The following is a 56,927-nucleotide window of genomic DNA, read 5'->3' as shown; positions in this document are numbered from 1 at the left end:
TGGCCGTTCGGGCCGGGTGCGTCGGCGTACGTGACGTACAGCTCGTGGGTGTGGCGGTCGTGGGCGGCGCGGATCGGGACCTTCGCGGCGGTGCCGGTGGGCTGTCCGGGGACGGGTTCCCAGGTGGTGCCGTCGGTGGTGCGGTACAGGTTCGGCCGCGCGGTGGTGCCGTCGGCGTCGCCCCAGCCGGCGTAGACGGTACGGCCGGCGGCGAGGAGCAGGGTGACCCCTTGACCGCCGCTGGTGGGCGCGGCCGGGAAGCCGCTCTGCGGCGCCCAGCTGTCGCCCCGGTCGGTGGACTTGAGGAGTCCGTCGTGGCGGGTGCCGAGCCAGAGGGTGTCGCTGTCGCGGGGGTCCACGAGGAGCCGTTCGCCGGTGCCCCGGCCGTCCTCGTTGGCGCCGAGCCGGACGGGCAGGCCGGTGCGGTGCCAGGTGCGGCCGCGGTCCTCGGAGCGCAGGAACGCGCCGTTGCCGGCCCACGGCTGGGCGTACGTGCCGAGGGCGAGGTACAGCCGGTCGGGGTGGGCCGGGTCGACGGCCAGGGCCGCCACGCCGAGGAGGTTCCAGTCGTCCCAGCCGAGGTGGTCGGTGAGGGGGGTCCAGCGGGCGGTGGCCTGGTCCCAGCGGTAGGCGCCGCCGATGTCGGTGCGGGCGTAGGCGAGGGTGGGGGTGGTGGGGTGGAAGAGGATGCCGGTGACGAAGCCGGTGCCGCCGATCACTGCCGTGCGCCAGCGGTACGCGCCCCGCTCGGCCGGGGCCGCGGTGTCGGGGCCGGCCGCGTGGCCTTGGCTGGGGAGGGTGGCGAGCGCGGCTGCGGCGGCCGTTCCGGCGAGGACGGTTCTGCGGGTGGGGGTGGGCATGGGGTACCTCGGCTGGGTGTCTTGGTCGGGTGGTCCGGTACGGGTGCGGGGCGGGGGTGGGGTCGCTTGCCGGCGCCGGCGGGTGCCTCGCCCTCCCCAAGCTCTCGGCTTCGCTCGAGGGCGCTGGGCGCCCTGAAGGAGCGCGGGGAACTGCGCGACCAGCCCCCACCCACCCGCAGTCGCCGACGAGACCGCACCGCCCCTTCGAACAGGCGCCGTCGGCTACCCCTTCACCGCTCCTGTCAGCATCCCCTTCCGGAAATGCTTCTGGACGAACGGCGACAGCACGGCCACCGGCAGCAGGGCCAGTACCATCACCGCCATCTGGATGGCCAGCGGCGACAGCTGACCGGTGTTGATCTGGGCCGACAGCCCGACCGGCCGTTCCTGCTTCTGGACCAGCTGGATCATGACGTTCTGCAGCGGCATCTTCTTCTGGTCGGTCAGATAGATCGACGCGTTGAACCAGGCGCTCCAGTACCCGACCGCGTAGAACAGGGTGATCACCGCCAGCACGGCCCGGGACAGCGGCAGCACGATCTGCCACAGGATCCGCCAGTCCCCCGCCCCGTCGATCCGCGCGCTGTCGATGAGTTCGGGCGAGATGCCCATGAAGAACCCCCGGAGCACGAGGATGTTGAAGACGCTGACCGCGCTCGGCAGGATCAGCGCGAGGTAGGTGTCGGTGAGGCCGAGCGCCTGGACCAGCAGGTACGTCGGGATCAGGCCCGCGCCGAAGAACATCGTCGCGAGCAGGGTCAGCAGGATCCAGCGATGGCCCAGTGAGCCCCGGCGCGAGAGACCGTACGCGCACAGGACCGACACCGTCATGCTGAACAGCGTGCCGACGAGCGTCACCCCGATGCTGACCAGCGCGGCCCGCTGCACCTGGCCGCCGCTCAGCAGCTCCTGGTAGGCGACGAAGGTGATGCCCTTGGGGATCACCACCAGTCCGCCCGTCTCGTCGATGACCTTCTTCGGGGACAGGCTGGTGACGACCACGATCCACAGCGGGAAGAGCACGGCGAAGCAGGCGATGGCGAGGACCAGCCCCTTCGCGGCGAGCCCGGCCCGCGCCGGTTCCTCCTCCCAGACGGGCCGGGGCGGCGCCGCCCACCGGCTGTGCCGGTCCGCGTCCCGTACCCCCGGCGGCCGTTCGACCACGGCGCTCATTTCTCGTACACCCCCTGCTCGCCCATGAGGTGGGCCACCTTGTTCGCCACGAGGACGAGGGTCAGTCCGACGACCCCCTTGATCAGGCCCGCCGCCGCCGCATAGCTGAAGTCCTGGTTGCGGATGCCGTTCCACCACACGTAGGTGTCCAGCACCTCGGACGCGTCCGGGCCGACCGCCTGCCGCTGGAGCAGGAACTGCTCGAAGCCGACGGTGAGGGCGTCACCGACGCGCAGCACGAGCAGGAGCGCGATCACCGGCCGCAGCGCGGGCAGCGTGACGTGCCACATGCGGCGCCGGCGTCCGGCGCCGTCCATGGCGGCGGCCTCGTACAGGTCCGTGGAGACGGCGGCGAGCGCGGCGAGGAAGACGATGATGCCCCAGCCCGCGTCCTTCCAGACCATCTGCGCGGTGACCAGGTACTTGAACACGGACGGGTCGGTCATGACGTCGAAGCCGGAGTGCCCGTGTTCGCGCAGGGTCTGCGCGAGGACGCCGGCACCGCCGAAGATCTGCTGGAAGACGGTGACGACCAGCACCCAGGAGAAGAAGTGCGGCAGGTACATGATCGCCTGGGCGACCGCGCGCACCCGGGGCCGGATCACGCTGTTGATGAGCAGCGCGAGCGCGATCGGGATCGGGAAGAACAGCACCAGCTGGAGGAAGAAGAGGACGAACGTGTTCTGCACGGCGTGCCAGAACTCCGAGTCCGCGAAGACCCGTTGGAACTGCTCGAAGCCGACCCAGGGGCTCTGGAAGACGGCGACGAAGCCGTTGTCGCTGAGATAGGGGTCGTAGTCCTGGAAGGCGACGACGTTGCCGAGGATCGGGACGTAGTTGAAGACCAGGAGCAGCAGGACCACGGGCAGCGTCATCAGGATCAGGGTGCGGTCGCGCCGGAACCTGGTCCTCAGGCTCAGCTTGCGTTCGGGCTTGCGGCGGCCGGCGGAGCCGCCGGCCGCCGCCGGGCCCCCCTCCCCCGTCTTCGTCCCGGCCCGGCTGCGGGCAACGGTGCTGGTCACGTCGCCGAGCCGGTGGAGTCGAGCAGCTTGCGGTACCAGTCGCGCAGGTCGTCGCCGCCCTGCTTCTTCCACTCGGCGACCGCCTGCTGCACATCGCCGATCTTCTTCCGGCCGCGTACGACGTCGTCCTCGAGCTGCTCGAAGTCGTCGGCGAGGTTGGACCAGCGGCCGGGTTCGGTGATCGTGAGGCCGTAGAAGGAGGACTTCTTGGTGAAGGCGCCCATGCGCTGCTGCCACTCGACCATGCCCCGGGTGACCTCGGGGAAGTCGGGGTGGGCGACGTACGCGGCGGGCTTGCCGGTGTAGTCGAAGGCGCCGAGGACCTCGTTGACGCCCTTGGTGGTCTTGGTGGGCACGCCCTTGTTCAGGGTGAAGTCGGTGCCCTCGACGCCATACTCGGCGAGCAGGCGTTCCTTCGTGCCGAACGGCGCGGCGCAGAAGTTGGCGATCGCGAGGAAGTCCTTGATCTGCTGCTCGGACGCCTTCTTGCTGATGAAGGTGAAGATGTTCGCGGGCTGGACGGCCCACAGCAGGGGGTCGCCGCCGTCGTGGGTGAAGATGTCCATCGCGGCCATCTCGAAGTCCGGGTTCTGGGTGCGCTGTTCGGAGGTCTTGCCGAACCAGTCGGACAGGTCCTGGTTGTAGACGAGGAGCTTGCCGGCGGTGAACCTGGTGCCGGGCGGGTTGGCGGTCTTGCCGGCCTTGTCGTCGGGGTGGACCACACCCGCGGCGAACAGCTTGCGGGCCCATTCGAGGGCCTCCAGGTACTCCTCGGTCTCGACCCGGTTGATCAGCTTGCCGTCCCGGAGGTGCCACCACAGCGCCTTGTCGCTGCCGTTGAGGACGCCGAAGGCGTTGAAGGCGGTCCACTTCATGTCGGCGCAGGCCCACACCCCGCCCTTGGCGTCGGTGGCCTCCTTCGCCCAGGCGAGGAACTCGTCGGTGGACTTGGGCGGTTGCCAGCCCTTCTGATCGAAGACGTCCTTGCGGTAGAAGGGCGCGATGTTGGTGACGTAGGAGCCGGGCAACGGGATCGCGCGCAGCTGTCCGCCGAAGATGGAGCGCTGCCAGGCGTCGGTGGGGACGGCGGCGAGGTTGGGGTAGTCCTTGACCTTGTCGCCGGACAGGTAGGGGCCGAGGTCGGCGAACTTGGCGTTGATGGCGCTGGGGATCTTGCCCATCAGGTTCCAGCCGGGGACGACCACGACGTCCGGGATGTCGCTGGAGGCGAGGACCGCGCCGAGCTTCTCGTCGTAGGTGTTGCCGTCCTGGTTCTGCCAGCCGGTCTCGACGCCGATGGCCGCGTTCATGGCCTTGTAGTAGGCGTTGGAGTTGTCCGGCGGGGTGCCCCACAGGGGGGCCATGACGGAGAGCTTGCCGCCGCTGCCGAGCTTCTTCGGCACGGAGGTCTTCAGCCGGTCCAGGGCGACGGCCTTGGTGAAGCCGGCGGCGGAGCCGTTCTTCGCGGGGATGTCGGGGGCGACGACGCTCGATGCCACATACGCGGGGAGGATCTTCTGTGCCGCCTTGCCGGAGGTGGTGCCTTCCTTGCGGCCCTCCTGCCCGCCGCCGCAGGCGGTGAGCAGCGGCAGCCCGCCGGCCACCGCCGCGGCGGCGACCGCGGTGGAGGCGAGGAAGCTTCTCCGGCTGGGGGAGCTTCTCCGGCTGGTGGCGGAGGAGGCGGCGTTCGGCGTCATTGCGTCAACCCTTCATGGCGCACCAGGACACCCGGCGGTGGCCGTCGGCTGCGGTGTCTTCAGTGGATCCGGCTGAGCGGAGGCGTTCTGCATCGCGGGCGGTAGAAGCAGTCGAAGCGCTTCGATGTTGCTGCGAGATTAAGTGAACGCCTGAGGGCGCACAAGGGTCGTTTGCAAGATTCCTCGGACCTCCGGCGTGTCCGGACGGGACCAGAAGCCCCTTGCGGCGCCGCGGAGATTTCGGTCCTGTTCGAGCCCGGCGCCTTGACACCCCGGCCTCTGTCCGATGAGCATCGAAGCGCTTCGAAAGCGCCGCGCCGCTCCATTCGCAAGGGGAACCGCTCGTGACCGATGACTCGCCGTCCACGCCACCGTTCCGCGATCCGCACCTGCCGTTCGCGAAGCGCATCGACGACCTGCTGGCACGGCTCACCCTGGACGAGAAGATCGCCTTCCTGCACCAGTTCACGCCCGCCGTGGAGCGCCTGGGCATCGCCGCCTGGCGGACCGGCCAGGAGGCGCTGCACGGCGTGGCCTGGATGGGCCCGGCGACGGTGTTCCCGCAGGCGGTCGGCCTCGGCGCGACCTGGAACCCGGACCTGGTGCGGCGGATCGGCGAGGCGGTGTCCAAGGAGGCCCGGGCGATGCGCGCCCGCGACGACCGGGTCGGCCTCAACGTCTGGTCCCCGACGGTCAACCTGCTGCGCCACCCGCTGTGGGGCCGCAACGAGGAGGGCTACTCGGAGGACCCGAAGCTGACGTCGGCCATCGCCACGGCGTACACCCACGGACTGCGCGGCACCCATCCCCGGTACTGGCGTACCGCGCCTGTGCTGAAGCACTGGCTCGCGCACAACAACGAGACGGACCGCGCCACTTCCTCGGCCTCCGTACGCCCGCGCGTGCTGCACGAGTACGACCTGCGCGCCTTCCGGGAGACGGTGGAGGCGGGCGCGGTGGCCGGGGTGATGCCCGCCTACAACCTGGTCAACGGCCGCCCCAACCATCTCTCCCCGCAGCTGCGCGAACACCTGCGCACCTGGACCGACGAGGAGCTGCTGGTCTGCTCGGACGCCGGCGCGCCCTCCAACCTGGTCGACGCCGAGCACTACTTCGACACCCACGAGGAGGCCACCGCGGCGGCCCTGCTGGCCGGCGTGGACAGCTTCACCGACCACGGCACGGACTCCTCGCCGATCACCGCCCGGGTCACGGGGGCGCTGGAGCAGGGCCTGCTGACCGAGGCGGACGTGGACACCGCCGTCCGCCGCCAGCTCTCGGTCCGCTTCCGGCTCGGCGAGTTCGACCCGCACTACGACCCGCACGCGGGCACCGGCGAGTTCGACACCCCGGCGCACCGGGCGCTCGCGCGGGAGGCCGCCGAGCAGGCCGTGGTGCTGCTGAAGAACGACGACGACCTGCTGCCGCTCGCCCCGGACACCCGGATCGCGGTCGTCGGTCTGCTCGCCGACGAGTGCAAACTCGACTGGTACAGCGGCAGCCTCCTGCGCCGCTCCACTGCGCTGGAGGGCCTGTACGAGCGGTTCGGCGCGGAGCGCGTGGAGTTCGCGGAAGGTGTGGACCGGGTCCGGCTGCGCACGGCGGCGGGCGCGTACCTGTCCGTGCCGCCGGCGGACGCCCCCGACCAGGCGCGCGGCGCCGCGGGCGCGCTGGACCCGGCGCTGCTGTCCGGCCGCACCGATCTGCCCCCGCTGACCACCGACACGACCGGCACCGAGTTCGCGCTGGCCGACTGGGGCGAGGGCGTGTTGACCCTGCGCGCCCCCGACGGCCGGTATCTCTCGGTCGCCGAGGACGGCTTTCTGCGCGCCTCCGCCGACCAGCCCGGCGGCTGGGTCGTCCAGGAGACGTTCCGCCTCGAACCGCACCGCGGCGGTCACCTCCTCCAGCATCTGGGCACGGGTCGCCATGTCCGGGTCGCCGCCGACGGCGTGAAGGTTGCCGACACCGGCGACGTCTTCGAGGTGATCACGGTCGAGCGGGGCGAGCGGGCCGTGGCCCGGGCGGCCGCCGAGGCGGACGTCGTCGTGGTGGTCGCGGGCAACGACCCGCACATCAACGGCCGGGAGACGGAGGACCGTACGACCCTGCTGCTGCCGGAGCACCAGCGGCGGCTGCTGCACGCGGCCCGCGCCGCCAACCCGCGCACCGTGCTGGTGCTGGTGTCGGCGTACCCGTACGCGGTGGACGTGACGCGGCTGCCGGCCGCGCTGTGGACGGCGCACGGCGGCCAGGCTGCGGGCACGGCGCTGGCCCGGGTGCTGGCCGGCGACGTCTGCCCGGCGGGCCGCCTCCCGCAGACCTGGTACGCCGCCGACGCGGACCTGCCCGACCTCCTCGACTACGACGTGATCGGCAGCCGGCAGACCTATCTCTACTTCGAGGGCACCCCGCTCTTCCCCTTCGGCCACGGCCTGTCGTACGCGTCCTTCGCGTACGCCGGGGCGGCGGCCCGGGTGGAGGCCGGCTCGGTGCACGTGAGCTGCACGGTCACCCACACCGGGGACCGGCCGGCGGACGAGGTGGTCCAGCTGTACGGCCGGGCCGTGGACCCGTCGGTGACCCGCCCGCGCCGCGAGCTGCTGGCGCACCGCCGGCTCACGCTCAGCCCCGGCGAGACGGCCGCCGTCTCCTTCGAAGTCCCGCTGTCGGCGCTGGAGTTCTGGGACGTGCGGCAGGGCGGATGGCGCCTGGAGCAGGGCCCGTACGAACTGCTGCTCGGCGCGTCCAGCGAGGACGTACGCCTGCGCACGACCGTGCACCTGGACGGGACACCCCCGGCACCCCGCCCGGTGCTGTGGCGCGGCCTTGCCGCGGCCGACTTCGACGAGCAGTCGGGCAGCGTGATCGTGGACCGCACGAGGACGGCGGGCGACGCGGTGACGCCGGCCCACGCCGGCACGGCCGAACTCGTCTACCGTGCCTGCGACTTCGACGCGGGCGTGCGCGAGGTGACCGCGCTGGTGGCGGGCGAGGGCACCCTGGAGGTGTCGCTGGACGGCGGCCCGGTGCTGGCGTCGCTCACCCTGGACACCCCCACGGGCGGCCCCTACGCGTACACCACGCTCACCGCCGCGTGCGCCGCCGCGGGCGTCCGCGACATCCGCCTCGGACTGCGCGGCCCGCTGCGGCTCGCGCACGTCGGCTTCTCCGGTTGAGGGTCCGGAGGAGACCGGCACCAGGAAGGGGCCCGGCACCGGAAGGCAGCGGTGCCGGGCTCCTCCGGTTCGGCGGCCCGCCGTCAGACTACCTGAAAACGGTTCCCATTAGCCATAGGAGTGTCCGGACACGCGAACGGCCGCAGCCCCCGCACAGTGGGCTGCGGCCGTTCCGTTTCCGACCTGTCCGTGGCAGGTCAGAGCGCGAGACCGGTGAGAACCAGCACGCGCTCGTAGGTGTAGTCCTCCATCGCGAACCGCACGCCTTCGCGGCCCACACCGGACTGCTTGGCGCCGCCGTACGGCATCTGGTCGGCGCGGTAGGACGGGACGTCGCCGATCACCACGCCACCGACCTCCAGGGCACGGTGGGCGCGGAAGGCGACCTGGAGGTCGTGGGTGAACACGCCCGCCTGGAGGCCGTACTTGGAGTCGTTGACCGCGGCGAACGCCTCGGCCTCGCCGTCCACCTTCTGCACGGTGAGAACGGGACCGAAGACCTCCTCGCAGGCGATCGTCACGTGCGCCGGTACGTCGGTGAGGACCGTCGGCGCGTACGAGGCGCCGTCGCGGTCGCCGCCGGTGCGGAGCGTGGCACCCGCCTCTACGGCCTCCTTCACCCAGGTCTCCACGCGCTTGGCCGCGTCCTCGCTGACCAGCGGGCCGACGTCCGTCTTGTCGTCGGAGGGGTCACCGGTGACCTGGGCCTCGACGGCGGCGACGATGCGCGGCAGCAGCCGGTCGTACACCGACGCGTCGGCGATCACGCGCTGCACCGAGATGCAGGACTGGCCGCCCTGGTAGTTGGAGAAGGTCGCGATGCGGGTCGCGGCCCAGTCCAGGTCGGCGTCGGAGGCGAAGTCGCCCAGGACGACCGCGGCTCCGTTGCCGCCCAACTCCAGCGTGCAGTGCTTGCGCGGCACCGAGTCCATGATCGCGTAGCCGACCTTCTCGGAACCGGTGAAGGAGATGACCGGCAGGCGCTCGTCCTGGACCAGGGCGGGCATGCGGTCGTTGGAGACCGGGAGGATCGACCAGGAGCCGGCCGGCAGGTCGGTCTCGGCGAGCAGGTCGCCGAGGATCAGACCGGACAGCGGGGTGGCCGGGGCCGGCTTCAGGATGATCGGGGCGCCGGCCGCGATCGCCGGGGCGACCTTGTGCGCGCACAGGTTCAGCGGGAAGTTGAACGGCGCGATGCCGAGCACGACACCCTTCGGGAAACGCCGGGTGAGGGCCAGCCGGCCCTGGCCCCCGAGGTCGGTGTCGAGCCGCTGGGCCTCGCCGCCGTTGAACCGGCGGGCCTCCTCGGCGGCGAACCGGAACACGGAGACCGCGCGGCCGACCTCGCCCCGGGCCCACTTGATCGGCTTGCCGTTCTCGGCGGAGATCAGCTGGGCGATCTCCTCGGTGCGCTCGGCCAGCCGCTTGCTGACGTGGTCGAGGGCGGCGGCGCGCACATGCGCCGGGGTGGCGGCGAACTCGTCCCGCACGGCGTACGCGGCGGCCACGGCCTCCTCGACCTGGGCGTCGGTCGGCATGCTCACCTTGCCGACGAGCCGGTCGTCCCACGGGGAGGTGACGTCGAAGGTGTCCTCGCCGGTGACCTGGCGGCCGGCGAGCCAGAAGGCATGGGTGGAAGTCATGTACGAGTCCCGGCCCTTCCGCGTTGGGGGTGTGCTTGGTTTGCCTGGTCCACGGTAGGGCGGGGCCGGCCGAGGGTCGTTTGTCCGACTCGTAGCAGTGAACGGACCGGGCACTACTGTTTGGACTACTCGGCGCTGCGCACTACTCCGTGGAGGTCGCCTTCAGCGCGAGCCACAGCTCCATGCGCACGTCGGGATCGTCCAGGCTCCGCCCCAGAATCTCCTCCACCCTCCGCATCCGGTACCGCAGCGTGTGCCGATGCACCCCCAGGTCCGCCGCGGCCGCGTCCCACTGCCCGTGCCGTGACAGCCAGGCCCGCAGCGAGGCGACCAGATCCCCGCGCCCGGTCGCGTCATGCTCGTGCAAGGCCCGCAGCAGCCCGTCCGCGAACGCCTTCACCGCGTCGTCGGCCAGCAACGGCAGTACCGATCCGGCGGCCAGCTGCTCGTGCTCGACGAACACCCGCCCCCGCCGCCGTGCCACCGACAGCGCCTGCTCGGCCTGCTTGTACGCCGCTGCCGCCGCGATCGGCCCGGCGGGCGCCGACAGACCGACGACCAGGTCGCCCTCGTCCGCACGCCCCTGCTCGGGCACGGCCCGATCGGCCTCTCGGGCCGCCGCGTACGCGGCGCAGGCGGCCACCGCCGCGCCCTCGTCGGCGGCCAGGACCACCAGCCGCTCCCCCTCGGGCACGACCAGCACCGCCTCGCCGGACCGCGCCGCGGCGGCCTCCACGGCCTCCGCCAGCTCGCCCAGCGGTTCGCCCGACGTACCGGACCCGGACTCGGCGACGATCATCCGGAACGGCGCGTCCAGCAGCCCGCCGTACAGGTCCCCGGCGACGGCCCGGGCATGGTCCGGTTCCCCGGCGAGGAGCATGCGCAGCACCGCCGTACCGATCCGCTGCTCGGCCGCGTGCAGGGAGCGGGAGCGTTCGGTGGTGAGGGTGAGCAGGGCGATGGCGGAGTGGACGGCGTACCGCTCGGCCGTGCCGAGCGCGGCGGCCGTGCCCACGGCGAGCGCCGCCCGCGGGCGCCGGCCGGTGCCGAGGGAGTGCAGCTCCACCCGGTCCTCGTGGTCCGGGCCGCCGACCACGGAGGACGCGGGGGCGGGCCGCTCCCGCAGCCGTTCCACGTCGGCGGTGAGCCGGGCGGCCCGGCGGCCGGCCCACTCCGGGGCGGCGGCGACGACGGCGCCCGAGGCGTCGTACAGCGCGGCCCAGCCGTCGACCTGCGCGGCGAGCGCGCCGAGCACACCCTCGGGGCCGGAGTTCAGAGCCTGTCTGGTCAGCTCGCGCTGGGCCGCGAAGCCTGCTGTCACGGCCCGGTACTGGTCGGCGGCGATGGCGGCGGAGACGGCCTTGCTGATGGCGAGGAAAGGGGTGCGGCGGGGCACCTCCAGCAGGGGCAGCCCCTCCTCGGCACAGGCGTCGACCAGCGCCTTGGGGATCTCCTCGTAGTTGACCCCGACGGCGAACCCGAGCCCGACCACGCCCGCGCCGGCCAGCCGCCGCACATACCGCCGCATGGCCTCCGGATCCTCCGCGTCCAGCTTCAGCGCGGTGATCAGCAGCAGCTCGCCGCCCTCCATGTAGGGCACGGGGTCGGCCAGCTCGCTGACGTGCGCCCAGCGGACGGGCACGTCCAGGCGGTCCTCGCCCGCACGCACGGTCAGCTTCAGCGCGGAGTGGTGGACGAGCGAGGCGAGAGTCGGGGGCATGGGGCCTTCACCGTGAGGGAGGAGTGGTCTTTTGGCCGCCGTGTATGAACGGCCTACGCCGATTCTGCCTCACCGTACGATCCCCCGCTGGCCCTGCTCACCCCCGCAGATCCACGAGCAACGGCGGCGCGTGCTCCCCCTGCACACTGGTCAACGACAACACCGCATGCCCCGCCGGCACCCCATGAGCCAACTCGGACGCGGACCAGCGCTCTCGCTCCACTTGCCGGACGGTGACGGCACGGGCAGTGGGTGCCTGGCCGGTGATCACCCGGCGCAGCATGTGCACCGCCTTGCCGGCCGGGGTCTCGGCGATGATCTGCCGGTCGGTGACGTCCCGGGTCTCCGTCCACTCCTTGCCCCACACCTCGGCGAAGTCCTGCCCGTCCCAGGGGGTGAGCCCGGACAGCGCCATCCGGCAGCCCGTGGCACCGAGCAGCGGACCGCGCAGCGGCCGGGGTACGTCGTCCAGGGTGCGCAGCGTGAGCACCGTGCCGGCGTTGGCGCTCCGCAGCCGCTGGATGCCGCGGACGGCCTCCGGGGTGACGACTCCGGTGGCGTCGTCGAGCAGCAGGCAGGCGAAGAGCGACCGGTCCTCCCGCACCGTCACCGAGGCCGTGAACTGGGCGAGCACCAGCCGCGCCAGGATCCGGGAGGCGTCGGCGTGGCCGCGCTGGGGCAGGTCGATGCGGACCCGGACCGGGTGGTCGAGGGCCTTGAGCGAGAACGGCCGGCTCTGTCCGGAGGTGTCGAAGAAGGCGGCGAAGGCCGGCCGGTCGAGCAGGGCGATCCGGTCGGCGAGAACCGTGCCGACGTCCCCCGGATGGGCCATCTGCCGCTCCCGGGCGTCGAGTTCCCGGATCAGGGAGGCGTGCCCGGTGTCGGTCAGCCCCTTGCGCAGCGCGGCCAGCGGGCCGGGGGCGCCGTCGAGCAGCTGCCGCAGTTCCGGTACCGAGGGGAAGCGGTCGTGGACGGCGCGGAAGGGGCCGAGCAACTGGGCCAGGACGGTGGTGGAGCGGCGGCTGTCGCTGCCCGGGTGCGGGTCGGCGAGGTCGCCGACGAGGGCCTCGGCGAGTATGGCGGCGGCCTCGTCGGGGTCGCTGGTGCCGCCGTAGAGGTCGAGGTCGTACACGGATCCGGGGTGACCGACGCGGACGACGACGTCGTACGCCTCGGCCGGGCCGAGGCCGGCGCCCGCCGCGCCGACCACCACGACCGACGCCCGGCCGGCCAGGGCGTGCAGGCAGAGCGACTCGGCGAGCGGGCGCACCACGGCCCCGGTCTTCCCGGAGCCGGCCGGGCCGACGGCGAGCAGAGAGGTGCCGAGCAGGTCGGGGCCGAGGGCGAGGCCCGCGCCGCGGTAGTGGTAGGGGTTGCGGGGGTCGTCGGCGGTGGTGCCGAGGCGGACCTGCCCGGTGAGCAGGTCGTGCCGGGCGTGCCGGGCGGGCAGGTCGCGTTCGCCGGAGGGGTGCAGGCAGGCCGCGGCGCCGTCCTTCAGCACGGCGCCGGTGAAGGCGCCGAGACTGTGCCGGCCGCTCCGCACGCCCTGCCAGGCGCGGCTGATCCGCGCATGATCCACATCCCGCATGAGCCCGGCCCTGGCCTCGGCGGCAAGCCGCTCGGCAGCCTCATGGACCCCGGCCTGCCGCAGCTGGGGCCATTCGGCGGGGTCGTGGTCGGGGGTGGGTGGGGGCTCGGTCACCGGCGCGGCCGGACCCCAGGCGGACGGCCCGTACCGGCGCCAGACCTCGCCCCAGCGGCCGAGGCGTCCGACGACGAGCAGGATGGCGAGGGCGATGACGGTGTAGTACGAGTACCAGAGGATCGCGTTGCCGACGCGGTCGTTGCCCTGGCGCCAGGAGTCGGGGGTGAACAGCTCCAATGGCAGCACCCACCAGGCGCCGAGATAGCCGTTCCACAAAAGGGACCACACCAGCCAGCCCACGAGGAAGGCGATCAATGCGCCGCTGAGCAGCTGCCGGGCGGGGATCTGCTCGGGCTCCCGCTCGGGCCGGGGCCGGTGCCCGAAGCGCCACACGCCGGGCGGGGCCTCCGGGCGGGGAGCCCGCAGCCAGGTGAGGAAGGGTGAGCCGTCTGGTTTGGGGGGCGCGCCGGGCGGGAGCGAGGGTGCCGGCGGCGCACCTGCCGGCATGGGCGGCACCCCCGCCCCGTCAAGCGGCGCCGTCGGGCGCGGTACCGGGTTCGCATGCGTGCCGCGTGCGTCCCGTGTGCCGTCGGTGTCCATCGACCCTGCCCCCTGACCAGCCGTTCCGTCCGCCATTCCGTCCACCATCAGCGAGCCAATCTAACGCCCCCGGAACGGGAGTTCACCGCTTACGCGGCCGAGAGGTGGCCGTACCCGCCCGGGCGGGCTATGTCCACGGCGGACAACCGGACTCGCCGACAACGCCCACATGGAGCATGCCCGCCCCCCGGAACCGGTCTTAGCCTGCGAGAAAAGAAGGTATGCGTCCGAAAACGCACCGCCCGGAACCGCCCGGGACCGCCGGTACGCAAGATCATCAGGGAGCCCCCCATGACCGCACTTCCGCAGGAGCGCCGCGTCGTCACCGCCATCCCCGGCCCGAAGTCGCAGGAGCTTCAGGCCCGCCGTACCGCCGCGGTCGCACAGGGCGTGGGCTCCGTGCTGCCCGTCTTCACCACGCGCGCGGGCGGCGGCATCATCGAGGACGTCGACGGCAACCGGCTGATCGACTTCGGTTCCGGTATCGCCGTGACCTCCGTCGGCGCGTCCGCCGAGGCCGTCGTCCGGCGCGCCAGCGCCCAGCTCGCCGACTTCACGCACACCTGTTTCATGGTCACCCCCTACGAGGGCTACGTGGAGGTCGCGGAGGCGCTGGCCGAGCTGACCCCGGGTGACCACGCCAAGAAGTCCGCGCTGTTCAACTCCGGCGCCGAGGCCGTCGAGAACGCCGTCAAGATCGCGCGTGCGTACACCAAGCGGCAGGCCGTGGTGGTCTTCGACCACGGCTACCACGGGCGGACCAACCTGACCATGGCGCTGACCGCCAAGAACATGCCGTACAAGCACGGCTTCGGGCCGTTCGCGCCCGAGGTGTACCGGGTGCCGGTGGCGTACGGCTACCGCTGGCCGACCGGCCCGGAGAACGCCGGCCCCGAGGCCGCCAAGCAGGCCATCGACCAGATCACCAAGCAGGTCGGCCCGGACAACGTCGCCGCGATCATCATCGAGCCGGTGCTCGGCGAGGGCGGCTTCATCGAGCCGGCCAAGGGCTTCCTGCCGGAGATCGTGAAGTTCGCCAACGACAACGGCATCGTCTTCGTCGCCGACGAGATCCAGTCCGGGTTCTGCCGGACCGGGCAGTGGTTCGCCTGTGAGGACGAGGACATCGTTCCCGACCTGATCACGACCGCCAAGGGCATCGCCGGCGGTCTGCCGCTGGCCGCCGTCACCGGGCGCGCGGAGATCATGGACGCCGCGCACGCCGGTGGGCTGGGTGGCACCTACGGCGGTAACCCGGTCGCCTGCGCCGGTGCGCTCGGCGCCATCGAGACGATGAAGGAGCTGGACCTCAACGGCAAGGCCAAGCGCATCGAGGAGATCATGAAGGGTCGCCTCACCGCCATGGCCGAGAAGTTCGACATCGTCGGTGACATCCGCGGCCGCGGCGCCATGATCGCCATCGAGCTCGTGAAGGACCGCGCCACCAAGGAGCCGAACCCCGAGGCCACCGCCGCGCTGGCCAAGGCCTGCCACGCCGAGGGCCTGCTGGTCCTGACCTGTGGCACCTACGGCAACGTGCTCCGCTTCCTGCCGCCGCTGGTCATCGGCGAGGACCTGCTGAACGAGGGCCTCGACATCATCGAGCAGGCTTTCGCGCGCATCTGAGCGATGGGTCTGCACCTCTGAAGGGTGCCTGCGGCAGGCCGTGTGAAGAACGTGTGCGGGGTGGATGACGGGAGCGGATTCCATCTGCCCAAGCGCCCGCGCCTGCCGTAGGTTCTACCCAGATGAGAGATACACCCCGCCCACAGGGGACTGTGGGCGACTCCAGGCCGGGGCCTCCCCAGCTTCGACCTGGTCGTGCCCTCGCGCACACAACCGGCGCCTGACGGCTCCGGGATCTCCTCACCGATCGGACGGTCGCCGCCCCAAACCCCCCGGGGCGAGCGACGTTCCGATCCGGACGGCCGCCTCGGAACCATCCCCCCTGTTCCGGGGCGGCCGACCTCCTTCTCCCCCGCCTCATGGGTAATGCGCCCACGTGCCTCATGGGCAACGCGCCCCCGTCGGGCCCGCGCCCATGTGAGAAACGCGCCCACGTCACAAAACGCGCCACGCGAGCATCGCGGCACGCGAGAAGCGCGCCCATGCGAGAAACGCGCCCGCCCCACACCGGGGCCCTGAGCACCCGCAGCGCCCTGCCGCCTGACAGGCTGGGGCCATGCTGCTCCTGGTCCTTCCGGCGCTCGCCTTCGCCCTCATCACCTGGCAGGTCGTCGCCGACGGACCGCTGCTCCGGCTGGACGCGGCCGCCAGCCGGGCCCTCGTCCGCCCGGACCGGTTCTCGGAACTGCTCGCCGACCTCGGCGACATCGGGGTGGCGGTACCGGTGCTGGCCGTCGCCATCGGATACGTCCTGTGGCGGGGCCGGGCCGCCGGTGCCGAGCGGTGGTGGCTGCCGCCGCTCGCCGCGGCCGTGCTGATGGCGCTGGTCCCGGCGATCGTCGTACCGCTGAAGGAGTGGACGGCCCGGCCCGGCACGCCCGTGGTGCCCCCCGCGGTCGGCTACTTCCCCTCCGGCCACACCGCGACGGCGGCGGCCGCGTACGGCTCCGCGACCCTGCTCCTCCTGCCCTGGCTCCGCTCGTCCGCCGCCCGCCGCCGGCTGGTGGGCTGCTGCGCGGCCGTGGTCCTCGGAGTGTCGTACGGCCTGGTCCGCCGGGGCTGGCACTGGCCGCTGGACGTGGTGGCCAGCTGGTGTCTGTGCACCGTGCTGCTGGCCACCCTGTCGCTGGTGCCGGGCCTCAGCCGCGGCCGAAGTAGGCGTCGAAGTTCTTCTGGAACTCCCAGTTCGCGTAGCGGTCCCAGTTCACCGACCAGGTCATCAGGCCGCGCAGGGCGGGCCAGGTCCCGTGGGGCGCGTACGAGCCGCAGTTCGTCTTCTTCGTGAGGCAGTCCAGGGCCTTGGTGACCTCGGACGGGGCGACGTGGCCGTTGCCCGCGTTCGTCGACGCCGGCATGCCGATGGCGACCTGGTCGGGGCGCAGCGGCGGGAAGACGTCGTCCGGGTTGCCGGCCACCGGGAAGCCGGTGAGCAGCATGTCGGTCATGGCGATGTGGAAGTCGGCGCCGCCCATGGAGTGGTACTGGTCGTCCAGTCCCATGATCGGGCCCGAGTTGTAGTCCTGGACGTGCAGGAGGGTCAGGTCGTCGCGGAGGGCGTGGATCACCGGGAGGTACGCCCCGCAGCGCGGGTCCTGACCGCCCCACTTGCCGGTGCCGTAGTACTGGTAGCCGTTCTGCACGAAGAAGGTCTCCGGCGCCATGGTCAGCACGAACGACGAGCCGTACGTGGCCTTCAGGGTCTTCAGCGCCGAGATCAGGTTCACGATCACCGGGGTCTTCGGGTTCTTGAAGTCGGTGTCGTCGGCGTTCAGGGACAGCGAGTGGCCCTCGAAGTCGATGTCGAGGCCGTCGAGGCCGTAGCTGTCGATGATCTTCGAGACCGAGGAGACGAAGGCGTCGCGCGCGGCCGTCGTCGTCAGCTGGACCTGGCCGTTCTGGCCGCCGATGGAAATGAGCACCTTCTTGCCGGCCGCCTGCTTGGCCTTGACGGCCGCCTTGAAGTCGGCGTCGCTCTCCACGTTCGGGCATTCCGTGACCGGGCAGCGGTTGAAGCGTATGTCTCCGGAGGTGGCCGAGGTCGGCTCGCCGAAGGCCAGGTCGATGACGTCCCAGCTGTCGGGGACGTCGGCGAGGCGGGTGTAGCCGGCGCCGTTGGCGAAGCTCGCGTGGAGGTAGCCGACGAGGGCGTGGGCGGGCAGGCCGGTGGAGCCGCCGCTGCCGGCGCTGGTCGTCGCGGTGACGGCCGCGGACTTCGCGGACTCGCCGGCGTCGTTCACCGCGGTCACCTGGAAGCTGTACGCCGTCGAGGCCGCGAGGCCGGACACGGTCGCCGACGTGCCGGTCACCGTCTGGGCCTTGGCGCCGTCGCGGTAGATCGCGTAACCCGTCGCTCCGGTCACCGCCGACCAGGACAGGCCGACGGAGGAAGAGGTCGCGGAGGTGGCCTTCAGACCGGTCGGCGCGGCGGGCGGCTGCCCGGTGCCGCTGCCGCCGGGACCGACCAGGGTGATGTCGTCGGCGTGGTAGGCGCCGGTGCCGTACCAGCCGTGGGTGTAGATCGTGACCTTGGTGGTGGCAGCCCCGGTGCGGAAGGTGGTGCTCAGTTTCTGCCAGTCGGGGGCGGACTGGGTCCAGGTGGAGACGTCGGTGGTGCCGGTGCCGCTCGCGCCGAGGTAGACGTAGGAGCCGCGGACGTATCCGGACAGGGTGTACTGCGCGTCGGGCCGGACGGTCACCGTCTGGCGGCACTGGGCGTTGTCGCTGCCCGCCGGGGTGGCCCGGAGCGCGGAACCGCCGCTGTGCACGGGCGAGTCGACCGTCGTACCGGCCGTGCAGGTCCAGCCGGTCAGGCCGGACTCGAAGCCGCCGTTGGTGGCGACGTCCGCGTCGGCCGCGCGGGCGGCCGACGAGAGCGCGGTGACACCGGGCATGGCCAGAGTTACGGCCGTGAGCACGGCGAGGACGGATCCGGGACGTCTGGCGCGATCCACAAGGACCTCCGTGGTCGGGGGAGTTGGAGGGGCGGAGCGCACACAACTTGGTCCAGACCAATCCTGTTGTCAAGGTGTCCGGGCGTTACCCGTCCGCCTCCCGCCGCCTGGCCAGGTCCGCCGCCGCCTCGTGCAGCGCCAGTTCCAGCAGCGCCGGGTCGGTCAGCGTGCCGGAGCCGTCCGGCGGCACCAGCCAGCGCACGCCACGGCTCGCCCGCCCGGGGTACGGCACGACGATCCAGGTGCCGGCTCCGGCGGTACGGATGCCGGTGCCGAGCCAGCGGGCCGCGGTGCCCGGAGGCACGAAGAACCCGACCCGGTCGTCGCCGAAGTCGACGAGCACCGGGCCGGGTTGGCCGAGGATCCGGGTCAGTACGTCCAGGGTCGGATAGCCGAGGTCACCCGGCAGGATCAGGACGTCCCACGCCTTGCCGGCGGGCAGCAGGGCGACCCCGAGGGGGTTGCGTTCCCACTCCCAGCGGCAGGCGTCGGGGTCCGGTGCGACGGATGCCAGCCATTCGACCGCCGTCTTCTCCCCACTCATCGACAAGCCTCCCTCTTTCCCGTTCGACGCGGTCGCGTCGGAAGGAGAGAGGGAGCCTTCCGGAGAGCATTACGCGGGTCACCACAACCCGTTGGAGTGAACCGACTCACACCCACTGGTCGGTGTGCGGCCCGTCGACCGCCTTGATCCGCGTGGTCAGTTCGGTCATCTGGTTGTAGATGGACCGCCGTTCGGCCATCAGCGCGCGCAGTTTGCGGTCCGCGTGGTCCACGGTCACATGGTCACGGCCACCGAAGAGCTGGCCGATCCGCGACGGTGACAGGTCGGTGAGTTCGCGGCACAGGTACATGGCCATCTGGCGGGCGGTCACCAGGGCACGGCCCCGCTCCTTCCCACACAGCGCCTCGGCCGTCACACCGAAGTAGGCGGCGGTCATCTCGATGATCCGCCGGGCCGCGTCCTCCTCGCGGGAGGGTCCGCGGTCCGGGACGAGGTCACGCAGCACGACGGCGGCCAGGCCGACGTCCATCGGCTGCCGGTTCAGCGAGGCGAAGGCACGGACCCGGACGAGCGCACCCTCCAGCTCCCTGACGTTGCGCTGGACGTGCGAGGCGATGTGGTCGAGCGTCTCGGGCGGAACGTCGATGCCCTCCCGCTCCGCCGTGCGACGCAGCAGGGTGACCCGCACCGCCTGCTCGGGCGGCTGGATGTGGGTGATCAGTCCGGACTCCAGGCGGCCGCGCAGCCGGTCACCGAGGTGGGTGAGCTGTTTGGGAGGGCGGTCGGAGGAGACCACGATCTGCCTCTTCGCGACGTGCAGTTCGTCGAAGAGATGCCGGAACTCCTCGTGCAACCCGCCCTGAGCGGGGAGGAACTGGATGTCGTCCACCAGGAGCAGGTCCAGGTCCAGATAACGCCGGCGGAACGCGTCGAGGCCGCGCCCGCGGCCCGCCCAGAGATACTCGTGGGCGAGCGTCTCGGCCGTCAGGTAGCGCACCCGCGTGCCCGGCCGCGTCCGGCGGGCGTGGTGGCCGATCGCGCAGAGCAGATGGGTCTTGCCGATGGCCGACGTGCCGTAGACGTAGAGCGGGTTGTACAGGGTGGCCGGTGCCTCGGCGACGGCCCTGGCCGCGCCGTGGGCGAACCGGTTGGAGTCGCCGACGACGAAGGTGTCGAAGAGGAACCGGGGGTCGAGGCCGTGGTGGGCCGGGCGGTCCGCCGCCGGTGACTGCGCGACGGGCGGCCGCGGGCCGGCGCCCTCGTCCGGGTCGGCGTCCTGCGGTCCGTCCGTGACCGGGGTGTTCTCCCGGGACTCCTGCTCCTCGGCCGCGACCAGCTGGCGTTCCAGTTCCTCGCACCGCCGCTCCGCCCGCACCCGCCGGGCGTGGGCGTCCTTCAGTTCCTCGCCGAGCGCCTCCACCTGCTCCATGAGGTCCTGGCGCTCCCTGAGCAGGGCGGTCACCTGGTCCTCGTACAGCCGCAGGGCCTTGTCCTTCTCAGCGGCCGTGCGGTCCTGGTGGCCGTGCAGCCGGCGGATCTGGAGCTCCAGGTCGGCGGCTCGCTGCTGCGCGTCCGCCAGCGCCCCCTCCAGGGCCCGCACGAGAGCGGCGGACCGCAGCGACTGGCGGTCGGCGTCGGCGAGTTCGTCCTCCAGCGCCTGGACCCGGTTCAGCGCGGAACCGCTGCACGCCAGCGCCGTGCGATGCAGCCGGCGCATCAGCTCGATGGCCTCCGGAGTGGGGGCGCGGCCCTGCTCCTCGGCGACGTCCCGGATCAGGTCCTGGACGAACTCCCAGGGCGGAATGCGGGTGCCGTTGAGGAACCGGGACAGGGAACCGGGGTCCCGGTGCCGGCGGGCGGCGTACCGGCGCACGCTGACGCCCAACCCGTCGAACAGGCGCCGTAACGCCTCCGCCAACGCCCGCGACTCCCTGGGAAGATCGCCGTCCAACGGCACCAGAACGCTCATCCCGCCCCCTCGCGCTTCGACGTCCCGGTGTTGCGGCAGGTGGCAACTGTGCCGGCTGGCGCAACACCGGACGACCGCACCAGTCTGTTCTCCCGCCCCCCACAGGAGACCAGAAAGGCATATCAATGCACGGCCCCCGAGGGCGAACCGATCTTGTGGCTTTTCTCGCGGTCCTGCTGACCGGAGTCATCCTCGTCCTGTCCGGCATCCCGCCCGAGGCGGTGTCCACCGTGGCGATCGGTCTGTCCACGCTGTACGCCGCCTGGCGGGGCGGACGGTCCTCCGGGGGCCGGGACGGATGACGGGGTTCAGCTGTCGAAGCCCAGGCCCAGCCGGTCCATCGCGCGCAGCCACAGATTGCGGCGGCCGCCGTGCGCGTCCGCGCGGGCCAGGGACCACTTGGTCAGGGCGATGCCGGTCCAGGCGAAGGGCTCCGGCGGGAAGGGCAGCGGCTTCTTGCGGACCATCTCCAGCTCGGTCCGCTCGGTCCGCTCCCCGTCCAGCAGGTCCAGCATCACGTCCGCGCCGAACCGGGTCGCGCCCACGCCGAGCCCCGTGTAGCCCGCCGCGTACGCCACGCGGCCCTGGTGCGCGGTGCCGAAGAACGCCGAGAACCGGGAGCAGGTGTCGATGGCACCGCCCCAGGCGTGCGTGAAGCGGACGCCCTCCAGCTGCGGGAAACAGGTGAAGAAGTGGCCGGCGAGCTTGGCGTACGTCTCGGGCCGGTCGTCGTACTCGGCGCGCACCCGGCCGCCGTAGTGGTGGATCGCGTCGTAGCCGCCCCACAGGATGCGGTTGTCGGCGGACAGCCGGAAGTAGTGGAACTGGTTGGCCGAGTCGCCGAGCCCCTGTCGGTTCTTCCAGCCGATCGACGCCAACCGGTCGGCGCTCAACGGCTCGGTCATCAGCGCGTAGTCGTAGACCGGGACGGTGTACGACCGCACGCGCCGCAGCAGGCTCGGGAAGATATTCGTGCCCAGCGCCACCCGGCGGGCGCGGACCGAGCCGTACGGGGTGCGTACGGCCATGCCGGCGCCGTACTGCTTCAGGGTCAGGGCCGGTGTGTGCTCGTAGATCCGCACCCCGAGCTCGATGCAGGCCCGCTTCAGGCCCCACGCCAGCTTGGCCGGGTGCAGCATGGCCACGCCGCGGCGGTCCCACAGGCCCGCTTCGAAGGTGGGCGAGTTCACCTGCTCGCGGACGGCGTCGGCGTCCAGGAACTCGATGCCGTCGGCGAGACCCTTCTCCTCCAGCTCCCGGTGCCAGTCCCGCAGTTCCCAGGCCTGGTAGGTCTCGGTGGCGACGTCGATCTCCCCGGTGCGTTCGAAGTCGCAGTCGATGCCGTGCCGGGCCACGGCGGCCTCGATCTCGTCGAGGTTGCGCCGGCCCAGCTCCTCCAGCCGGTGGATCTCACCGGGCCAGCGGGCCAGGCCGTTGGGCAGGCCGTGGGTGAGGGAGGCGGCGCAGAAGCCGCCGTTGCGGCCGGAGGCGGCCCAGCCCACCTCGCGGCCTTCCAGCAGGACCACATCCCGCCCGGGGTCGCGCTCCTTGGCGCCCAGGGCGGTCCACAGTCCGCTGTAGCCGCCGCCGACGACCAGCAGGTCGCAGGTCTCGGCGGTGGTGAGGGCGGGCTCGGGGTGGGGCTTGCCGGGGTCTTCCAGCCAGTACGGGACCGGCTGGGCTTCGGAAAGAGAGGCGATCCAGTTGTCTTTGCCACGACTCATGGCGCTTGGGGCCATGATTTCAACTCCCTACAGAGGACTTTCCGGAAAAGGGCTATGCCTTTTGCTTGTTCCGGCGATTGCTGATGACCATCGAGGTCAGTACGAGGAGCACGGCGACGAGGAACATCGCCGTACCGATCACGTTGATCTGGACGGGCGTTCCGCGCTGGGCCGATCCCCACACGAACATCGGGAAGGTGACGGTCGAACCGGCGTTGAAGTTGGTGATGATGAAATCGTCGAAGGAGAGCGCGAACGAGAGCAACGCGCCGGCGGCGATTCCGGGTGCCGCGATGGGCAGGGTGACCCGCAGGAAGGTCTGCACGGGACCGGCGTACAGGTCCCGGGCGGCCTCCTCCAGGCGCGGGTCCATCGACATCACGCGCGCCTTGACCGCGACGACGACGAAGCTGAGGCAGAACATGATGTGCGCGATCAGGATCGTCCAGAATCCCAACTGAGCACCCATGTTGAGGAACAGGGTGAGCAGCGAGGCCGCCATGACGACCTCGGGCATCGCCATCGGCAGGAAGATGAGCGAGTTCACGGTGCCGCGCGCGCGGAAGCGGTAGCGGACCAGCGCGAAGGAGATCATCGTGCCGAGGATGGTGGCGCCGACCGTCGCCCAGACGGCGATCTGGAGGCTGAGGGAGAGCGAGCCGCACATGTCGGCGACCCCGCACGGGTCCTTCCAGGCGTCCGTGGAGAACCGCTGCCACTCGTAGTTGAAGCGCCCCTTCGGCTTGTTGAAGGAGAACACCGTCACGACGACGTTCGGCAGCAGGAGATAGGCGAGCGTCAGCAGTCCCGCGATGACGACGAGATTGCGCTTGAGCCAGGTGACGACGGGCATTTAGACCAGATCCTCCGTCCCGGACCGGCGGATGTAGATCGTGACCATGGCCAGGATGGCGGCCATGAGGATGAAGGAGAGGGCCGCCGCCGTCGGATAGTCCAGGATGCGCAGGAACTGCGTCTGGATGACGTTTCCGATCATGCGGGTGTCGGTGGAGCCGAGGAGTTCGGCGTTCACGTAGTCACCGGCCGCCGGGATGAACGTCAGCAGCGTGCCGGAGACCACGCCCGGCATGGACAGCGGGAAGGTCACCTTGCGGAAGGTGGTCCACGGCTTGGCGTACAGGTCGCCGGCCGCCTCGTGCAGCCGCCCGTCGATCCGCTCCAGCGAGGTGTACAGCGGCAGGATCATGAACGGCAGGAAGTTGTACGTCAGTCCGCACACCACCGCGAGCGGGGTGGCGAGGACGCGGTCGCCGGCCGTCCAGCCGATCCAGCTGGTGAGATCCAGGATGTGCAGCGAGCTCAGGGTGTGCACGATCGGACCGTTGTCGGCGAGGATCGTCTTCCAGGCCAGGGTGCGGATCAGGAAGCTGGTGAAGAACGGCGCGATCACCAGGACCATGATCAGGTTGCGCCAGCGGCCCGCGCGGAAGGCGATGAGATACGCCAGCGGGTAGCCGAGCAGCAGGCACAGCACGGTCGCGGCGGCCGCGTAGAAGACGGACCGCAGGAACTGCGGCCAGTACGCGGACAGCGCGTCCCAGTAGGTCGCGAAGTGCCAGGTGACCTTGTAGCCCGCCTCCAGGGAGCCCTGCTGGACGGAGGTCGAGGCCTGGTAGATCATCGGCAGCGCGAAGAAGACGGTCAGCCAGAGGATGCCGGGCAGCAGCAGCCAGTACGGGGTGAACCGGCCACGCCTGCGCGGGGGCTTCTTCGCTGGTTCGGCGGCGGCGAGCGGCGGTGGCGCCTCGGAGAGCGTGGACATCAGGCGGCGACCTCTTCCTCGGTGCCCGCATCGATGTCCTGGCCGGCGTCCAGGCCGAACGTGTGCGCCGGGCTCCAGTGCAGGACGACGTCGGCGCCGGGGACGAGCCTGCCGTCGCGCTCGACGTTCTGGACGTACACCGACAGCTCGTCGCAGACGGGACTGTCGATGACGTACTGCGTGGAGACGCCGATGAAGCTGGCGTCGGCGATCTTGCCGGTGATGCGGTTGCGGCCCTCGGGGATCTGGCCGGCGTCGTCGGCGTGCGTGAGCGAGATCTTCTCGGGGCGGATGCCGACCAGCACCTTGCCGCCGGCCGCCGTCGGGGCGGAACATCGCGCCTCGGGCAGCACCAGCTTGCCGCCGCCCGCCTTGAGCACGATGTCGTCGCCGCTCTTGGTGTCGACCTCGGCCTCGATGAGGTTGGAGGTACCGAGGAAGTTCGCGACGAAGGTGGTGTCCGGGTTCTCGTACAGGTCGGTGGGCGAGCCGAGCTGCTCGACGCGGCCGCCGTTCATCACGGCGACCGTGTCGGCCATGGTCATGGCCTCCTCCTGGTCGTGCGTGACGTGGATGAAGGTGATGCCGACCTCGGTCTGGATGCGCTTGAGCTCCAGCTGCATCTGACGGCGCAGCTTGAGGTCGAGGGCGCCGAGCGGCTCGTCCAGCAGGAGCACCTTCGGGTGGTTGATCAGGGCGCGGGCCACGGCCACCCGCTGCTGCTGGCCGCCGGAGAGCTGGTGCGGCTTCTTGCGCGCCTGCTCGCCCAGCTGGACCAGCTCCAGCATCTCCTCGACCTGCTTCTTCACGCTCTTCATGCCGCGCCGGCGCAGGCCGAAGGCGACGTTCTCGAAGATGTCGAGGTGCGGGAAGAGGGCGTAGGACTGGAAGACCGTGTTCACCGGGCGCTTGTACGGCGGCAGGTGCGTGACGTCCTGGTCGCCGAGGTGCACGGTTCCGGAGGAAGGTTCCTCCAGGCCGGCGATCATGCGCAGGGTGGTGGTCTTGCCGCAGCCGGAAGCGCCGAGCAGGGCGAAGAAGGAGCCCTCGGGCACGGTGAGGTCCAGCGGATGTACGGCGGTGAAGGAGCCGTAGGTCTTGGAGATACCGGAGAGGCGGACGTCGCCGCTGTTGTCTGGTGTCGTCTTCATCGTCGTCACGCCCCTGTGAGCTTCGCGAACTTTCCTTCGTAGGCCGTCTCTTCCTTCTGGCTCAGGGAGCGGAAGGCATGGGACTTCGCCTGCATGGCCTTGTCGGGGACGATCAGCGGATTATCCGCCGCGTCTTTGTCGATCTTCGCAAGGTACGGCTTCACTCCGTCGACCGGCGTCACGTAGTTGATGTACGCGGCGAGCGCGGCGGCCTGGGCGGGCTCGTAGTAGAAGTCCATGAGCCGCTCGGCGTTCGTCTTGTGACGCGCCTTGTTCGGGACGCACAGGTTGTCGGTCGACGTCATGTAGCCGCTGTCGGGGATGACGAAGTCGACGTCCGGGCTGTCCGCCTTGAGCTGGACGACGTCACCCGCCCAGGCGATGCAGGCGGCGAAGTCGCCCTTGGTGAGGTCGGAGGTGTAGTCGTTGCCGGTGAAGCGGCGGATCTGGCCCTTGTCGACGGCCTTCTGGAGGCGGGCGATCGCCGCGTCGTAGTCGTCGTCGGTGAACTTCGCCGGGTCCTTGCCCATGTCGAGCAGGGTCATGCCGATGGAGTCCCGCATCTCCGACAGGAAGCCGACGCGCCCCTTGAGCCTGGGGTTGTCGAGCAGGTCGGAGACCGACTTCACCTCGATGCCGTCGAGCGCCTTCTTGTTGTAGGCGATGACGGTGGAGATGCCCTGCCAGGGATAGGAGTAGGCCCGCCCGGGGTCCCAGTCCGGGTCACGGAACTGGGGCGACAGGTTGGTGTAGGCGTGCGGCAGGTTGGACGGGTCCAGTTTCTGGACCCACCCGAGGCGGATCAGCCGGGCGGCCAGCCAGTCGGTGAGGACGATGAGGTCCCGGCCGGTGTCCTGGCCCGCGGCGAGCTGCGGCTTGATCTTGCCGAAGAACTCGTTGTTGTCGTTGATGTCCTCGGTGTAGTCGACCGTGATCCCGGTGCGCCTGCGGAAGGTCTCCAGCGTCGGGTGGTGCTTGCCGCTGTCGTCGACGTCGATGTACTCGGTCCAGTTGGAGAAGTTCACCACCTTCTCCTTCGCCGAGTGGTCCTGGGCGGAGGTGCCGCCCTGGCTCTTGCCCGCGGCGGGGATCCCGCAGCCGCTCAGCGCCCCGAGGCCGCCGGCCGCGAGCGCGCCGCCCGCGGAGGCCCGCAACAGCGACCGGCGAGTGAGCGCCGCACGGCCGCTGCGCAGGCTGCGCCGGATGGCGGCCGCTTGGGGCGGGGTCAGGCGGTCGGGCTCGTACTGCTCCATGCGCGTGGTGCCCTTTCGGGAGGGATCGGCCTGGTCAATGGCCTGGTCGGTCTCTATCGGTCCCCGAAGATCGTGCGGTGCCAGTCCTTCCTCGCCACCGCCGTGTTGTCGAACATAACGTGCTTGACCTGCGTGTATTCCTCAAAGGAGTACGACGACATGTCCTTGCCGAAGCCGGAGGCCCGGTAGCCGCCGTGCGGCATCTCGCTGATGATCGGAATGTGGTCGTTGACCCAGACGCATCCCGCCTTGATCTCGCGGGTGGCGCGGTTGGCGCGGTAGACGTTGCCGGTCCACGCGGAGGCGGCGAGGCCGTAGGGGGAGTCGTTGGCCAGCCGAATGCCCTCATCATCACCGTCGAACGGAAGAACGACCAGTACGGGACCGAAAATCTCCGACTGGACGATCTCGCTGTCCTGGGCCGCGTCCGCGATCAGGGTGGGCCGGTAGTAGGCGCCCTGCGCGAGATCCCCCTGGGGAGCCTCGCCGCCGGTCACCACGCGCGCGTAGGCACGCGCCCGGTTCACGAAGGCGGCGACCCGGTCGCGCTGGACGTGTGAGATCAGCGGCCCGAGGTCGGTGCCGGGCGCGAACGGGTCCCCGAGCCGGACGGTCTCCATCAGCGCGGCCGTCCGCTCCACGAACGCCTCGTACAACGGACGCTGCACGTACGCGCGCGTGGCGGCCGTGCAGTCCTGCCCGGTGTTGATGAGCGCACCGGCGACCGCGCCGTGCACGGCGGCCTCCAGGTCGGCATCGTCGAAGACGACGAAGGGCGCTTTGCCGCCCAGCTCCAGATGCAGCCGCTTGACGGTGGCGGTGGCGATCTCGGCCACACGCCTGCCGACGGCGGTGGACCCGGTGAAGGAGGTCATGGCGACGTCGGGGTGTCCGACGAGGTGCTCACCGGCCTCCCGCCCGGTCCCGGTGACGATGTTGATCACCCCGTCCGGGATGCCTGCGTCCGTCGCGGCCTGCGCGAACAGCAGCGAGGTCAGCGGGGTCAGCTCGGCGGGCTTCAGGACGATCGTGTTGCCGGCGGCGATCGCCGGAAGGATCTTCCAGGCGGCCATCTGGAGCGGATAGTTCCAGGGCGCGATGGACCCGACGACACCGATGGGCTCGCGCCGGATGTAGGAGGTGTGGTCGCCGGAGTACTCACCCGCGGACTGGCCTTGCAGATGCCGGGCGGCCCCCGCGAAGAAGGCGGTGTTGTCGACGGTCCCCGGGACGTCGAACTCGCGGGTGAGCTTGAGCGGCTTGCCGCACTGGAGGGACTCCGCGCGGGCGAACTCCTCGGCCCGGTCGGCGAGCACGGCGGCGAACCGGTGCAGGGCGTCCGAGCGCTCGCCCGGAGTGGCGGCGGCCCAGCCCGGGAACGCCTCGCGCGCGGCGGCGACGGCCGCGTCGACGTCGTCGGTGCCGGCCAGCTCGTAGGTGTACACCTCCTCGCCGGTGGCGGGGTCGACCACGGCGTGGTGACGGCCCGAGGTGCCCTTGGCCGGCCGGCCGGCGATGAACTGCGCACCGTCGGCGAAGCGGTCCTGTGCGGGGAATCGTTCCGGGGTGGCGGTGCCCGGTTTGTGCATGTCGCTCTCCTCCGCCGTGCGCCCGTCCCGGGGGCGGGTGGCGTAGCTCCAGCTCGATTTGAGTGCCGATCCTGACAGAGCAATAGGACTCCAACAAGTGATTCCGTTGTTGCCTTTTGGTTACGCGACGGAATCTGTCGACCAGGTGTCGAGTCGGGGCAGAAAAGGGCGGACGGAGTGTCAGTGGTGCGTGCCAGACTCGCGTGCATGGGGAAGATCGACGGGGTGGAAGCCCTGATCAGTGAGGTCCGGGCAGGGGCCCGGGTGAAATACCTGCACTTCTGGGGGCACCGCCCGCGGCCCGACGGGCGAATCGGCCAGAGCTGTCTGAGCCAGTGGTGGCCGGCGCCGTTCGTGGTCGACGGGGTGGAGTACGCGACGGCCGAGCACTGGATGATGGCCGGCAAGGCCCGGCTGTTCGGGGACGCGGAGGCGGAGCGCCGGGTGCTGGCCGCGGCGCATCCCGCCGAGGCCAAGAAGGCGGGGCGGCTGGTCCGGGACTTCGACGAGGGGATATGGGAGCGCGAGCGCTTCCGGATCGTGGTCGAGGGCAGCGTGCACAAGTTCGCCGCCCACGACGACCTGGGAACGTTCCTGCTGAGCACCGGGGACCGGGTGCTGGTGGAGGCGAGCCCGGTGGACCGGGTGTGGGGCATCGGCCTGGCGGCGGACGACGAGGCGGCCTCGGACCCGGAGCGGTGGCGGGGGCCGAACCTGCTGGGCTTCGCGCTGATGGAGGCGCGGGAGCGGCTGGCGGGGGCGGGGGCCTGAGCGGTACGCCGCTCCGGCCTGGATCGCTCAGCCGTACATCGCGATGGCGAAGGCGAACAGCCCTGCCACCAGGACGATCCCGACGGCCCCGCAGATGATGCCGGCCAGGGCCACGCCCGGGTTGGTCGCTTCGCCCCGGCGGGCCTTCGCCTTGCCCACGGCGCCGAAGATCACCGCCAGCACGCCCAGCACCAGGGCGACCGGCCACATCAGGAAGCCGACCGCGGAGATGATGCCCAGCACCAGCGAGGCCGTACCCATGCCGTTGCTCGGGAGCGGCTGCATGCCGGGCCAGCCGTAGCCGCCGCCGGCGGGGTAGGGGGCGACGCCGTACGGAGCGTGCGGCGGGCCCGGGTAGCCGTAGGCCGGGACCGTACCCGGGTAGCCGTACGGCACCTGGCCGGGACCGTCGGGGGCGATGGGCGGCGGGGGCACGGCCTCCGTCACCCCATGCGGTCCGGCGGGAGACGCCGGCGGGGCGTAGGAGGTCCCGGAGGCGGCGGGCGGGGCGAAGGGGTTCGCCGGGGGTGCGAAGGGGTTCGGCTGGGGAGTGGAGGACACCGGGGGCGCGAAGGGGTTCGGCTGCGGGGTGGACGCGGCCGGGGGCGCGAACGGGGCCGTCCGGGGTGCGGGGGCCGGGGGCGGGAAGCCGGCGGCCGGGCCCGGGCTGGCCCAGGGGGCGGGTACGGCGTCGGTGGGCTCGGCCGGGGACGCCGGCAGCGAGGTCAGCGTCTGCTGGTCGTGGACCGAGGCCGGGGCGAGGGCCGCAGCCTGCGCCGGGGCCGGAATCGCAGCCTGCGCCTGCGCGGGGGCCGCATCCTGGGCCTGGGCCTGCACCGCATCCTGGGCCTGGGCCGGAACCGCAGCCAGGGTCGGGTCCTGGCGGGGCGCCGCCTCGGGTGCCCGCTCGTCCGCGCCCGCGCCCGCGCCCGCGCCTGCGTCCACCGGGCCCACCGCGTCCCCTGTGTCGGCCGTGCGTCCCTTGTCCAGGGAGACCCGGGATATCCCGGACCGGTGCCCGGCGGCCTGCTCCCCCGGCGTGGACTGCGGCGCCTCGTCGGACATGGTGAAACCCCTCTGCTGGACGTCCCGTCATGCTACGGGCCGGGTGGGACACCATGGCCCGGGGCCTACGATGATCCCGCGCCACCGATCAGCCGATCACGCGCCCGGACCCCGACCCGGAACCCGGGCGCCCTTCCCGGGGAGGACCCCTTGACCGACAGCTCCGTACCCGCCGCCGGCACCGCCGACCGCGATCTGCGTGCCTTCATCGCCGGGCTCCCCAAGGCCGAACTGCACGTCCACCACGTCGGCTCCGCCTCCCCCCGCATCGTCTCGGAACTGGCCGGCCGTCACCCCGACTCCAAGGTCCCGACCGACCCCGAAGCCCTGGTCGACTACTTCACCTTCACCGACTTCGCGCACTTCATCGAGGTGTATCTGTCGGTCGTGGACCTCATCCGCACCCCGGACGACGTCCGGCTGCTCACTTACGAGGTGGCCCGCGACCTGGCCCGGCAGCAGGTGCGGTACGCCGAGCTGACCATCACCCCCTTCTCCTCCACCCGGCGCGGGATCGAGGAGAAGTCCTTCATGGACGCGATCGAGGACGCCCGGAAGGCCGCCGAGGCGGAGTTCGGGACCGTACTGCGCTGGTGCTTCGACATCCCCGGCGAGGCGGGCCGGGAGGCCGCCGAGGAGACGGCCCGGCTGGCCACCGACGACCGCGTCCGTCCGGAGGGCCTGGTCTCGTTCGGGCTCGGCGGGCCGGAGATCGGCGTGCCCCGGCCCCAGTTCAAGCCGTACTTCGACCGGGCCATCGCCGCCGGTCTGCACTCCGTCCCGCACGCCGGCGAGACCACGGGCCCCGAGACGGTGTGGGACGCGCTGAACGAACTGCGCGCCGAACGCATCGGCCACGGCACCAGCTCCGCGCAGGACCCCGAACTGCTCGCCCACCTCGCCGAGCACCGCATCCCGCTGGAGGTGTGCCCGACCTCCAACATCGCCACCCGCGCGGTCCGCACCCTGGAGGAGCACCCGATCAAGGAGTTCGCGCGGGCCGGGGTGCTGGTGACGATCAACTCCGACGACCCGCCGATGTTCGGCACCGACCTGAACAACGAGTACGCGGTGGCCGCCCGGCTGCTGGACCTGGACGAGCGGGGCCTGGCCGGACTCGCGAAGAACGCCGTGGCGGCGTCCTTCCTGGACGCCGCGGGCAAGACGCGGATCGCGGAGGAGATCGACGCGTACACCGCCACCTGGCTCGCTACCTGACACAGACCACAATGGGGGCCATGCAGACCCTGACCGCCGTGGCCCACCGCGGCGACCCCTACCGTTTCCGCGAGAACACCCTCGACTCGCTGCGTTCCGCGCTCGACCAGGGCGCGGACGCCGTCGAGATCGACGTACGGCTCACCCGTGACGGCGTTCCCGTACTGCTGCACGACGACACGCTGCGGCGGCTGTGGGACGTCGACCGGCCGCTGCGCGCGCTGTCCGCCGAGGAGTTGCGCGGGCTGACGGCGGGCGGTGTGCCGACGCTGGCGGAGGCGCTGGCCGCGACCGGCGACAGCCGGGTGATGGTGGACCTGTGCGGGCGGGTCGACCGCCGGGCGGTCGAGCGGACCATGGACGTGGTCCGGCAGAGCGGGGCCGGGGAGCGCGTGTACTACTGCGCGCACGCCGAGGCGATGCTCGCCGTGCGCGCTGCCGATCCGGCCGCCGAGATCGCCCTGACCTGGACCTCCCTGGCCCCGCCCCGGCCCGCGCTGCTGGCCGCCATCCGCCCGCGCTGGCTCAACTACCGCTTCTCGCTGGTCGACCGGGAGCTGGCCGCGCGGGTCCACCGCGACGGCTGTCTGCTGTCCGTGTGGACCCCGGACACCCGCCGTTCCATGCGCAGCCTGCTGGACGTGGGCGTCGACTCGATCACGACGAACCGGATCGACGTCCTGCACGCTCTGCGCTCCCGGCAGGCCCTGCGCCCGTAGGGGTCCCCCCGGACAACTCCCTTAGGTGACACGGCACATGGTCAGGGGCGGGCAAGGGTCGCAGGCCCTCCTCGGTGAGGATCCGGTGGGGTCTGCGGCACCGGAGGATGATCACGCAACGTCACAGATCTCCTCCAGGAGCCTCTCATGCGCCGTACCACCCGTTCCGCTCTCCTGGCCGCCGGTCTCGTCGCCGCGCTGGCCGCCGGCCCGCTGACCGCACCCGCGTTCGCCGCTCCCGGCCCGCCGGCGGCGAGCGCACCGGCCGGCACGACGGCCGGCCCGGACGCGGAGGCCCTCGCCGCCGCGATCGCCGGACTCCCCGACCACGACGCCACCGCCGCCCTGCTCCGCGTCGGCGGCGACGGGACCTGGCGCGGGACGGCCGGGGTGCACAACGTCCGCACCGGGGCACCGGCCCTGGAGAACGGCCGCTTCCGGGTGGGGTCGGTGACGAAGGTGGTCACCGCTGCGATGGTGCTCCAACTGGCCGCGGAGGGCCGGATCGACCTCGAGGGCACCGTGCAGGAGTATCTGCCGGGTCTGCTCACCGAGGACTTCGACCCGATCACCGTACGGGAGTTGCTGAACTACACCAGCGGCCTCGGCCCGGGGACGTCCCTCGGTGACACGGTCGAGGAGGGCTACGCGCACCGCTTCGAGACGGTGACGCCCCGCCAGGTCGTGGCGTCCTCCGTCGCGCAGGGCCCGAAGTACACACCGGGCACGCACCAGGAGTACGGCAACATCCACTACACCGTGCTCGGCATGCTCATCGAGAAGGTGACCGGTGACTCGTACGCGCATCAGGCGGCGGTGCGGGTCTTCCGGCCCCTCGGCATGCGGAACAGCTCCTTCCCGGTCGGCTCGGACCCCCGGATCCACGGGGCGCACAACCGTGGCTACGACTGGATCGACGGCAGGCTGGTCGACGTCACCGACTGGAACATGACCGACCGTTTCGCGGCCGGTGACATGATCTCGACGACCGCCGACCTGGAGCGGCTGCTGGTGGGGCTGTTCCGCGGCCGGGTGGTGCCCGAGCCGCAACTGCGGGAGATGTTCACCCTGCCCGACGTGCCCGACGCGCGGTACGGCGCGGCGCTGCAGCGGTTCGAGGTGAACGGCAAGGTGATCTGGGGCAAGACCGGCTCGCGGCCGGGGTACGCCACGGTGATCGCGGCGACCCCGGACCTGTCCCGCACCCTGGTCTACTCGGTCAACTCCACGGACGCGAAGGGCGACGGCCTGGCCGTCGCCCAGCGGTTCGCGTTCCCCGCGTTCAACCGCTGAGGTACGCGGGTCAGCCCGCCGCGGCGGCGGCCGGGGGCGCGGTCGGTCCGCCGAGCGCCTCCAGCCGCTTGATCTTCTTCCGTACGACGTACAGCGGCACGACCCCGAAGGCCCCGAAGGACATGTCGATCAGGCTCCACCAGAAGGGGATGCCGCGGACGGGTCCGCAGGCGAGGGCGAGCGGGATGATCCCGGCGCAGGCGATCATCCCGAACTCGACGACCCAGATGTTGCGGACGGGGTCACGGTAGGGGCCGTAGAAGGCGACCGCGATGACGAGGTGGGCGAAGGCCAGCCAGTCGGTGCCGTAGAGAACGAAGGGGTACTCGGCGTCGACGGTGTCCAGCCCGTCCCGCACCCGGGAGATCCACTCCATCAGTCCGGGCAGGTGCTCCGGGACGGACAGCGCGCGCAAGGCACTCTCGGTCCAGCGCAGTTCGTGCACCAGCGGGAACGCCGTGGCCCCGCTGAGGACGAGGCCCACGACGAAGACGGCCAGCCAGACACGGATGCCCTTGAGCAGGGCGGCTCTGTCGCTCATGGCAGGAGCGTACGCCTGGAGTTGAACATGTTCAAAACAGTTCCGGAGCCAGGAGCGTTGCCGTCCCGGGGAAGCGTTCGTGGCCCGGGCGGCGGTCGCGTCAGAGTCCGACGATCCCGTTCCACCGCCGGGCGAACTCGGGCCGTTCCGTGGAGGTGATGTCCCGGGCGACGGCCAGCCGGCCCCGCATGCCGGAGTCCGGGAAGATCAGGGGGTTGTCGGCGAGGGCCGCGGTGTCCTTGTCCTTCGAGGACGCCAGGATCTCCTTGGCCGCGGGGACCGGGCAGACGTAGTTGACCCAGGCGGCGAGCTTCGCGGCGACCTCGGGGGCGTAGTAGTAGTCGATCAGGCGCTCGGCGTTGGCCTTGTGGCGGGCCCGATCAGGGATCATGAGGGAGTCCGACCACAGCTCGGCGCCCTCCTCGGGGACGACGAAGCGGATGTCGGGGTTGTCCGCCTGGAGCTGGATGACGTCGCCGGAGTACGCCTGGCAGGCGAGGACGTCGCCGCTGACCAGATCCTTGGTGTAGTCGTTGCCGGTGAAGCGGCGGATCTGGCCCCGCTGGACCTCCCGCTCCACCCGGTCGCAGACCTGGTGGAAGTCGTCGGCGGTCCATCGCGTGATGTCCACGCCGTTGCCCTGCATGAGCAGGGCGAACGCCTCGTCCAGGCCGGACAGCAGCGTCACGCGCCCCTTGAGGTCCTTCGCCCAGAGATCGGAGACACGCCGTATCTCGCGGCCCAGCTTGCGGCGGTTGTAGGCGATGCCGGTGATGCCCGACTGCCAGGGGACCGTGCAGCGGCGGCCCTTGTCGAAGGCGGGCGAGCGCAGCAGCGGGTCGAGGTACCTCGCCACGTTCGGCTGGTGGGCGCGGTCCATCTCCTGGACCCAGCCCAGCCGGACGTACCGGGCGCACATCCAGTCGCTGATGACGATCAGGTCGCGGCCGGTGGACCGATGGTTCATCAGCGCGGGGCTGATCTTGCCGAAGAACTCGTCGTTGTCGTTGATCTCCTCGACGTAGTCCACGGAGATCCCGGTGCGCTTCCCGAACTCCTCCAGGGTGGGCCGCCGGTTGGGGTTGTCGTCGTCGGTGTCGATGTAGAGCGGCCAGTTCGCCCAGGTCAGCTTCTTGTCGGCCGCGGACATGTCGGTCGCGGCCCGGTCGTCGGACGTGACGTAGGCCGCGGGCACCCCGCAGCCGGCCAGGGTACCGAGCGCGGCGGTGCCGCCGAGGGCGGCGAGGAGGGTACGGCGGGACAGCGGGGGCGTGCGAGAGGAAGTCTGGGCCACCACGGAAGCATGCCGCCCCGCCGGCTGCGGGGACAATCGACGCTGCGTCGAGGGGACACCCACCGGCCGGACAGCTTGTCGACCGAGAGCGTCGCGCGCCGGACGACGCATCGCTCAGGCGGGAATGGCGAGAGGCAAGTCGGCGATGACGGTGGCTCCTTGAGGCGTGGCACGGATCGTGAGGGTTCCGCCGATCTGCTCGACGCGTTCGTGCATGGACTGGATACCGACGCCGGGTGTCCAGGGCTCGGTGCAGCTGCCGGTGTCCGTGACGGTCACTCTCAGGGACCCGGAGTCGCACAGTGCCAGGGTGAGCCTGGCCGTGGCGCCGTCGGAGTGCCGGGCGACGTTGGTCACCGCCTCCACCGCGACCCGGTAGGCGGCGACCTCGACGGCCGCGGGGAGAGGGGGCAGCCGGTCAGGGGCGTCGACGGTGACGTCCAGGAGCCGGCCGTCGGCGGCGCGCAGCTGGGTGACGCGCTGGCGGACGGCGTCGACGAGGCCGAACTCGTCGAGCGCGCGGGGCCTGAGGCCGTAGACGATGCGGCGGATCTCGTTGATCGCGTCGCCGACGTCGGCGCGCAGCCCGCGCAGTGTCTCCACCGCACGGTCCGGGTCGGTGGCGATGAGATTGACGGCCGCGTCCGCGTTGTAGGCGATGCCGGTCAGGGTCGGGCCGAGCCCGTCGTGCAGGTCCCGGCGCATCCGGCGGCGCTCCTCCTCCAGCGCGGTCACCACCCGGCCACGCGAGACGCGCAACTGCTCGCTCAGCCTGGCCGCGTGCAGTGCCTGGGCGAGCGGCGCCGCCACCAGCTCGACCACCGCCGCCGCGGCCCGGGGCAGCCGCAGGTGCCCGGCCGGGAGACACACCACGAGGTCGCCCACGTGCTCTCCGCCCGCGCGCAGGGCGGTGACCGTGGTGTGGCCGTCCACGGTGCCCGCCGTGGCGATGGTGACGCCGTCCTGGCGCAGGGCGATCCCGGGGACACCCAGGGTGGAGCGCAGGGTGTGCGGCCACAGCGGCGGCGGGGCGCCGGCGGTCAGGTCCGTGCCGAGCCGGGTCAGCGTCTCGACCGGGTCGGCCGACGTGCCGAACAGCATCTCGTCCATGCTCGCCTCGACCCGCTGCCGTACGGGCTGGTATCCGGAGGCGATCACGGCCGCCAGTAACGCCGGCACCCCCTTGCCCGGCCGTACGCCCACCACCAGTTGCCACACCGCCGCGATGCCCTCGTACACCGCGGCGCTGAGCGCGAGCATGACGATAAGCACGGTCGCGCCGCGCATCACCGCCCGCACATCGGCCCACCGCGGCGCGACGAGCGCGACGGTGATCGCCAGGGGGAGGGGCAGTGACAGCACTCCCGTGGCGACGACGGTGTCGACCGGCCGCATGGGCAGGGAGTTCTCCGCCGCGAAGAGCAGCATTCCGGCCAGGGTCGTCGCGGCCGCCCCGAGCACCAGCCACAGGACCCGACGCCGGTCGTCCCCGGAGGTGACCTCGAAGAGCACCCAGATGGCCGCGCACACGGAGGTCCCCGAAGCGATCTCCGTGGTCACCAGCGCGGCCGGGGCACCCCACACCGAAGCCGCGGCGCATCCGGCCCCGGACACGACGACGCAGCCGTCCGCCCAGCGCAGCAGCCGGGCGGCCGGGCGCGCCACGACCACCCGGAGGGCGGCCAGGGGCACGGCGACCGTCGAGGCGAGCACGGCCGGCACCACGGCGAGGGTGCGGGCGCCGGTGGCGAGCACCAGCGGAGTGCTCAGCAGCATGACCGCGGACCCGGCCAGCAGCCTGGGCGCCGCCGCGGCCGGGTGACGGGCGATGACGACAGCGCAGGACACCGCCAGGCAGCTGCCGACCATCACCGCCCAGATCACCCACTGGTCCGACGAGGGCGGCGGCGCGAGCCACAGGGAGGCGACGGCCGTACCGGTCAGCAGCGCGAGCCCGGCCCGCACCGGAGCAGGGCGGCGGCGCGCGGTGTCGTACCAGGGCCGCGCCCCGGCGATCCGGCGCGGCGCCGTCACGGGCACGGGCCCGGGGTGCCGCCGCCCAGCCCGTGCTCCCGGGCCACGATCACGGCCTGGGTCCTGCCGCTCACGCCCAGCTTGGTGAAAATGGCGGAGAGATGGTTCTGGACCGTCTTGGCGGCCAGTGCCAGGTCGGCCGCGACCTTGGCGTTTCCGTGCCCTTGGGCGATCAGGTCGAGCACCTCCCGCTCACGGGCGGTCAGTTGGGGGAAGGGCGAAGCCCGCACGGGCGCCGGATCGAGGTGCCCCATCAGGCGGGCCGCGACCGCGGGCCCCATCACGAACTGCCCTGCCGCGACCGAGTGGATGGTGGTGAGGATCTCCTCCTGCTGGGCCCCCTTGAGGAGGTAGCCGCGGGCGCCGGCCCGCATGGCGGACACCACCGTCTCGTCGTCCTCGAACATGGTGACCACCATGACCGCCACGTCGGGCAGGAGGGCGGTCAGCCGCCGTGTGGCCTCGACTCCGTCCATGCCGGGCATCTGGATGTCCATCACCACGACGTCCGGCCGGCTCAACTGGGCCTCCCGGACCGCCTCTTCGCCGGTGGCGGCCTCTGCCACCACCTCCACGCCGTCCAGCGAGGCCAGCAGGGCTGTCATCCCGCGCCGTACGACGGGATGGTCGTCGGCCACAAGTACCCGGATCGGGCGGGCGGTTGAGCGCATGTCCCGATGATGGCCGACGCCGGCTCCCGACGGGGAGCACTCTCTCCCGGGACGTACGGGAAATCCTCCCGGGTGTCCGGGACGCGGCACCGATGCGTCCCGGACGCCACGTGCCCGATGCTCGCTGCAACCGGGCCGCCGCGTCGGCGTCCCCGACTTCCGGACAGGCGAACCGACATGAGCAAGCTGACAGCGTCATCCGCCCTCACCGTCAAGAACAAGGCGGGCCTCGGCCTCGCCGCCCTCGTCGGCCTGGTCGACCTGGGCAACGTCTTCACCATTCCGGTGGACGACACCGCGGCCGAGGGACCCCCGACCGGCGTCCTCGTCGCCGACGCCGTCCTCGGAGTGATCACTCTGGCCGCCGTCTTCCACACCTGGCGCACGGGCAACCGGACGGGGTGCCGGGTGGTGGCGGGCGCGCGGATCCTCGACGTGGTCACCGCCCTGCCCGCGCTGTTCGTCAGCGGCATCCCGGCCTGGGTCGTGCTCGTGGTCGCCGTCTTCGTGATCGTCAGCGTGATCACCATCGCCCTGGTCCTGTCCCGTCCGGCTCCGGACCCCGCGACGCCCTGAACGTCGATCAGAGAGACGAAGGAGTAGGACATGGGCGGAAACCGCTACTTCACCCCGGACGGTTACTACCGCGGGCCCGGCGCGGGCATCGGATTCGTCCTGCTGCTCATCGCGGTCGGCTACGCGGTGACCCACCCCGGCACGGTCGACCACTTCCTGGAGTCGGTCCGGCCGCAGCTCCCCGACCTGCCCACGCCCACCGTCACGCCACCGGCCCCGCCGCCCAGCGACGTGCCCGTGCCGTGAACCGCAGCGACACCCACTCCACACGGAGGAAATCCATGCGTACACACCGGGGGTACCTCGCCGCCGCAGTACTGGCCGCGCTCGCGGCCACGGCTGCCAAGTGCGACGACGGCCTGGACTCCGCGCCGGGCGGCGGACCGGCGGCTTCGGCGCACGCCACCGCCGGCACGTCCGCGGGCCGCGGCCCGGGGACGTCGTCCGCCCCGCCCTCTGCGCGGCCGGGCAGGACGACCCCGCCGCCCGGCCGGTACACGGGCATCACCGACGTCGTGTCCATGCGTCCGCCCACGGAAGCCGACGGCAGCCACCGCGTCGACTGTTCGGCGCTCGACGCGGAGTTCACGCTGGTTTCCCGGCACGCCAGGACGCGGTGGCGTGCGGTGGCCCTGGACTACGAGCCTCCCAGCCGTGAGCGCACGTACCGTCCGGGCCACATCGCGCGGGACGTGAGCATCCGGCCGTCCTCGGGCACGCTGGAGCCGGGGCAGTCGGTGACGGTACGGGTCGGCGGCCGGTACGACGGCGCGAGCGAACCGGCCGATTTCTGGATCAGCGTCCAGTCACCCGATCCGGACTGGATGGCACGGGACACCATGCACCTGCACTGCTTCGGGCGCTGAGGCGGCACCGACAGCACCTGACCATCATCAGGGGGACAGCGCGGCCCCGGACGGGGAGGTGAACCCGTCCGGGGCCGCGCGAGTGCCGCGTCAGCCGTCCAGCGACGTCATCACGTGCTTGATCCGCGTGTAGTCCTCGAAGCCGTACGCCGACAGGTCCTTGCCGTAGCCGGACTTCTTGAAGCCGCCGTGCGGCATCTCGGCGACCAGCGGGATGTGGGTGTTGATCCACACGCAGCCGAAGTCGAGCTTCTTGGACATGCGCATGGCGCGCCCGTGGTCCTTGGTCCACACGGAGGACGCGAGGGCGAACTCGACGCCGTTGGCCCACTCGACGGCCTGGTCCTCGTCCGTGAAGGACTGGACGGTGATGACCGGGCCGAAGACCTCGTTCTGGATGATCTCGTCGTCCTGCTTCAGGCCGGAGACGACGGTCGGGGCGTAGAAGTAGCCCTTGTCGCCGACCTGCTGGCCGCCCGCCTCGACCTTGGCGTGGGCGGGGAGGCGGTCGATGAAGCCGGCGACCTGCTTGAGCTGGTTGGGGTTGTTCAGCGGGCCGAAGAGGACGTCCTCGTCGTCCGGCCGGCCGGTCTTGGTCTCGGACGCGGCCTTGGCGAGCGCGGCCACGAACTCGTCGTGGATGGACTCCTGGACGAGGACGCGGGTCGCGGCCGTACAGTCCTGGCCGGCGTTGAAGAAGCCCGCCACGGAGATGTCCTCGACGGCCTTGGCGATGTCGGTGTCCTCGAAGACCACCACCGGGGCCTTGCCGCCCAGCTCCAGGTGGACCCGCTTGAGGTCCTTGGAGGCGGACTCGGCGACGGACATGCCGGCGCGTACGGAGCCGGTGATGGAGGCCATCGCCGGCGTCTCGTGCTCGACCATCAGACGGCCGGTCTCGCGGTCGCCGCAGATGACGTTGAAGACGCCCTTGGGGAGGATCGCGCCGATGATGTCGGCGATCAGGACGGTGGAGGCCGGGGTGGTGTCCGAGGGCTTCAGGACCACCGTGTTGCCGGCCGCGATCGCCGGGGCGAACTTCCACACGGCCATCATCATCGGATAGTTCCACGGGGCGACCTGGGCGCAGACGCCGACCGGCTCGCGGCGGATGATCGACGTCATCCCGTCCATGTACTCGCCGGCCGAGCGGCCCTCGAGCATGCGCGCCGCGCCCGCGAAGAAGCGGATCTGGTCGACCATCGGCGGGATCTCCTCGGACCGGGTCAGCCCGACCGGCTTGCCGGTGTTCTCGACCTCGGCCGCGATCAGCTCCTCGGCACGCTCCTCGAAGGCGTCCGCGATCTTCAGGAGGGCCTTCTGCCGCTCGGCCGGCGTGGTGTCGCGCCAGGCCGGGAAGGCGCGGGCGGCGGCCTCCATGGCGGCGTCCACGTCCGCCTGCCCGGACAGCGGCGCGGTCGCGTACGCCTCACCCGTCGCGGGGTTGACCACCTCGGTGGTCCGTCCGTCGGCGGCGTCCCGGAACTCACCGTCGATGTAGTTGCGCAGACGACGCAGCTCGGTGCTCACTGCCGGCCTCCTGATCTGGTTCTTGCTGTCCAATCACTGAGACACCCACCCTAGTCGCCCGACCCACGTTTTCAACACCCCCAGCGCCACCACTTCTGCGAAATCCGCAAGGTCTGACCTCAGAAACAACGAATTTCATCGATCGGGCCTTGCGAAACTGTCGAGACGTCGTGCACAGTGGGGTCGTGGCCAGTCGAAGCGCAGACCAGAGGGACTCGTCCCGCGAGTCCAGGAACGGCAACAGTCCCCAGCTGGACGCCGTCTCCCTCGCCATCATTCAGCAGCTCCAGGAGGACGGCCGCAGGCCGTACGCCGCGATCGGCAAGGCCGTCGGCCTCTCCGAGGCGGCCGTGCGCCAGCGCGTGCAGAAGCTGCTGGACCAGGGCGTGATGCAGATCGTCGCCGTGACGGACCCGCTCACCGTGGGCTTCCGCCGGCAGGCGATGGTCGGGATCAACGTCGAAGGCGATGTCGAGTCGATCGCGGACGCGCTGACCGGCATGTCGGAAGTCGAGTACGTGGTGATGACCGCGGGCTCGTTCGACATCCTCGCCGAGATCGTCTGCGAGGACGACGACCACCTGCTGGACGTCATCAACAAACGCATCCGGGCGCTGCCCGGGGTGCGCTCCACCGAAAGCTTCGTCTACCTGAAGCTGAAGAAGCAGACCTACATGTGGGGAACCCGATAACCGTGAGGACCCGATAACCGTGAGCACCAAGGACCTCAGCCGCACCGCGTACGACCACCTGTGGATGCACTTCACCCGCATGTCCTCGTACGAGAACTCCCCCGTGCCGACCATCGTCCGGGGTGAGGGCACCTACATCTACGACGACAAGGGCAAGCGGTACCTCGACGGTCTCGCGGGTCTGTTCGTGGTCCAGGCCGGTCACGGCCGCACGGAACTCGCCGAGGCCGCCTTCAAGCAGGCCCAGGAGCTGGCCTTCTTCCCGGTGTGGTCCTACGCCCACCCGAAGGCCGTCGAGCTGGCCGAGCGCCTCGCCGACCACGCCCCGGGCGACCTGAACAAGGTCTTCTTCACCACGGGCGGCGGCGAGGCCGTCGAGACCGCCTGGAAGCTCGCCAAGCAGTACTTCAAGCTCCAGGGCAAGCCGACCAAGTACAAGGTCATCTCCCGCGCGGTCGCCTACCACGGCACCCCGCAGGGCGCCCTGTCGATCACCGGTCTGCCGGCTCTGAAGGCCCCCTTCGAGCCGCTGGTGCCGGGCGCGCACAAGGTCCCGAACACCAACATCTACCGCGCGCCGATCCACGGCGACGACCCGGAGGCCTTCGGCCGCTGGGCCGCCGACCAGATCGAGCAGCAGATCCTCTTCGAGGGCCCCGACACCGTCGCCGCGGTGTTCCTGGAGCCGGTGCAGAACGCCGGCGGCTGCTTCCCGCCGCCGCCCGGGTACTTCCAGCGGGTCCGCGAGATCTGCGACAAGTACGACGTCCTGCTCGTGTCGGATGAGGTCATCTGCGCTTTCGGCCGCCTCGGCACGATGTTCGCCTGCGACAAGTTCGGCTACGTCCCGGACATGATCACCTGCGCCAAGGGCATGACCTCGGGCTACTCCCCGATCGGCGCGTGCATCGTCTCCGACCGGGTCGCCGAGCCGTTCTACAAGGGCGACAACACGTTCCTGCACGGCTACACCTTCGGCGGTCACCCGGTGTCGGCCGCGGTGGGCCTCGCCAACCTCGACCTGTTCGAGCGCGAGGGCCTGAACCAGCACGTGCTCGACAACGAGGGCGCGTTCCTGTCCACCCTCCAGAAGCTGCACGACCTGCCGATCGTCGGCGACGTCCGCGGCAACGGCTTCTTCTACGGCATCGAGCTGGTGAAGGACAAGCACACCAAGGAGTCCTTCAACGACGAGGAGACCGAGCGCGTCCTGTACGGCTTCCTCTCCAAGGCGCTGTTCGACAACGGCCTGTACTGCCGTGCCGACGACCGCGGCGACCCGGTCGTCCAGCTCGCCCCGCCGCTGATCTCCAACCAGGAGACCTTCGACGAGATCGAGCAGATCCTGCGCGCCACCCTCACGGAGGCGTGGACGAAGCTCTGACCATCCGACCGGATGATCAAACCGGCCCCGGTGTCGTTCGTTCGAGTGAGAACGGCGGCCCGGGGCCGTGTGCTGTCCGGCCTCCCGGCGACGGCTGCCTAGCGTTCCAGTGACCGATCGGCCCAGCCTTCGTTCCCCCGCACGAGGGATCAGGCACGGGAAAACGGATCAGAACCGAGGTGTACGCCCATGGAGGCCCCGCCGGACAACGACGTGCTCTGGGCACGCTCCCTGCACTTCGCGCACCGCGACGGCTCCCCCGGACTGGCCGGGGTCTCGCTCGGTGTACGGGAGGGCGAGATCCTCGCCGTCAGCGGCCCGCGCGGCAGCGGCAAGACCACGCTGCTGCGCTGTCTGTCCGGCCTGGTGCCGGTGCGCACCGGCGAGGTCTGGTTCAACAGCGCCCCCGTCCACACGCTCGGCCCGATGGCCCGCGAACGGCTGCGCCGGGACCGCTTCGGCTGGATCGACCCCGAGCCGGTCCTGGTCCCCGAGCTCAACGTGTGGGAGAACGTCGCACTCCCCCTGATGCTGCGCGGCACCGGCCGCCGCCGGGCCAAGGCCGCCGCGCTGGAGTGGCTGGAACGGCTGGACGTCGGCGACAAGGCGCGCAAGCGCCCGCAGGAGCTCCGGCAGGCCGAACGCCAGCGGGTGGCCATCGCCCGCGCGCTGGCTCCCGGACCGGCGGTCCTCTTCGCGGACGAGCCCACGGCCCCCCTGCACCGCGCCGACCGCGCCCATGTCCTGCGCACCCTGACCACGGCCGCCCGCTCACACGCCATCACGGTCGTGCTCGCCACGCACGACGCCGAGATCGCCGCCCTCGCCGACCGCACGGTGACCCTGCTGGACGGGCGGCGCGTGCACACGGTGCACCTGCCGGACAGCCCCGACGCGGAAGGCCGGGCCGCGTGCTCGCTGTCCGTCTGACCCGCGCCGCCCGGCCCGCCGTCCAGCTGCGCCGCCTGCTGGTGGCCGCGGCCTCGGCGGGCACCGGTTTCCTGCTCCTCTCCACCCTCGGCCACGCACTGAACCACCCCGAGGATGCGGGCGCCGCCGCGCTGCGCCTGGCCTGGTGCGCGGTGCCGCTCGCCGCCACGGTCCACTTCGCGCTCGCGGTCGCCCGCACCGACCCCGGCACCCGGCCGCGCCCCGGTCTGTCCGCCGTGGGCCTGGGCCCGGCCCGCCTCATGGCCGTCTCCGCCCTGACGACGGCCCTGTCCTGCGTCCTGGGGTCGATGCTGGCCCTGCTGTTCTTCCTGCATCTGCGCGGTGACCTGACGGGCATGCCGTTCGACGGCGCGGCGACCGACTTCCTGGCCGCGGGCCGGCCCCTGCCGGTCCCGGCGGCCCTGACCCTGCTCGCCCTGCCACCCGCGATCGCCTCGGCCACGGTGGCCCTCGCCCTGCGCCCCCGAGACCCCCGCCCGGCACCCCGGGGCCTGCGGAGGTTCGGCCGCTTCGGGGCGTACCACACCTCGCCGGCCAGGGAGACGTTCGGGGCGTACGGGCGGTTCGGGTCGCGAGTCGGCGGGCGGGCCCCGGCCGGTGTGGCGGCAGCGGCCGGTCCGCTGCCCGCGGGCGGCCCCGCCGCCGGGGCGGCTCTCCTGCCGAAGGAGGACGGCACCCCGTCGGCGCCGGACCGGGCGAGCCGCCACGAGCCCCCGGCCCCGGACGCCGACCCGGCCGTCGCAAGCCCCGTTCCCCCCGGCGGAGCGCCCGCCGGTCTTCCCTGGGGCGTGGCCCTCCTCACCGCCGGGCTCGCCGTGCAGGCATACGCCGGCCGCTCCGTCCCCGCCCCCACCCCCGCCGTACTCCTCGGCTGGCTGCTCACCGGCACCGGCCTCGTCGTGGCCGCCCCCGGCCTCACCCATCTGTGCGGCCTGCTCCTCCAGTCCGCTCGGCCGGGTGCGCTCCGGCTGCTCGCCGGCCGGGTCCTGATGACGGAGGCCACCCGGATCGGCCGCCCCCTCGGCGTGGTCTGCGCGGTGGCGTCCGCCGGCTACGCCATGACCGCCCTGTACGACGGCCCGGCCCCCGCCTTCGGGCCGCTGACAGCCCTCGGCGCGCTAGTCGTGGCCGGCTGCACGGTCGCCACCCTCCTCACCGCGGCCGTGGAGGCCCGCCAGTGCCGCGCCGAGACCACCGCCGCGCTGCTCCGCCTCGGCGCGCCGGCCGGCATGCTGCGCGGAGCCGCCGCCCTCCGCGCGGTCGCCCTGCTGGCCCTGTTCGGCCCGCTCACGCTGGTGATCGCCGCCTTGTCGGCACTGCCACTGGACCGCTGATCGCCGGTTCGGAGAGAAATCCCGTCGGTCGGCGATGAGTCCGGGCCGGGCCGCCGGTCTACCCCCCGAACGCGATCGACCGCGCACGACCCCGACGGAAGAGGCCCGCATGTACCAGCAGATGATCTTCGTGAACCTGCCCGTGAACGACCTCGACGCCTCGAAGAAGTTCTTCACGGAGCTGGGCTACACGATCAACCCGCAGTTCAGTGACGAGAAGGCGGCCTCCGTGGTGATCAGCGACACCATCGTCGCGATGCTGCTGACCAAGCCGTTCTACGCCACCTTCACCAAGAAGCAGATCGCCGACGCCACGACGACCAGCGAGGTGCTGGTCTGTCTGAGCGCCGAGAGCCGCGAGAAGGTGGACGAGCTGGTCGACAAGGCGATCGCGGCCGGCGGCACGGAGAGCGGCGAGACCCAGGACCACGGCTTCATGTACGGCCGCTCCTTCGACGACCTCGACGGCCACACCTGGGAGGTCATGTGGATGGACCCGGCGGCGATCCAGAGCTGACCTCCAGGAGTCCAACCTCCTTGCCGCTACGGGCGGGTGCCGGTGGCACCCGCCCAGCCGCACCGTGCAAACGTCCGGGCGGTTAATAAGCGGGCAAAGTCAACGACCGTTGACGGCAGATGCGTTGACACTGCTTGAGGAGCGCTTATAAACCTGTGAGCTCCGGGGGTGCTGGGGCCTCACCTCGTCCGTCGCCCCAGATCCCCCTTCACCCCCCGCAATTGCACTCTGTAAAGGACAAACGTTGTCCATCACTCGCCGTAGCGTGCGCCGTTCCGTGAGCGTTCTGGGTGTCGCCTCCGGGTCGGCGGCTCTGGTGCTGGGCCTGGCCGGCTCCGCTCTCGCGTCCAACATCAAGGACTTCTCCGCCGAAGCCAAGTGCGACGGCGGCAAGGGCGTCATCGTCGTCACCGACACGGACGCCTCCGCCAAGGGCGCCACCGTCAGCGTCTTCCTCAAGGCCGTCGGCGGCGTGGAGACGAAGGTCGGCGAACAGCCGGTCAAGGGCTCGAAGCAGGGTAAGCAGATCACGTTCTCCGAGGACTGGAAGCCGAACGCCACCTACCGGGTTCACGTCAAAGCCGACCAGGCCGTCGACGAGGACATCCGGCCCGACCTGGTGACCCCGTCCACCGCCTGTAAGACCGAGAGCAAGACCCCGACGCCGACGGCCTCCACCACGCCGTCGGCGTCCCCGTCCCCGTCCACGTCCGCCCCGGCCGGGTCGGCGCCCCCGGCCCCGTCGGCCTCCGAGTCCAGCTCGGCCCCGGCGGGCACCGCGGAGAACGCGCCGTCCCCGGCGGCCGGTGACTCGAACCTCGCCGAGACCGGTGCGAACTCCAACACCGGCCTGATCGCCGGCGTCGCGGCGGCCCTGGTCGTCGCCGGCGGTGGCGCGGTCTACTTCGGCATGCGCCGCCGTGGCGCGAGCAACAAGCGCTGACGCCGAGGCGCCGCACGGCGCCTGACACCTCATCCCGTACCGCGCCGCGGCCCGTCCTCCTATCCCCAGGGGACGGGCCGCGGTCGCACACCGGCCCGGGCACGTCAGCCGAACGTGGTCCGCTCCAGCCAGAACTCCAGCACCTCCCGGTCGCCGAGCGCCTCCAGGCCGGGCACGGTCGTGGACAGGTCGGTGCCGGAGGTCACCACGGCTCTCAACCGGTCGACCTGATGGGTGATTTCGGTGCAGCAGCGGTCACGGGCGAGCGGCGGCATGACCTCACCCTACGGACGCGGCGATCAGTCGAGCACGACCGTTTCGGCCACGTCGAACTCCACGCCGACCGAGGCGCCGGCCTCCGGCGCGTCCCGCAGCGTGCAGGCCGCCTCCAGCCGCGGGCCGTCCGCCGGCTGGAGGTGGACGGCCACATGGGTGCCCTTGAAGGTGCGGGCGGTCACCGTGCAGGGCAGGCCCTGGTCGGCCGGCACGAGCCGGACCCCCGCGGGCCGGACGAGGACCGTGCGGTTGCCCTGCGGGGAGCCGTCGGGCACCGGCAGCTTGCCCCACGGACTGTCGGCGGCCGTACCGGCGACGGTCGCCGGCACCACGTTCTCGAAGCCGAGGAAGCGGGCCACGAACGCGTCGGCGGGCCGCTGCCACACGTCCAGAGGGGTCCCGGACTGCGCGATCCGCCCGTCCCGCATCACCACCACGCGGTCGGCCAGCGCGAACGCCTCGCCCTGGTCGTGGGTCACGGCGAGCACGGTCGTACCCAACCGGCCGAACAACTCCCGCAGTTCGACCACCAGCCGCTCCCGCAGCGAGCGGTCGAGCTGGCCGAGCGGCTCGTCCAGCATGAGCAGCCGGGGCCGGGGCGCGAGCGCGCGGGCGAGGGCCACGCGCTGCTGCTCGCCGCCGGACAGCGAGGCCACGGCCCGCCGGGCGGCCCCCGGCAGCCCGACCAGCTCCAGCAGCCGGCCCACCTCGGTGTCCCGTTCGCGCTGCGCGACGCCGCGCATGCGCAGCCCGAAGGCCACGTTCGCGCCGACGTCCCGCTGCGGGAACAGCTGATGGTCCTGGAACATGAGCCCGACGCCCCGCCTGTGCGCGGGCACGCCCCGCTGGTCCCGGCCGTCGAGCAACACCCGCCCGGTGTCCAGGGGTTGAAGCCCCGCCACCGCCCTGAGCAGCGTCGACTTGCCGCTGCCGCTGGGCCCGAGCACGCACACCACCTCGTGCTCGGCGACGTCCAGGTCCACCACATCGAGTACGGCCCGCCCGCCGAAGCGCACGGTCGCGGCAGCGAGGCTCAGCAGCATCTAGAACTCCCCCGTCCGGTCGGTGCGCAGGCGCTCCAGGATCAGCAGCGCGGCGGCGCAGACCACCATGAGAATCGTCGAAAGGGCCATTGCCTGGCCGTAGTTGAGTTCGCCGGGGCGGCTGAGCAGCCGGGCCACGGCGACCGGGAGCGTGGGGTTGTCGGGCCGGGCGATGAACACGGTCGCCCCGAACTCGCCGAGGGAGACGGCGAACGCGAAGCCGGCCGCCACCAGCAGCGCCCGCCGCACCAGCGGCAGGTCGACCTCCCGCCACACCCGCCAGGGCGAGGCCCCGAGCACGGCCGCCGCCTCGCGGAGCCGGGCGTCCACCGCGCGCAGCACGGGCAGCATGGTCCGTACGACGAAGGGGGCACCGACCAGCGCCTGGGCGAGCGGCACCAGGATCCACGACTGGCGCAGGTCCAGCGGCGGCTTGTCGAGCGCGATCAGAAAGCCGAAGCCGACGGTGACGGCGGACACCCCGAGCGGCAGCATCAGCAGCGCGTCGAAGCCGCGCACCAGCCGTCCCGCGTCCCGGCGGGCCAGCGCGGCGGCGGCGAGACCTCCGATCACGAGGGCGATGGCGGTGGCGGTGGCGGCGTACTGGAGCGAGGTCCACACGGCCTGCACCGGCGCCACCAGGAACGTACCGCCGTCGGCTGCGGTGAGCGCCCGGTAGTAGCCGAAGCCGGGCGCGTCGAGCGAGCGCCGGACGAGGAAGGCGAGCGGCAGGACCAGGAGTACGGCGATGGTGACGAGGACTCCGGCGAGCAGCGCCCACTGCCCGGCCCCGCGCGGCCGGCGCGCGGTCGCCTTGGCGTCGACCAGACGCAGGGCGGTCTCCCGCCGCCGTACCGTCCAGGCGTGCACGGCGAGGATCGCGCCGACGGCGACGAACTGGACGAGGGTGAGAATGGCGGCCGTGGACAGGTCGAAGACGTCGGAGGTCTGTCGGTAGATCTCCACTTCGATGGTGGAGAAGGTCGGTCCGCCGAGGATCTGCACCACGCCGAAGGAGGTGAAGGTGAACAGGAACACCATCAGCGCGGCGGCGGCCACGGCGGGCGCGAGCGCGGGCAGGGTGACCTGCCGCCATGCGGTCAGCGGGGAGGCGCCCAGCATCCGCGCGGCCTCCTCCTGCCGGGGGTCGAGCTGGGCCCACAGCCCGCCGACCGTGCGGACGACGACGGCGTAGTTGAAGAAGACGTGGGCCAGCAGGATCGCCCACACGGTGGTGTCGAGCCGTACCCCCCACAGCTGGTCCAGCAGACCGTTGTGGCCGACCAGCGCCAGGAAGGCGCTGCCGGCGACGACGGTCGGCAGCACGAACGGGACGGTGACGACGGCCCGCAGCGGCTGTTTGCCCGGGAAGTCCAGGCGGGCGAAGACATAGGCGGCGGGCAGCGCGAGCACCAGGGTGAGCGCGGTGGAGGCGAGCGCCTGCCAGGTGGTGAACCACAGCACGTGCCGGACGTCCGGCTGGGCGACGACGTCCGCGATCCGCCCGAACTGCCAGGCGCCGTCCACCTTCAGCCCGCGCGCGACGATCGCGGCCACGGGCCAGGCGAAGAACAGCGCGAAGAACGCGACCGGCAGGGCCATGAGCCCGAGCCGCGCCGCGCCCTTGCGCCGGTCCCTCTTGCGGCCGGCTACTTCAGTACGAGTGACGTCCACGCCTTGACCCACTGATCACGGTTGGCGGCGATCTCGGCGGGGGCCATGGTTTCGGGGTGCTTCGCGGCCGGCCCGTACGCGGTGAACTCGGCGGGCACCTTCGCGCCCTGCACCACCGGGTAGACGAACATGTTCAGCGGCACGTCCTCCTGGAACTCCCGGGAGACCAGGAAGTCCACGAACGCCTTGCCGCCCTCGGTGTTCTTCGCGTTGCTCAGCAACCCGGCGAACTCGATCTGCCGGAAGCAGGTGCCGGTGGCCACACCGGTCGGGGCGGTGCTGGGCCGCTTCTTGGCGTAGATCACCTCGGCGGGCGGGGAGGAGGCGTACGACACCACGAGCGGCCGGTCGCCGCCCGCCTTCTTCCCTTCGGACGACCCGGAGAACTCCTGGTAGTACGCCTGGTCCCAGCCGTCGACCACCTTGACGCCGTTGGCCTTGAGCTTCTTCCAGTAGTCCGGCCAGCCCCCGTCGCCGAACTTCGCGGCGCTGCCCAGCAGGAAGCCGAGGCCCGGGGAGGAGGTCGCCGCGTTCTCCGTGACGAGGAGGTTCTTGTACGCGGGCTTGGTCAGGTCGGCGAAGGACTGCGGTGGGGTCAGCTTGTGCTCGCTGAAGTACGCCTTGTCGTAGTTGACGCAGATGTCGCCGTAGTCGACCGGCGTGACCCGGTGCTTGTCCTTGTCGAGCTGGTACTCGGCGCCGACCTTGTCGAGGCCCTTGGCCGTGTACGGCTGGAAGAGGCCGTTGTCCAGGGCGCGGGAGAGCAGGGTGTTGTCGACGCCGAAGAAGACGTCGCCCTGCGGATTGTCCTTGGTCAGGATCGCCTTGTTGACGGCCTGTCCGGCATCGCCGTCCTCGAGGACCCGGACCTTGTATCCGTAACGCTTCTCGAAGTCCTTGATGACGCTCTTGGAGACGCTCCACGAGTTGTGGCTGACCAGGGTCACGGTCTTGGTGTCCGCCGAGCCCTTGGTGTCGGTCGAGCCACACCCCGTCAGCGCGGACAGCGTGACCAGGCCGAGGCCGACGGCCGCGGCCACGAGGGTCTTGGTGTGCACTGGATGTCCTCCTGGGGGTTGGCCAGGAAGAGACGCGGCCCTGCCCGGGCTCCACGGAGGGAGCCCGGGCAGGGCGCAACAGCTTGAGTGATGACCGAACTTCCTACCCAGAATGACCTGGGCGAGGTTCAGAGGGTCTGCGGCCCTGTCCGCCGCACTCTCAGCGCTGTGGCGCTCCCCTGTCGGAATATGAAGATGTGTGGACGTGGCCAGATTACCGCTCGGTGGCCGCGAGCTGACCACAGGCTCCGTCGATCTCCTGGCCACGGGTGTCCCGGACGGTGACGGGCACACCATGGGCCGCGATGGCCTCGACGAACGCCTTCTCGTCCTCCGGCCGCGAAGCGGTCCACTTCGACCCCGGCGTCGGGTTCAACGGAATGAGGTTGACGTGCACGGGCCTGCCTCTGAGCAGCCGCCCGAGCCGGTCACCGCGCCAGGCCTGGTCGTTGATGTCGCGAATGAGCGCGTACTCGATGGACAGCCGGCGCCCGGACTTCTCCACGTACTCGAACCCGGCGTCCAGCACCTCGCGCACCTTCCACCGCGTGTTCACGGGGACGAGGGTGTCGCGCAGCTCGTCGTCGGGGGCGTGCAGGGAGATCGCGAGCCGGCACTTGAAGCCCTCGTCGGCGAACCGGTGGATGGCCGGCACCAGTCCGACGGTCGAGACGGTGATGCCCCGCTGGGACAGCCCGAGCCCGTCGGGAGCGGGATCGGTCAGGGCCCGGATGGCTCCGACGACCCGTTTGTAGTTGGCGAGCGGCTCGCCCATGCCCATGAAGACGATGTTGGACAACCGAGCGGGCCCACCGGGCACGTCCCCGTCCCGCAGCGCCCGCATCCCGTCGACGATCTGGTGGACGATCTCGGCGGTGGACAGATTCCGGTCCAGACCCGCCTGCCCGGTCGCACAGAACGGGCAGTTCATCCCGCACCCCGCCTGCGAGCTGATGCACATGGTGACCCGGTCCGGGTAGCGCATCAGCACGGACTCGACCAGCGTCCCGTCGAACAGCCGCCACAGCGTCTTGCGGGTGGTCCCCTGGTCGGTGGACAGATGCCGCACGACGGTCATCAGCTCCGGGAACAGCGCCTCCTGGAGCTTGGCACGCGAACCGGCGGGAATGTCGGTCCACTGCTCCGGGTCGTGCGCGTACCGCGCGAAGTAGTGCTGCGAGAGCTGCTTGGCACGGAACGGCTTCTCACCGATCTCGGCCACCGCGTCCTTGCGCTCGGCGGGCGTGAGGTCGGCAAGATGCCGCGGCGGCTGCTTGGCACCGCGCGGCGCGACGAAAGTGAGTTCTCCGGGCTTCGGCATAACCCTTCCAGTGTCGCAGATCAACTCCACCGGCCCAGGCCAGAGCGGGGTGGGGACGGTCACCCGTGGGTGCCGTCTATCAGCTTTGGTCGACCTCGCACGGCCCAGGGACGGCCCAGCGCGGCACTCGGTCGGACCCTCATGACGATGTCAGTGCCGGTGGCTATGGTGCGACGACCATCGAGGGCGACGTGTCTTTCCCGGGCACCGGAGGGCTCTATCAGCCCCCACCAGCGGGGACACTCTCTCACTGCCTGATCACGAGTCGTCACTGGTTGCGGTCAGCCTTTCCCGCTCCCCAGAGGGAGACCGACGGCGCCAGCGAACTCGTGCGTGAAGACGGCCATTACGTCGTCGGTAGCGAGGTAGAAACGCCCGTCTGGTGGCCACGCTGCCGGCCGACCTACGACAAGCCACGCTGTGGCAGCAGGCGCACGAAGCTCGACAGCGACCGGCATTCGGAGTCCACCGTCACCCTCGGACCAGAGGATGTCGGCACCCAGGAGCGAAACCCCGACGAGCCCTGACCAAGAAGGATGGTCAGTTACAACCACGGCTGGCGTCCCTCCGGGCTGTCCGATCATGGCCAATCGGGTGGACATCGGCTCTCGGAAGTCTCCAAGCCGTAGTGCCCGAAACTGTGGCCCCACACTGCCGAGTATCGAGTGCCGTTCTCGGCGACGAGGCCGACGCCCATCGTGGGCTGGTGCCACACGCCGAAGTCCCACTCCTCGGCCTCGATGCCATCGTCACCGCAGCTCAGCGGGTAGTAGGTGACTTCGACCAGGCGCGTCCCGCGCAGACTTTCGACAGTTCTCTCATATTCATCCTCGGTGAGCTCGGCCGACAGCATCGCACCATTGTCGTGGTCCCGGCACTGACGTCGGATCCGGACGGCGAAAGGCCCCCAGCCGTGATCGGCTGGGGGCCTTTTTCTGGTAGGCGCGGACGGTTTCGAACCGCCGACATCCGCCTTGTAAGTTCGATCAGCGGCAGATGCCGGGAGGGGCCGCGTTCGGGCCAATGTTACGAATCCAGGTGTTGGCCGTGCCGTCGGTGCCGGCGCCACTGGTGGCGTCGCGGCAGTCGAGCATGCCACTGCGGCGGGCGATGTTGGAGTCGATGGTGTTGCCCCCGTTGCCGCCGGCATCGATGCGGATGCCGTCGCCCGCGTTGTCGCTGGCGACGTTCCGGGAGATGACGGAGTTCCCGAGCGAGTTCGCTGCCACGCTGATGCCGTGGCCGACGGTGCTTGATTTGGAATTTCTGATGATGTTGCTGGCGATGGTGACGTTGGTGTTGGGCGAAAGGCCAAAGGCGTTGGCCCGCACGCCTAGGAAGCCCCTCTCAATGGTGTTGGAGGTGATCCTCAAATTCGTATTGCTGTCGCCGAAGAAGATCCCGGGGGCGCCAAAGTTGTCCTGGATGATGTTATTCCCTACGGAGACGTTGCTGGACTTGAAGATGAACGCAAAGGCTCTATCCTTCAAGGAGGTGTTTCTATTCACTCTGACATTGTCGACTCCTCCGGGTGCCAGTGCATCCAGAAGGACACCAGAGTTCTCGTTACCGGAAAATGTGTTGTTTTCGATGTCCGCGTTCTTCAGGCCCGCGTCCGAGTAGACTCCATTGCCGCTTGCAGAGCCGGGTTCATTGTTCTGGCGGATACAGTTCTGTTCAACCTCGGAGAGGTTTGTTCCGCTGGAGTTGAAATAGACTCCGAATACGTTGTCCTGGATTACGTTCTGCCGTACTTGGTAGCCTGAGTGTGCCGCACTCGTGACAATGCCATAACTGGAGGTATTGTTCTGAACGGTGAAGCGGGAGAACCTGATGCCGTTCTCCATCAAGCGGACACTGCCCGAACCATCCGCCGACTGAATGATCGCCTGCCTAGACGGATTCGGAGCTCCGGCCTGGCGGCACACTGTCCCACTGGGGGCGGCGGCCGGTCCGACCAACCGCAAATTCGCCTTGTTCACGGTGACAACCTCGCTGTAGGTTCCGGCGCAGACCCTGATCTCATCTCCCGGCGAGGCCGCAGTAATCGCTGCCTGGATCGTGGTGAAAGGTGCACCCGGGCATTGCGCTCCGTTGTCATCCACAACGAGTACGGCCTGAGCTGCCTGGCTGGGCACTGCCGGGAACGCTGCAGCCACTGCGACGCACGCCGCGACAAGAATCGTCTTCTTCATGGTCTTCTCCTTGACTCTCGATGCAGACCGCAATCCGGTCGTGCGGCAGTACAAGCGGCTAGGTGGCACATAACCTGGCAGCCGGACTGATGGAACGAGCTGGAATTTGCCTGACTCCATCAGTTACGTAAACCGACCGAAGCGCGGGCAAGCAATCGCTGATTGAGAAGCTAGGTTGGTTACAGTGGGTGCGCAAGCGGTAGCACTCCGTACGCACCACTGAGCGTGCGACGCCACCGACCCGCCGGGCGGGCAAGCCTGTGCCTCTGCTCGGAACGTTGTCGAACGGTGCCGTCAACTGCCGTGGAAGGTGCGCCAATTCCCCACGCTGGCGGTCCGACAGTTGACCCAGGATCGCCCGCTCCTGCACCAACAGCTGCACAGCTCTGTCGGCAGCCTGCCGCGAGGAACCGATCGCCAGGAACGTCGTCACCCTCGTTGGCGCGCCTCGAGTCGAGTCACGCAGCCTCCGCCCTGGAGTCTGGACGAGACGCTCGACTTCCTCACCGCGGCTCGGAGTGATCCGCTCTACGCCACATTCGTTATCGCTATCGCTCTCGGTCTCCGTCGTGGGCAGGTCATCGGACTCCGGTGGCAGGACGTAGACCTTGAAAAGCGCGAGATCAAAGTCCGAAAGCAGCGGCAACGGGTCGGAGGTGAGGCATACGAGGACGACCCGAAGGGGCGACGCCGGAAGCAGGTGCTGCCGCTGCCGGCCATCTGTGTGGCCCTTCTGAGGTACCAGCGCATGCGGCAAGCCGCGATGCGTGAGCGTGCGGATGATCGCTGGGAGGAGAACGGCTACGTCTTCACCACGCGTACGGGGCGACCGATCGAGCCGCGCAACGTCTACCGCTCCTTCACTCGGGTCGCCAAGAACGCGAACCTACGGGTCATCCGACTGCATGACGCTCGGCGCGGCTGCGCGACCCTGCTCACCGCGGCCGACGTACCGCCCCGCGTCGTGATGGAGATCCTGGGGCACAGCCAGATCGCCGTCACTATGAACGTCTACGCCCACGTCGTCCAGGACACACAGCGCGAGGCGGTCAGCCACATGGACCGGCTGCTAACAAGGCGCCTTCAGCGTGAGTAGTCCAGGCGCTGATGTCAGACCTGGATGTCAAAGGCCCCCAGCCATGATCGGCTGGGGGCCTTTTTCCTGGTGGGCGCGGACGGTTTCGAACCGCCGACATCCGCCTTGTAAAGGGGGAGATCGTGGGACTGGCTGAGGATGCGCTCGACTTCGACGCCGGCACCATCCGGGTGGTCCGGCAGGTGAAGCTGATCCGAGGCAAGGCCGTGTTCGCTCCTCCGAAGAGCAACAAGGAACGAGACGTACCGTTGCCGCTGTCGGTGGCTGAGACTCTGCGTGCCCACATGGACGCCTTTAAGCCGGTCGCGATCACGTTGCCCTGGCGCAAGCCGGACGGCCCGAAGGTGTCGGCCCGCCTCCTGTTCACGAACACCGCAAGCGGCCTTGTCTGGCGCAGCAACTTCAACATCCAGGAGTGGAAGCCCGCGCTCGCGGTCGCTGGTCTCATCCCGGACGCCGGGCTGGACGGCAGCATCAAGGCTGTCAGCCAGTACCTAGGGCACACTGACCCGGCGCTGACGCTGAGGGTGTATGCGCACTTGATGCCTTCCACTCAGGAACGTACTCGCCGCGCAGTGGACAAAGCCCTGACACCCTCCGGCGATCACAGTCACGCCGCCGAAGATGACGCCTGCTGAGGGATGCCGCCGCCTGCTGAGCCTCCGGTGACCTCGGCGGACGTTGCTCCGCCGGGGCCTACCACGATTGCCTTCGCCAACTCGGCAGTAACGGCTGCTCTCTGTCCCCCATTCATCCCCGAGTCTCTGACCAGACGCTCAGCCGCGAGATACCGCGAAAACTCCAAAGGCTGATCGAAGTAGGCCTTCAAGTGCCCGGCCGCCGTCTCATGTGATCGCACGAACGTCTTGCTGATGAATCCTGCCAACGCCGCCGACACCGCGCCCAAACCACCAGCTACGACCGCCCCCGCCGTTGTAGCGGCATGCAACGCTACCGCGACGAACACCCCAAGCAGTGCGAACCCGAGTGCCATCGCCACCTGCGCACTCCAAAAAGACATCCGCGCCTGACGTGTCGCAATCTTGTGATAGAGCTCCAACTGGCTTTGCGTCAGTGTCCACAGACGCGCTAGGGCCAAGCCTCGGCTCTCTCCGGTCTCCCGGCTCCCATCGCCTTGAGCTTCAACCCGACCGTCGGTCGACGCAGCCTCGGAATCCGACAGCACGGATTCCAGGCGACGCTCCGCCTCGCGTACGCGCTCCCGGCTCTCGACCACCTCATCCGGCTCAAGACCCATACGCGACAGCAACATGGTGGCGATGGTCGACACACTGACAAAGAGGGTCCCCGCCAGCTTCACCGCTTCTGGCCACCGCTGCCCCATCGCCAAGCTGATCACCGCAGCAGCGATGGATGCGATCACAGCGGTTAGGAGAGCAACCAACACGCCAATCGACTTGGAACTCATAGCCGAGCATTCTCTCGACCAGGGACACGCAGCACCACCGAAACCCTGGATTCACCCGGATCGGCACGTCAGCAAACGCCACCCACATAGACGCGAAGGGACTCTCTGGCGACGTCTCCTCAAAGCGTCAAGGGCCCGGCGATCAAACCGACTCAGCATGCCCTCCGACCGTCGAACAGGACCGACGGCCCCGAGACGGCCCAGCTTTGATTGTGTGACCCTCATCGGCGATTAAATCTCTGGTGAGGGCTCTAACCTCGATCTTGCGTGATGGGCTGTCAGCTTGCCGATGGGCCGTTCTTCCCTGTTCCTCGGTGCTGTTTTCGGCGCGCGAGCAGGCCGATGG

The 56,927-nt window shown here is 70.8% G+C and carries 46 protein-coding genes and 3 pseudogenes (1 of these 49 running past the window's edge); 19 read left to right on the top strand and 30 right to left on the bottom strand.

Annotation, left to right across the window (positions count from 1 at the left end; translation table 11 throughout):
- The 4 genes from ACZ7DL_RS30940 to ACZ7DL_RS30925 all read right to left on the bottom strand — a co-directional run.
- Positions 1–860, bottom strand: the beginning of a protein-coding gene (locus tag ACZ7DL_RS30940) for a WD40/YVTN/BNR-like repeat-containing protein (RefSeq protein ID WP_470779155.1). It extends 1,345 nt beyond the left edge of the window; the window shows 860 of its 2,205 coding nt (coding positions 1–860); it begins with the start codon at positions 858–860; the stop codon falls past the left edge of the window.
- 222 nt (positions 861–1,082) lie between these two features.
- A complete protein-coding gene (locus tag ACZ7DL_RS30935) occupies positions 1,083–2,033 on the bottom strand; it encodes a carbohydrate ABC transporter permease (protein WP_470779153.1) in 951 nt (316 codons plus the stop codon).
- The gene (locus ACZ7DL_RS30930; protein ID WP_470779151.1) at positions 2,030–3,055 is read right to left on the bottom strand and encodes an ABC transporter permease; all 1,026 of its coding nucleotides are present in this window, start codon (positions 3,053–3,055) and stop codon (positions 2,030–2,032) included. The genes ACZ7DL_RS30935 and ACZ7DL_RS30930 overlap by 4 nt, the downstream gene beginning before the upstream one ends.
- Entirely contained in the window at positions 3,052–4,752 is a 1,701-nt protein-coding gene (locus ACZ7DL_RS30925; RefSeq protein ID WP_470779149.1) for a type 2 periplasmic-binding domain-containing protein, read from the bottom strand. The genes ACZ7DL_RS30930 and ACZ7DL_RS30925 overlap by 4 nt, the downstream gene beginning before the upstream one ends.
- Positions 4,753–5,096: 344 nt before the next feature.
- Between ACZ7DL_RS30925 and ACZ7DL_RS30920 the strand changes: the two genes are divergently transcribed.
- Entirely contained in the window at positions 5,097–7,931 is a 2,835-nt protein-coding gene (locus ACZ7DL_RS30920; RefSeq protein ID WP_470779146.1) for a glycoside hydrolase family 3 C-terminal domain-containing protein, read from the top strand.
- 197 nt (positions 7,932–8,128) lie between these two features.
- Here the strand turns inward: ACZ7DL_RS30920 and ACZ7DL_RS30915 are convergent, their stop codons facing one another.
- The 3 genes from ACZ7DL_RS30915 to ACZ7DL_RS30905 all read right to left on the bottom strand — a co-directional run bounded on the left by ACZ7DL_RS30915 (position 8,129) and on the right by ACZ7DL_RS30905 (position 13,539).
- Complete coding sequence (locus ACZ7DL_RS30915) at positions 8,129–9,574, bottom strand: aldehyde dehydrogenase family protein (protein WP_470779144.1); 1,446 nt, start codon at positions 9,572–9,574, stop codon at positions 8,129–8,131.
- 142 nt (positions 9,575–9,716) lie between these two features.
- On the bottom strand, positions 9,717–11,294 hold the full coding sequence (locus ACZ7DL_RS30910) for a PucR family transcriptional regulator (protein WP_470779142.1): 1,578 nt from the start codon (positions 11,292–11,294) through the stop codon (positions 9,717–9,719).
- 97 nt (positions 11,295–11,391) lie between these two features.
- Positions 11,392–13,539 carry an ATP-binding protein gene (locus ACZ7DL_RS30905; protein ID WP_470779140.1) on the bottom strand — a complete coding sequence of 716 codons (2,148 nt, stop codon included), beginning with the start codon at positions 13,537–13,539 and terminating at the stop codon, positions 11,392–11,394.
- A 291-nt stretch (positions 13,540–13,830) separates the two neighbouring features.
- Between ACZ7DL_RS30905 and gabT the strand changes: the two genes are divergently transcribed.
- Both gabT and ACZ7DL_RS30895 read left to right on the top strand, forming a co-directional pair.
- Positions 13,831–15,165 carry a 4-aminobutyrate--2-oxoglutarate transaminase gene (gabT, locus tag ACZ7DL_RS30900; RefSeq protein ID WP_470779138.1) on the top strand — a complete coding sequence of 445 codons (1,335 nt, stop codon included), beginning with the start codon at positions 13,831–13,833 and terminating at the stop codon, positions 15,163–15,165.
- A gap of 556 nt (positions 15,166–15,721) precedes the next feature.
- A pseudogene (locus ACZ7DL_RS30895) lies at positions 15,722–16,369 on the top strand (phosphatase PAP2 family protein); the annotation flags it as partial.
- Here the strand turns inward: ACZ7DL_RS30895 and ACZ7DL_RS30890 are convergent.
- The 3 genes from ACZ7DL_RS30890 to dnaA form a co-directional block, all read right to left on the bottom strand.
- Complete coding sequence (locus tag ACZ7DL_RS30890; RefSeq protein WP_470779265.1) at positions 16,305–18,056, bottom strand: chitinase; 1,752 nt, start codon at positions 18,054–18,056, stop codon at positions 16,305–16,307. The pseudogene ACZ7DL_RS30895 and the gene ACZ7DL_RS30890 overlap by 65 nt on opposite strands.
- A gap of 145 nt (positions 18,057–18,201) precedes the next feature.
- The gene (locus ACZ7DL_RS30885; RefSeq protein ID WP_470779136.1) at positions 18,202–18,660 is read right to left on the bottom strand and encodes a bifunctional DNA primase/polymerase; all 459 of its coding nucleotides are present in this window, start codon (positions 18,658–18,660) and stop codon (positions 18,202–18,204) included.
- A 106-nt stretch (positions 18,661–18,766) separates the two neighbouring features.
- Complete coding sequence (gene dnaA / locus ACZ7DL_RS30880; protein ID WP_470779134.1) at positions 18,767–20,590, bottom strand: chromosomal replication initiator protein DnaA; 1,824 nt, start codon at positions 20,588–20,590, stop codon at positions 18,767–18,769.
- A gap of 155 nt (positions 20,591–20,745) precedes the next feature.
- Here dnaA and ACZ7DL_RS30875 point away from each other — a divergent pair, with 155 nt between their 5' ends.
- Positions 20,746–20,892, top strand: a complete 147-nt coding sequence (locus ACZ7DL_RS30875; protein ID WP_470779132.1) for a hypothetical protein — start codon at positions 20,746–20,748, stop codon at positions 20,890–20,892.
- A gap of 6 nt (positions 20,893–20,898) precedes the next feature.
- Here the strand turns inward: ACZ7DL_RS30875 and ACZ7DL_RS30870 are convergent, their stop codons facing one another.
- Genes ACZ7DL_RS30870 through ACZ7DL_RS30845 form a run of 6 tightly spaced genes read right to left on the bottom strand, consistent with a single transcriptional unit; the run spans position 20,899 to position 28,090 of the window.
- On the bottom strand, positions 20,899–22,329 hold the full coding sequence (locus ACZ7DL_RS30870; RefSeq protein WP_470779130.1) for an NAD(P)/FAD-dependent oxidoreductase: 1,431 nt from the start codon (positions 22,327–22,329) through the stop codon (positions 20,899–20,901).
- A 37-nt stretch (positions 22,330–22,366) separates the two neighbouring features.
- Positions 22,367–23,167: an ABC transporter permease gene (locus tag ACZ7DL_RS30865; protein ID WP_470779127.1), complete on the bottom strand. Its 801-nt coding sequence runs from the start codon at positions 23,165–23,167 to the stop codon at positions 22,367–22,369.
- Positions 23,168–24,097, bottom strand: a complete 930-nt coding sequence (locus ACZ7DL_RS30860) for an ABC transporter permease (RefSeq protein ID WP_470779124.1) — start codon at positions 24,095–24,097, stop codon at positions 23,168–23,170. It abuts the gene before it with no gap.
- Positions 24,097–25,257, bottom strand: coding sequence for an ABC transporter ATP-binding protein (locus ACZ7DL_RS30855; RefSeq protein ID WP_470779122.1), 1,161 nt, complete (start codon positions 25,255–25,257; stop codon positions 24,097–24,099). The genes ACZ7DL_RS30860 and ACZ7DL_RS30855 overlap by 1 nt, the downstream gene beginning before the upstream one ends.
- The gene (locus ACZ7DL_RS30850; protein WP_470779120.1) at positions 25,254–26,501 is read right to left on the bottom strand and encodes a polyamine ABC transporter substrate-binding protein; all 1,248 of its coding nucleotides are present in this window, start codon (positions 26,499–26,501) and stop codon (positions 25,254–25,256) included. The genes ACZ7DL_RS30855 and ACZ7DL_RS30850 overlap by 4 nt, the downstream gene beginning before the upstream one ends.
- Positions 26,502–26,554: 53 nt before the next feature.
- On the bottom strand, positions 26,555–28,090 hold the full coding sequence (locus ACZ7DL_RS30845) for a gamma-aminobutyraldehyde dehydrogenase (protein ID WP_470779118.1): 1,536 nt from the start codon (positions 28,088–28,090) through the stop codon (positions 26,555–26,557).
- 207 nt (positions 28,091–28,297) lie between these two features.
- Between ACZ7DL_RS30845 and ACZ7DL_RS30840 the strand changes: the two genes are divergently transcribed.
- Complete coding sequence (locus ACZ7DL_RS30840) at positions 28,298–28,861, top strand: NADAR family protein (RefSeq protein WP_470779116.1); 564 nt, start codon at positions 28,298–28,300, stop codon at positions 28,859–28,861.
- Positions 28,862–28,888: 27 nt separating this feature from the next.
- On the opposite strand, the gene ACZ7DL_RS30835 is transcribed toward ACZ7DL_RS30840, so the two are convergent.
- The gene (locus ACZ7DL_RS30835; protein WP_470779114.1) at positions 28,889–29,926 is read right to left on the bottom strand and encodes a DUF4190 domain-containing protein; all 1,038 of its coding nucleotides are present in this window, start codon (positions 29,924–29,926) and stop codon (positions 28,889–28,891) included.
- A 15-nt stretch (positions 29,927–29,941) separates the two neighbouring features.
- Between ACZ7DL_RS30835 and ACZ7DL_RS30830 the strand changes: the two genes are divergently transcribed.
- From ACZ7DL_RS30830 to ACZ7DL_RS30820, 3 genes are all read left to right on the top strand, one after another.
- The gene (locus ACZ7DL_RS30830) at positions 29,942–31,144 is read left to right on the top strand and encodes an adenosine deaminase (protein WP_470779263.1); all 1,203 of its coding nucleotides are present in this window, start codon (positions 29,942–29,944) and stop codon (positions 31,142–31,144) included.
- A gap of 20 nt (positions 31,145–31,164) precedes the next feature.
- A complete protein-coding gene (locus ACZ7DL_RS30825) occupies positions 31,165–31,863 on the top strand; it encodes a glycerophosphodiester phosphodiesterase (protein ID WP_470779112.1) in 699 nt (232 codons plus the stop codon).
- 147 nt (positions 31,864–32,010) lie between these two features.
- Positions 32,011–33,156, top strand: coding sequence for a serine hydrolase domain-containing protein (locus ACZ7DL_RS30820; RefSeq protein ID WP_470779110.1), 1,146 nt, complete (start codon positions 32,011–32,013; stop codon positions 33,154–33,156).
- A gap of 10 nt (positions 33,157–33,166) precedes the next feature.
- Here the strand turns inward: ACZ7DL_RS30820 and ACZ7DL_RS30815 are convergent, their stop codons facing one another.
- From ACZ7DL_RS30815 to ACZ7DL_RS30800, 4 genes are all read right to left on the bottom strand, one after another.
- The gene (locus ACZ7DL_RS30815; protein WP_470779108.1) at positions 33,167–33,697 is read right to left on the bottom strand and encodes a hypothetical protein; all 531 of its coding nucleotides are present in this window, start codon (positions 33,695–33,697) and stop codon (positions 33,167–33,169) included.
- A 100-nt stretch (positions 33,698–33,797) separates the two neighbouring features.
- On the bottom strand, positions 33,798–34,991 hold the full coding sequence (locus ACZ7DL_RS30810; protein WP_470779107.1) for a polyamine ABC transporter substrate-binding protein: 1,194 nt from the start codon (positions 34,989–34,991) through the stop codon (positions 33,798–33,800).
- 114 nt (positions 34,992–35,105) lie between these two features.
- Positions 35,106–37,031: a sensor histidine kinase gene (locus ACZ7DL_RS30805; RefSeq protein ID WP_470779105.1), complete on the bottom strand. Its 1,926-nt coding sequence runs from the start codon at positions 37,029–37,031 to the stop codon at positions 35,106–35,108.
- Positions 37,022–37,696 (bottom strand): response regulator, encoded by a 675-nt coding sequence (locus ACZ7DL_RS30800; RefSeq protein WP_470779104.1) that lies wholly within the window; start codon positions 37,694–37,696, stop codon positions 37,022–37,024. Before ACZ7DL_RS30800 ends, ACZ7DL_RS30805 begins: the two co-directional genes overlap by 10 nt.
- A 177-nt stretch (positions 37,697–37,873) precedes the next feature.
- On the opposite strand from ACZ7DL_RS30800, the gene ACZ7DL_RS30795 reads away from it, so the two are divergent.
- Genes ACZ7DL_RS30795 through ACZ7DL_RS30785 form a run of 3 tightly spaced genes read left to right on the top strand, consistent with a single transcriptional unit; the run spans position 37,874 to position 39,138 of the window.
- Positions 37,874–38,272 (top strand): hypothetical protein, encoded by a 399-nt coding sequence (locus tag ACZ7DL_RS30795; RefSeq protein ID WP_470779102.1) that lies wholly within the window; start codon positions 37,874–37,876, stop codon positions 38,270–38,272.
- 30 nt (positions 38,273–38,302) lie between these two features.
- Positions 38,303–38,518: a hypothetical protein gene (locus tag ACZ7DL_RS30790; protein WP_470779100.1), complete on the top strand. Its 216-nt coding sequence runs from the start codon at positions 38,303–38,305 to the stop codon at positions 38,516–38,518.
- 35 nt (positions 38,519–38,553) lie between these two features.
- Positions 38,554–39,138, top strand: a complete 585-nt coding sequence (locus ACZ7DL_RS30785; RefSeq protein ID WP_470779099.1) for a hypothetical protein — start codon at positions 38,554–38,556, stop codon at positions 39,136–39,138.
- A gap of 90 nt (positions 39,139–39,228) precedes the next feature.
- Here ACZ7DL_RS30785 and ACZ7DL_RS30780 read toward each other — a convergent pair whose 3' ends face one another.
- Complete coding sequence (locus ACZ7DL_RS30780) at positions 39,229–40,668, bottom strand: gamma-aminobutyraldehyde dehydrogenase (protein WP_470779097.1); 1,440 nt, start codon at positions 40,666–40,668, stop codon at positions 39,229–39,231.
- A 170-nt stretch (positions 40,669–40,838) separates the two neighbouring features.
- Here ACZ7DL_RS30780 and ACZ7DL_RS30775 point away from each other — a divergent pair, with 170 nt between their 5' ends.
- The 6 genes from ACZ7DL_RS30775 (at position 40,839) to ACZ7DL_RS30750 (ending at position 46,489) form a co-directional block, all read left to right on the top strand.
- Complete coding sequence (locus ACZ7DL_RS30775; RefSeq protein ID WP_470779095.1) at positions 40,839–41,360, top strand: Lrp/AsnC family transcriptional regulator; 522 nt, start codon at positions 40,839–40,841, stop codon at positions 41,358–41,360.
- Positions 41,361–41,379: 19 nt separating this feature from the next.
- The gene (locus ACZ7DL_RS30770; RefSeq protein WP_470779093.1) at positions 41,380–42,744 is read left to right on the top strand and encodes an aspartate aminotransferase family protein; all 1,365 of its coding nucleotides are present in this window, start codon (positions 41,380–41,382) and stop codon (positions 42,742–42,744) included.
- A 189-nt stretch (positions 42,745–42,933) separates the two neighbouring features.
- Positions 42,934–43,674, top strand: a complete 741-nt coding sequence (locus tag ACZ7DL_RS30765) for an ABC transporter ATP-binding protein (RefSeq protein ID WP_470779092.1) — start codon at positions 42,934–42,936, stop codon at positions 43,672–43,674.
- The gene (locus ACZ7DL_RS30760; protein WP_470779090.1) at positions 43,656–45,029 is read left to right on the top strand and encodes a hypothetical protein; all 1,374 of its coding nucleotides are present in this window, start codon (positions 43,656–43,658) and stop codon (positions 45,027–45,029) included. The genes ACZ7DL_RS30765 and ACZ7DL_RS30760 overlap by 19 nt, the downstream gene beginning before the upstream one ends.
- 109 nt (positions 45,030–45,138) lie before the next feature.
- The gene (locus ACZ7DL_RS30755) at positions 45,139–45,546 is read left to right on the top strand and encodes a VOC family protein (protein WP_470779089.1); all 408 of its coding nucleotides are present in this window, start codon (positions 45,139–45,141) and stop codon (positions 45,544–45,546) included.
- A gap of 244 nt (positions 45,547–45,790) precedes the next feature.
- The gene (locus ACZ7DL_RS30750; protein ID WP_470779087.1) at positions 45,791–46,489 is read left to right on the top strand and encodes an LAETG motif-containing sortase-dependent surface protein; all 699 of its coding nucleotides are present in this window, start codon (positions 45,791–45,793) and stop codon (positions 46,487–46,489) included.
- A gap of 104 nt (positions 46,490–46,593) precedes the next feature.
- Here ACZ7DL_RS30750 and ACZ7DL_RS30745 read toward each other — a convergent pair whose 3' ends face one another.
- The 7 genes from ACZ7DL_RS30745 to ACZ7DL_RS30715 all read right to left on the bottom strand — a co-directional run bounded on the left by ACZ7DL_RS30745 (position 46,594) and on the right by ACZ7DL_RS30715 (position 54,056).
- Positions 46,594–46,764, bottom strand: coding sequence for a hypothetical protein (locus ACZ7DL_RS30745; RefSeq protein ID WP_470779085.1), 171 nt, complete (start codon positions 46,762–46,764; stop codon positions 46,594–46,596).
- 24 nt (positions 46,765–46,788) lie between these two features.
- Entirely contained in the window at positions 46,789–47,808 is a 1,020-nt protein-coding gene (locus ACZ7DL_RS30740) for an ABC transporter ATP-binding protein (RefSeq protein ID WP_470779084.1), read from the bottom strand.
- Positions 47,809–49,410, bottom strand: coding sequence for an ABC transporter permease (locus ACZ7DL_RS30735; RefSeq protein ID WP_470779261.1), 1,602 nt, complete (start codon positions 49,408–49,410; stop codon positions 47,809–47,811).
- Positions 49,411–49,457: 47 nt separating this feature from the next.
- Entirely contained in the window at positions 49,458–50,540 is a 1,083-nt protein-coding gene (locus tag ACZ7DL_RS30730) for a thiamine ABC transporter substrate-binding protein (protein ID WP_470779082.1), read from the bottom strand.
- A 214-nt stretch (positions 50,541–50,754) separates the two neighbouring features.
- Complete coding sequence (gene rlmN / locus ACZ7DL_RS30725; RefSeq protein ID WP_470779081.1) at positions 50,755–51,861, bottom strand: dual-specificity RNA methyltransferase RlmN; 1,107 nt, start codon at positions 51,859–51,861, stop codon at positions 50,755–50,757.
- Between the two features lie 580 nt (positions 51,862–52,441).
- A complete protein-coding gene (locus ACZ7DL_RS30720; RefSeq protein ID WP_470779079.1) occupies positions 52,442–52,714 on the bottom strand; it encodes a hypothetical protein in 273 nt (90 codons plus the stop codon).
- A 133-nt stretch (positions 52,715–52,847) separates the two neighbouring features.
- A complete protein-coding gene (locus tag ACZ7DL_RS30715) occupies positions 52,848–54,056 on the bottom strand; it encodes a right-handed parallel beta-helix repeat-containing protein (protein ID WP_470779078.1) in 1,209 nt (402 codons plus the stop codon).
- Between the two features lie 380 nt (positions 54,057–54,436).
- On the opposite strand from ACZ7DL_RS30715, the pseudogene ACZ7DL_RS30710 reads away from it, so the two are divergent.
- Positions 54,437–55,152: pseudogene (locus tag ACZ7DL_RS30710) on the top strand (tyrosine-type recombinase/integrase); the annotation flags it as partial.
- Positions 55,153–55,256: 104 nt separating this feature from the next.
- A pseudogene (locus tag ACZ7DL_RS30705) lies at positions 55,257–55,790 on the top strand (site-specific integrase); the annotation flags it as partial.
- On the opposite strand, the gene ACZ7DL_RS30700 reads toward ACZ7DL_RS30705, so the two are convergent.
- Positions 55,763–56,581 carry a TRADD-N-associated membrane domain-containing protein gene (locus ACZ7DL_RS30700; protein ID WP_470779076.1) on the bottom strand — a complete coding sequence of 273 codons (819 nt, stop codon included), beginning with the start codon at positions 56,579–56,581 and terminating at the stop codon, positions 55,763–55,765. The pseudogene ACZ7DL_RS30705 and the gene ACZ7DL_RS30700 overlap by 28 nt on opposite strands.
- Between the last annotated feature and the right edge of the window lie 346 nt (positions 56,582–56,927).

The organism is Streptomyces sp. NPDC036984, assembly GCF_055607665.1.
This window is presented reverse-complemented; position numbering and strand designations above follow the sequence as displayed.

Excerpts from the sequence above, each read along its gene's own strand:
- ACZ7DL_RS30800 (WP_470779104.1), bottom strand. The coding sequence starts at position 37,696 with ATGCGCTCAACCGCCCGCCCGATCCGGGTACTTGTGGCCGACGACCAT.
- ACZ7DL_RS30915 (WP_470779144.1), bottom strand. The coding sequence starts at position 9,574 with ATGACTTCCACCCATGCCTTCTGGCTCGCCGGCCGCCAGGTCACCGGC.
- ACZ7DL_RS30740 (WP_470779084.1), bottom strand. The coding sequence starts at position 47,808 with ATGCTGCTGAGCCTCGCTGCCGCGACCGTGCGCTTCGGCGGGCGGGCC.
- ACZ7DL_RS30735 (WP_470779261.1), bottom strand. The coding sequence starts at position 49,410 with ATGGCCCTGCCGGTCGCGTTCTTCGCGCTGTTCTTCGCCTGGCCCGTG.
- ACZ7DL_RS30700 (WP_470779076.1), bottom strand. The coding sequence starts at position 56,581 with ATGAGTTCCAAGTCGATTGGCGTGTTGGTTGCTCTCCTAACCGCTGTG.
- ACZ7DL_RS30785 (WP_470779099.1), top strand. The coding sequence starts at position 38,554 with ATGCGTACACACCGGGGGTACCTCGCCGCCGCAGTACTGGCCGCGCTC.
- dnaA (WP_470779134.1), bottom strand. The coding sequence starts at position 20,590 with ATGAGCGTTCTGGTGCCGTTGGACGGCGATCTTCCCAGGGAGTCGCGG.
- ACZ7DL_RS30820 (WP_470779110.1), top strand. The coding sequence starts at position 32,011 with ATGCGCCGTACCACCCGTTCCGCTCTCCTGGCCGCCGGTCTCGTCGCC.
- ACZ7DL_RS30840 (WP_470779116.1), top strand. The coding sequence starts at position 28,298 with ATGGGGAAGATCGACGGGGTGGAAGCCCTGATCAGTGAGGTCCGGGCA.
- ACZ7DL_RS30795 (WP_470779102.1), top strand. The coding sequence starts at position 37,874 with ATGAGCAAGCTGACAGCGTCATCCGCCCTCACCGTCAAGAACAAGGCG.
- ACZ7DL_RS30765 (WP_470779092.1), top strand. The coding sequence starts at position 42,934 with ATGGAGGCCCCGCCGGACAACGACGTGCTCTGGGCACGCTCCCTGCAC.
- ACZ7DL_RS30885 (WP_470779136.1), bottom strand. The coding sequence starts at position 18,660 with ATGAGTGGGGAGAAGACGGCGGTCGAATGGCTGGCATCCGTCGCACCG.
- ACZ7DL_RS30715 (WP_470779078.1), bottom strand. The coding sequence starts at position 54,056 with ATGAAGAAGACGATTCTTGTCGCGGCGTGCGTCGCAGTGGCTGCAGCG.
- ACZ7DL_RS30905 (WP_470779140.1), bottom strand. The coding sequence starts at position 13,539 with ATGGACACCGACGGCACACGGGACGCACGCGGCACGCATGCGAACCCG.
- ACZ7DL_RS30870 (WP_470779130.1), bottom strand. The coding sequence starts at position 22,329 with ATGGCCCCAAGCGCCATGAGTCGTGGCAAAGACAACTGGATCGCCTCT.
- rlmN (WP_470779081.1), bottom strand. The coding sequence starts at position 51,861 with ATGCCGAAGCCCGGAGAACTCACTTTCGTCGCGCCGCGCGGTGCCAAG.
- ACZ7DL_RS30850 (WP_470779120.1), bottom strand. The coding sequence starts at position 26,501 with ATGGAGCAGTACGAGCCCGACCGCCTGACCCCGCCCCAAGCGGCCGCC.
- ACZ7DL_RS30720 (WP_470779079.1), bottom strand. The coding sequence starts at position 52,714 with ATGCTGTCGGCCGAGCTCACCGAGGATGAATATGAGAGAACTGTCGAA.
- ACZ7DL_RS30865 (WP_470779127.1), bottom strand. The coding sequence starts at position 23,167 with ATGCCCGTCGTCACCTGGCTCAAGCGCAATCTCGTCGTCATCGCGGGA.
- ACZ7DL_RS30755 (WP_470779089.1), top strand. The coding sequence starts at position 45,139 with ATGTACCAGCAGATGATCTTCGTGAACCTGCCCGTGAACGACCTCGAC.
- ACZ7DL_RS30910 (WP_470779142.1), bottom strand. The coding sequence starts at position 11,294 with ATGCCCCCGACTCTCGCCTCGCTCGTCCACCACTCCGCGCTGAAGCTG.
- ACZ7DL_RS30825 (WP_470779112.1), top strand. The coding sequence starts at position 31,165 with ATGCAGACCCTGACCGCCGTGGCCCACCGCGGCGACCCCTACCGTTTC.
- ACZ7DL_RS30845 (WP_470779118.1), bottom strand. The coding sequence starts at position 28,090 with ATGCACAAACCGGGCACCGCCACCCCGGAACGATTCCCCGCACAGGAC.
- ACZ7DL_RS30925 (WP_470779149.1), bottom strand. The coding sequence starts at position 4,752 with ATGACGCCGAACGCCGCCTCCTCCGCCACCAGCCGGAGAAGCTCCCCC.
- ACZ7DL_RS30890 (WP_470779265.1), bottom strand. The coding sequence starts at position 18,056 with ATGCCCGGTGTCACCGCGCTCTCGTCGGCCGCCCGCGCGGCCGACGCG.
- ACZ7DL_RS30745 (WP_470779085.1), bottom strand. The coding sequence starts at position 46,764 with ATGCCGCCGCTCGCCCGTGACCGCTGCTGCACCGAAATCACCCATCAG.
- gabT (WP_470779138.1), top strand. The coding sequence starts at position 13,831 with ATGACCGCACTTCCGCAGGAGCGCCGCGTCGTCACCGCCATCCCCGGC.
- ACZ7DL_RS30935 (WP_470779153.1), bottom strand. The coding sequence starts at position 2,033 with ATGAGCGCCGTGGTCGAACGGCCGCCGGGGGTACGGGACGCGGACCGG.
- ACZ7DL_RS30815 (WP_470779108.1), bottom strand. The coding sequence starts at position 33,697 with ATGAGCGACAGAGCCGCCCTGCTCAAGGGCATCCGTGTCTGGCTGGCC.
- ACZ7DL_RS30860 (WP_470779124.1), bottom strand. The coding sequence starts at position 24,097 with ATGTCCACGCTCTCCGAGGCGCCACCGCCGCTCGCCGCCGCCGAACCA.
- ACZ7DL_RS30835 (WP_470779114.1), bottom strand. The coding sequence starts at position 29,926 with ATGTCCGACGAGGCGCCGCAGTCCACGCCGGGGGAGCAGGCCGCCGGG.
- ACZ7DL_RS30790 (WP_470779100.1), top strand. The coding sequence starts at position 38,303 with ATGGGCGGAAACCGCTACTTCACCCCGGACGGTTACTACCGCGGGCCC.